Source organism: Fibrobacter sp., assembly GCF_017551775.1.
Classification (GTDB): Bacteria; Fibrobacterota; Fibrobacteria; order Fibrobacterales; family Fibrobacteraceae; genus Fibrobacter.
In genome coordinates, this window is the sequence record NZ_JAFZKX010000018.1 from 1 (window position 1) to 57,671 (window position 57,671).

Annotated in this window: 40 protein-coding genes (1 of these 40 running past the window's edge); 25 read left to right on the top strand and 15 right to left on the bottom strand. The window is 52.4% G+C overall.

What is annotated here, in order from left to right:
• Window positions 1-1,227, top strand: a 1,227-nt coding sequence (locus IK012_RS02075; protein WP_290949792.1) for a glycoside hydrolase family 5 protein, incomplete at its 5' end; no start/stop codon positions are given.
• Window positions 1,228-1,267: 40 nt separating this feature from the next.
• Here the strand turns inward: IK012_RS02075 and IK012_RS02080 are convergent.
• The 4 genes from IK012_RS02080 to IK012_RS02095 all read right to left on the bottom strand — a co-directional run bounded on the left by IK012_RS02080 (window position 1,268) and on the right by IK012_RS02095 (window position 5,055).
• On the bottom strand, window positions 1,268-1,888 hold the full coding sequence (locus IK012_RS02080) for a GNAT family N-acetyltransferase (RefSeq protein ID WP_290949794.1): 621 nt from the start codon (window positions 1,886-1,888) through the stop codon (window positions 1,268-1,270).
• Between the two features lie 191 nt (window positions 1,889-2,079).
• Window positions 2,080-3,369, bottom strand: coding sequence for a polysaccharide deacetylase family protein (locus tag IK012_RS02085; protein WP_290949796.1), 1,290 nt, complete (start codon window positions 3,367-3,369; stop codon window positions 2,080-2,082).
• Window positions 3,370-3,554: 185 nt separating this feature from the next.
• Window positions 3,555-4,229, bottom strand: a complete 675-nt coding sequence (locus IK012_RS02090) for a hypothetical protein (protein WP_290949797.1) — start codon at window positions 4,227-4,229, stop codon at window positions 3,555-3,557.
• On the bottom strand, window positions 4,222-5,055 hold the full coding sequence (locus tag IK012_RS02095) for a TIGR02147 family protein (protein WP_290949798.1): 834 nt from the start codon (window positions 5,053-5,055) through the stop codon (window positions 4,222-4,224). The genes IK012_RS02090 and IK012_RS02095 overlap by 8 nt, the downstream gene beginning before the upstream one ends.
• Window positions 5,056-5,266: 211 nt before the next feature.
• Here IK012_RS02095 and rbr point away from each other — a divergent pair, with 211 nt between their 5' ends.
• Window positions 5,267-5,806, top strand: a complete 540-nt coding sequence (gene rbr, locus IK012_RS02100) for a rubrerythrin (protein ID WP_290949800.1) — start codon at window positions 5,267-5,269, stop codon at window positions 5,804-5,806.
• Between the two features lie 2 nt (window positions 5,807-5,808).
• Here rbr and IK012_RS02105 read toward each other — a convergent pair whose 3' ends face one another.
• Complete coding sequence (locus IK012_RS02105) at window positions 5,809-6,330, bottom strand: hypothetical protein (protein WP_290949801.1); 522 nt, start codon at window positions 6,328-6,330, stop codon at window positions 5,809-5,811.
• A gap of 252 nt (window positions 6,331-6,582) precedes the next feature.
• Between IK012_RS02105 and IK012_RS02110 the strand changes: the two genes are divergently transcribed.
• The 11 genes from IK012_RS02110 (at window position 6,583) to IK012_RS02160 (ending at window position 23,193) form a co-directional block, all read left to right on the top strand.
• Window positions 6,583-10,728, top strand: a complete 4,146-nt coding sequence (locus IK012_RS02110; protein ID WP_290949802.1) for a VWA domain-containing protein — start codon at window positions 6,583-6,585, stop codon at window positions 10,726-10,728.
• A 141-nt stretch (window positions 10,729-10,869) separates the two neighbouring features.
• Window positions 10,870-12,225, top strand: coding sequence for a radical SAM protein (locus tag IK012_RS02115; RefSeq protein ID WP_290949803.1), 1,356 nt, complete (start codon window positions 10,870-10,872; stop codon window positions 12,223-12,225).
• A gap of 10 nt (window positions 12,226-12,235) precedes the next feature.
• Window positions 12,236-13,456: a hypothetical protein gene (locus IK012_RS02120; RefSeq protein WP_290949805.1), complete on the top strand. Its 1,221-nt coding sequence runs from the start codon at window positions 12,236-12,238 to the stop codon at window positions 13,454-13,456.
• Window positions 13,453-14,157: a WbqC family protein gene (locus IK012_RS02125; protein ID WP_290949807.1), complete on the top strand. Its 705-nt coding sequence runs from the start codon at window positions 13,453-13,455 to the stop codon at window positions 14,155-14,157. The genes IK012_RS02120 and IK012_RS02125 overlap by 4 nt, the downstream gene beginning before the upstream one ends.
• 48 nt (window positions 14,158-14,205) lie before the next feature.
• Window positions 14,206-15,675, top strand: a complete 1,470-nt coding sequence (locus tag IK012_RS02130) for an FISUMP domain-containing protein (RefSeq protein ID WP_290949809.1) — start codon at window positions 14,206-14,208, stop codon at window positions 15,673-15,675.
• Between the two features lie 68 nt (window positions 15,676-15,743).
• Window positions 15,744-17,018, top strand: a complete 1,275-nt coding sequence (locus IK012_RS02135; RefSeq protein WP_290949811.1) for a saccharopine dehydrogenase family protein — start codon at window positions 15,744-15,746, stop codon at window positions 17,016-17,018.
• A 139-nt stretch (window positions 17,019-17,157) separates the two neighbouring features.
• Window positions 17,158-19,056: a biosynthetic arginine decarboxylase gene (speA, locus tag IK012_RS02140; protein WP_290949813.1), complete on the top strand. Its 1,899-nt coding sequence runs from the start codon at window positions 17,158-17,160 to the stop codon at window positions 19,054-19,056.
• Between the two features lie 45 nt (window positions 19,057-19,101).
• On the top strand, window positions 19,102-19,989 hold the full coding sequence (nudC, locus tag IK012_RS02145; protein WP_290949815.1) for an NAD(+) diphosphatase: 888 nt from the start codon (window positions 19,102-19,104) through the stop codon (window positions 19,987-19,989).
• A gap of 34 nt (window positions 19,990-20,023) precedes the next feature.
• Window positions 20,024-21,466: a ribosome biogenesis GTPase Der gene (der, locus tag IK012_RS02150; RefSeq protein WP_173378138.1), complete on the top strand. Its 1,443-nt coding sequence runs from the start codon at window positions 20,024-20,026 to the stop codon at window positions 21,464-21,466.
• Entirely contained in the window at window positions 21,399-22,034 is a 636-nt protein-coding gene (gene plsY / locus IK012_RS02155; RefSeq protein WP_290949818.1) for a glycerol-3-phosphate 1-O-acyltransferase PlsY, read from the top strand. The genes der and plsY overlap by 68 nt, the downstream gene beginning before the upstream one ends.
• Window positions 22,035-22,161: 127 nt before the next feature.
• Window positions 22,162-23,193 carry an NAD(P)H-dependent glycerol-3-phosphate dehydrogenase gene (locus IK012_RS02160; protein ID WP_173378136.1) on the top strand — a complete coding sequence of 344 codons (1,032 nt, stop codon included), beginning with the start codon at window positions 22,162-22,164 and terminating at the stop codon, window positions 23,191-23,193.
• Window positions 23,194-23,199: 6 nt separating this feature from the next.
• On the opposite strand, the gene IK012_RS02165 is transcribed toward IK012_RS02160, so the two are convergent.
• The 6 genes from IK012_RS02165 to gmd all read right to left on the bottom strand — a co-directional run bounded on the left by IK012_RS02165 (window position 23,200) and on the right by gmd (window position 30,609).
• Window positions 23,200-24,636, bottom strand: coding sequence for a hypothetical protein (locus tag IK012_RS02165; protein ID WP_290949821.1), 1,437 nt, complete (start codon window positions 24,634-24,636; stop codon window positions 23,200-23,202).
• A 9-nt stretch (window positions 24,637-24,645) separates the two neighbouring features.
• A complete protein-coding gene (locus IK012_RS02170; protein ID WP_290949823.1) occupies window positions 24,646-26,550 on the bottom strand; it encodes a hypothetical protein in 1,905 nt (634 codons plus the stop codon).
• 129 nt (window positions 26,551-26,679) lie between these two features.
• Window positions 26,680-27,624, bottom strand: coding sequence for a lysylphosphatidylglycerol synthase transmembrane domain-containing protein (locus IK012_RS02175; RefSeq protein WP_290949825.1), 945 nt, complete (start codon window positions 27,622-27,624; stop codon window positions 26,680-26,682).
• Between the two features lie 9 nt (window positions 27,625-27,633).
• On the bottom strand, window positions 27,634-28,686 hold the full coding sequence (locus tag IK012_RS02180; protein WP_290949827.1) for a glycosyltransferase family 1 protein: 1,053 nt from the start codon (window positions 28,684-28,686) through the stop codon (window positions 27,634-27,636).
• Window positions 28,687-28,693: 7 nt separating this feature from the next.
• Window positions 28,694-29,590 (bottom strand): GDP-mannose 4,6-dehydratase, encoded by an 897-nt coding sequence (locus tag IK012_RS02185; protein ID WP_290949829.1) that lies wholly within the window; start codon window positions 29,588-29,590, stop codon window positions 28,694-28,696.
• Window positions 29,590-30,609: a GDP-mannose 4,6-dehydratase gene (gene gmd / locus IK012_RS02190; RefSeq protein ID WP_290949831.1), complete on the bottom strand. Its 1,020-nt coding sequence runs from the start codon at window positions 30,607-30,609 to the stop codon at window positions 29,590-29,592. The genes IK012_RS02185 and gmd overlap by 1 nt, the downstream gene beginning before the upstream one ends.
• Window positions 30,610-30,789: 180 nt before the next feature.
• On the opposite strand from gmd, the gene IK012_RS02195 reads away from it, so the two are divergent.
• The 3 genes from IK012_RS02195 to IK012_RS02205 all read left to right on the top strand — a co-directional run bounded on the left by IK012_RS02195 (window position 30,790) and on the right by IK012_RS02205 (window position 37,833).
• Window positions 30,790-32,712 (top strand): LamG-like jellyroll fold domain-containing protein, encoded by a 1,923-nt coding sequence (locus IK012_RS02195; RefSeq protein WP_290949833.1) that lies wholly within the window; start codon window positions 30,790-30,792, stop codon window positions 32,710-32,712.
• Window positions 32,713-32,801: 89 nt separating this feature from the next.
• The gene (dnaE, locus tag IK012_RS02200; protein WP_290949835.1) at window positions 32,802-36,677 is read left to right on the top strand and encodes a DNA polymerase III subunit alpha; all 3,876 of its coding nucleotides are present in this window, start codon (window positions 32,802-32,804) and stop codon (window positions 36,675-36,677) included.
• Between the two features lie 28 nt (window positions 36,678-36,705).
• Window positions 36,706-37,833, top strand: a complete 1,128-nt coding sequence (locus IK012_RS02205; protein WP_290949837.1) for a lipid-A-disaccharide synthase — start codon at window positions 36,706-36,708, stop codon at window positions 37,831-37,833.
• Here IK012_RS02205 and mutL read toward each other — a convergent pair.
• Window positions 37,786-39,630, bottom strand: coding sequence for a DNA mismatch repair endonuclease MutL (gene mutL / locus IK012_RS02210; RefSeq protein ID WP_290949839.1), 1,845 nt, complete (start codon window positions 39,628-39,630; stop codon window positions 37,786-37,788). The genes IK012_RS02205 and mutL overlap by 48 nt on opposite strands.
• A gap of 145 nt (window positions 39,631-39,775) precedes the next feature.
• Between mutL and IK012_RS02215 the strand changes: the two genes are divergently transcribed.
• On the top strand, window positions 39,776-41,029 hold the full coding sequence (locus IK012_RS02215; RefSeq protein WP_290949841.1) for a hypothetical protein: 1,254 nt from the start codon (window positions 39,776-39,778) through the stop codon (window positions 41,027-41,029).
• Between the two features lie 613 nt (window positions 41,030-41,642).
• On the opposite strand, the gene IK012_RS02220 is transcribed toward IK012_RS02215, so the two are convergent.
• Window positions 41,643-42,455, bottom strand: coding sequence for an RNA polymerase sigma factor RpoD/SigA (locus tag IK012_RS02220; RefSeq protein WP_088636967.1), 813 nt, complete (start codon window positions 42,453-42,455; stop codon window positions 41,643-41,645).
• A gap of 305 nt (window positions 42,456-42,760) precedes the next feature.
• Between IK012_RS02220 and IK012_RS02225 the strand changes: the two genes are divergently transcribed.
• The 5 genes from IK012_RS02225 to IK012_RS02245 all read left to right on the top strand — a co-directional run bounded on the left by IK012_RS02225 (window position 42,761) and on the right by IK012_RS02245 (window position 48,304).
• Window positions 42,761-43,540, top strand: coding sequence for a class I SAM-dependent methyltransferase (locus IK012_RS02225; protein WP_173378124.1), 780 nt, complete (start codon window positions 42,761-42,763; stop codon window positions 43,538-43,540).
• 40 nt (window positions 43,541-43,580) lie between these two features.
• Window positions 43,581-44,549, top strand: coding sequence for a lysylphosphatidylglycerol synthase transmembrane domain-containing protein (locus tag IK012_RS02230; RefSeq protein ID WP_290949844.1), 969 nt, complete (start codon window positions 43,581-43,583; stop codon window positions 44,547-44,549).
• A 64-nt stretch (window positions 44,550-44,613) separates the two neighbouring features.
• Complete coding sequence (locus tag IK012_RS02235; protein ID WP_290949845.1) at window positions 44,614-46,770, top strand: UvrD-helicase domain-containing protein; 2,157 nt, start codon at window positions 44,614-44,616, stop codon at window positions 46,768-46,770.
• Window positions 46,767-47,576 carry a glutamate racemase gene (gene murI, locus IK012_RS02240; RefSeq protein ID WP_290949847.1) on the top strand — a complete coding sequence of 270 codons (810 nt, stop codon included), beginning with the start codon at window positions 46,767-46,769 and terminating at the stop codon, window positions 47,574-47,576. Before IK012_RS02235 ends, murI begins: the two co-directional genes overlap by 4 nt.
• A gap of 86 nt (window positions 47,577-47,662) precedes the next feature.
• Window positions 47,663-48,304, top strand: a complete 642-nt coding sequence (locus IK012_RS02245) for a hypothetical protein (RefSeq protein WP_290949849.1) — start codon at window positions 47,663-47,665, stop codon at window positions 48,302-48,304.
• 140 nt (window positions 48,305-48,444) lie between these two features.
• On the opposite strand, the gene IK012_RS02250 is transcribed toward IK012_RS02245, so the two are convergent.
• Together IK012_RS02250 and IK012_RS02255 are read right to left on the bottom strand one after the other, a co-directional pair.
• Window positions 48,445-50,574, bottom strand: coding sequence for a glycoside hydrolase family 30 beta sandwich domain-containing protein (locus tag IK012_RS02250; protein ID WP_290949851.1), 2,130 nt, complete (start codon window positions 50,572-50,574; stop codon window positions 48,445-48,447).
• Window positions 50,575-50,737: 163 nt separating this feature from the next.
• On the bottom strand, window positions 50,738-51,910 hold the full coding sequence (locus tag IK012_RS02255; protein WP_173378120.1) for a sugar transferase: 1,173 nt from the start codon (window positions 51,908-51,910) through the stop codon (window positions 50,738-50,740).
• A gap of 70 nt (window positions 51,911-51,980) precedes the next feature.
• Here IK012_RS02255 and IK012_RS02260 point away from each other — a divergent pair, with 70 nt between their 5' ends.
• The 3 genes in view from IK012_RS02260 to IK012_RS02270 are tightly spaced (at most 50 nt apart) and all read left to right on the top strand, a layout consistent with a single transcriptional unit that may run on beyond the window.
• Window positions 51,981-55,367 carry an InlB B-repeat-containing protein gene (locus IK012_RS02260; protein WP_290949854.1) on the top strand — a complete coding sequence of 1,129 codons (3,387 nt, stop codon included), beginning with the start codon at window positions 51,981-51,983 and terminating at the stop codon, window positions 55,365-55,367.
• 50 nt (window positions 55,368-55,417) lie between these two features.
• Complete coding sequence (locus IK012_RS02265) at window positions 55,418-56,707, top strand: homoserine dehydrogenase (RefSeq protein WP_290949856.1); 1,290 nt, start codon at window positions 55,418-55,420, stop codon at window positions 56,705-56,707.
• Between the two features lie 42 nt (window positions 56,708-56,749).
• Window positions 56,750-57,671: the 5' portion of a sugar transferase gene (locus IK012_RS02270; protein WP_173378117.1), read on the top strand. The gene runs 530 nt beyond the window's last position; the window shows 922 of its 1,452 coding nt (coding positions 1-922); the start codon lies at window positions 56,750-56,752; its stop codon lies off the right edge, out of view.

Below are 57,671 nucleotides of genomic sequence, written 5' to 3' on the forward strand. Positions count from 1 at the left end.
AAAGACGGCGTCATAAACCAGAGCTGGATGGATTCGGTGCAGACGGTGGTGGACATGTGCATGCGCGCGGGCCTTGTCACGATCCTGAATATCCACTGGGACGGCGGCTGGCTTGAAGGAAACCTCAGCGACGACAAGAAAGACGAGGTGAACGCCAAGCAGAAGGCGTACTGGACCCAGATTGCGACGCACTTCAAGAACTACAATGAGCGCTTGCTTTTCGCGAGCGCGAACGAGCCTGCTACTACCGACGATAACTACAAGCACGAAACCGAAATTCTGATGACGTATCACCAGACGTTCGTTGACGCGGTGCGTGCCACGGGCGGCAATAACGAAAGCCGTACGCTGATTATTCAAGGGCCTTCAACCAGCGTGGACCGCAGCTGCGAAGTCATGCCGGTGGATAAGCTTCCGAAAGATAAGATTGAAAACCGCTTGATGGTGGAGGTGCATTACTACGATCCCTACACTTACACGCTCATGAACGAGCCTGCCGATTGGGGCGCCATTGTGCAACCGCAGTATTACTGGGGCACGGGCGACAATCTCGCGACTGGTGACGATGTGGTGTACAACTGCGGATACAACGCTTGGGCGAATGCCATGGGTGACCCCTGCACCGGCGACCGTATGGATGACCAGTTTGGCAAAATGAAGACGACTTTTGTGGACAAGGGCGTGCCGGTGATTATCGGTGAATTCGGTGCCAACGACCGCGTAGGCGTCTTGACGGGCGACAAGTATGCAAAACACCGCAAGGGGCGTCTTGAGTATTATGACTACCTGATGAATTCTGCAAAGAAGAATAAGGTGGTGCCCATTGCTTGGGATACGGGTCACGAAGGTGAAAACAACATGACCATTATCCGCAGGCAATCAGAACCCGATGGATCCATTTTCGATATGGAAGTGCTGAACCTGATGCGCAAGGCTTACGGGCTTGGCGATTACGTGAACAAGGGAATCACCCACGTGGAAGATTTTGTGGAGGGAACGACCGGCATAATCGAAGCGGAAACGTTCCGTCGGGGCATGGCAAAATGGAATGCTCCCAATCTCCGCCGCGATGGTTTGAGACTCCTTGCCGACGGGACCATCAAACTGTTCGATATTAACGGCAACCTGCTCCGCAGTGGTTCCTCGGAAATATCGCTACAGGGCCTGCGCCAGGGAATCTACATCGCCAAAAGCGGGAATAGCCTGCTGAAGGTAAATTTGCGATAAAGTTTAAGCCCCTCGGATTCGAGGGGCTTAAAAGTTTTATCTAGAACAATTGCCCGGGCAACTTGAGCTTTTCTTTAGGTGGGAAATCCGCATCGAATCGCTCGAATGCTTCGGGGTTCTGTTCTGCGACAAAGTACCCCTCAGGATCGTGGTATGAACCGGTAATTCCGCCCAAGAAACCATCGTCCAGTTCCTTGCACAAGAAGTAGGTGGCTTCCGGATCGTCGGCGTAACGGATTCCCTTGGTGAGTGCGGGCACAAAACCGCTCTTGCCGTAGAAATCGATGTTGCCCACGATCAGGAGGCAGCCGGCTCCCATCTTTTTCGCGAGTTCCATGGAATGGTCCAGGAGGATTTTCCCGTAGCCTTTCCGCTTGAAATCGGGGCGAATGCTGATGGGCCCGAAGGTCATCATCCTGATTTTGCGACCGTCATCGGCGTCGATGTGCGACCATGCGTACATCACGTGCCCGACGATTTCACCTTCGACTTCCAGGATGAGCGAAAGTTCCGGGACGAAGTCGGGATTGTTCCTGTAGCAGTGAAGCACGTAATGCTCAGTGCAGCCGGGACGGTAGACGTTCCAGAATGCTTCGCGAGTGAGATTTTCGATTGCCCTAAAATCGCACGGCTGTTCCGTGCGGATAGTGTAATTTTTCATTGTTTATCTCCATTTTGATTTTTACGGTTTGGCAAAAATCACCTTGGAAGACAGCCTAGGAAAAGTCTCCCAAGGCCTTAAACAATGAACCAAGATTTACTAGATAACATCCAGTCTCCGTTGAAAGTACATTGTAAATATACATTAATTTCGCCGAAAAGGGATGGTGCTTTGTTGAACCTTGCGTTTGTTTATCTAGACTGGACTTTCACGATCTTCGGCGAGAGCCCCTTTGCTTCGGCTCGAATGATATAGGAGGCTTTCGGGAATCTTGCGGGTACGGCAAAACCGTCGATGGACCCGAGATTGTTTCCGTTCATGTCGAACAACGTGAATTTCGTGTAATCGCGATAGACTTGTTGTGCCTTCGCTAGTACCACTGTAGAATCTTGCGGATTGTCTTCGCCATCCTTGGGCTTACGCACGGTGAGTGCCTTCGCCATAAATTCGATGATGTAGGTGCCGTCGCTCTCGGGCTTTAGAACCTTGCCGTCCTGCTCTACGACTGCCTTTTCGTCGACGGACTTGGTGTCGATTTTTACTCGGAGCGGAACGCTTTCGGGCATGTGCTCGTTCGGAATATCCCACTTGATGGTGTAGCCATTCTCGGTTTCCGTCTTTTCGGCCTTGTCAACGATAAAGTGTGCGCGGTGATAGGCCCCGATGGTCCCGAAGGGCGCTACCCACAGGTCGTTTTCGAGCGCATGCTGGAAAAGCTTCTTGATGTCGCTGGGGTTGGTGGCGTAGTCGTCGCCGGTATCGTCGGTTACGCCATGGTTCAGTACGACGAGCCATGAGCCGCCCTTTACGGAAACATCCCACGGGTTTGCGTTGCTGAAGTCCCCGATGAATGCAGCCGTGTCGAGTGACGAGAGCATTTCGGTTACGGTTGCGCCGGAGCGTGTCCAAATCTTGGCCTGGATGCTCATCCATTTCGCCTCGACATCCCATTCGTTTCGCCCGTGCCAGCCGCAGTCGCGGTTGATGAAGTGCCGCGTGTTTATGACGGCGCTGACCTGGTCGTTGTTTTCGCAGAAGGGCGTGGCGAGCGATGTGACGCGGACCTTTGCGCCGTTTTCTGCCATGACGCTTTCGATTTTGTCGGCGAAGGTGACGATCTCTTTTTCCAGTTCGCTATTGCTGCTGATGCCGCTTAAGTGGGCGTGCGTATCGGTATGGTTCCCGATTTCATGTCCCGATTTTGCCAGGGCCGCAAAACCTGCCGCATTTTTCTGGAGGCCGTTTCCCATGTTCGTGAGGAAAAACGTCACGTGGACATCGGACATTTCATCCAGTATGGGCTTCAAGTTCTGCACCTGATTTTCGAGTGCATCGTCAAACGTGAAACTGACGGCACCGACGTGTCCGTTCCAGGGAACTGTTTCGATAGGCGCTGCTGCGCAGATTCCTGCAAGGCCCATTGCTAAACTCCATGCCGTAATGGCCGTTTTTGCAGAAAAGACGGTTTTTCTTGTTTTCATGTTCGATACCCTAAACAACCATACGAAAAGATAGTCAAATCATCCTCACTCCACAAAAAAGACCCTCGCTTGCGCGAGGGTGGGAAGCCTCCATTGTCTCCCCTCTGACTTGACGGGGGCTTTCTTGTTCCTTCAGATCAGCGCGGTACCATTCGCCGTAGGCGTCCGCTTGCTTGATCGGGTAGTCAGTCCATGGGTACGGCAATCCCCTTCAAGGAATCCGATGGTTCAACGCTGGAACTGGATCCGTCGCCTGTGCTTGACGATGATGGAGTTTCGGTATCGTCGTTGGAAGCTTCTGCGTTGACAATCTTGTTGCAGATGTCGGTCGCCGAACCCGAGAAATCGCTTACGACCATGCTGAAGGTAATGGTGGTGTCGCCTTCTTTTGTGGTGCACTTCGGCGGATCGGTCCAGGTGCATTTGGTGAGCGTTTCCATCCGGTGATCTCCGCAGAACAATTCCAGATTTCCGTTTTCGTCGCATCCTTCCCACCAGTCGGGAATCGTCCCGCATGTGGCCTTGAATCGTGTGAATATACCGCTGCACAGTTTTCCGGCGTTTTCCAGCTTCAAGTGGGTGACGACCAATTTATTTGAGTTTATCTGGATTTCGGAAGAATAAGTTATCCCGTTTGCGGAACAATTTGCCGAGGCGCCATCTTCCTCTTCAAAGATTTTTAGTTCTCCGCCATCAACTGGGATGCTTGATGTCGCCGCCGTTGTGAATTCGATTTGCTTGGCGGTTGCGTTTGGAATGGTTGTCGATCCGGCTGTGGATGGGCTATCCGAGGAACATGCGGAAAGTGCGCAAAGAGCGAATGCCCCCGTGAGATGGATTTTTTGTTTGAGGTTAAGCATGGGACTCTCCTTCGATTTTGTTTGTAAATGGAAAAAGTTGGAAGTTCAGGCCGTAGACCTGGTTTAAGTTTTCGCCTTCGTTCGCGATGGCCGCGATCCTTTTGGCGCAGGCATCGATTTCAGCCACGATGCGCGCGTAGTTGGCTTCGTTCACGCCGATGGTCATTCCGGTGAAATAGCGTTCGTTCGCGTTGTAGCGGTCTACGGCGCGCACGGCCATGTTGCCCATTTCCTTGTGCATGGCGCGAATGGCGATAGGGAGCGCTTCTGCAGATCCGATAACGGCTTTCTCGGTTTGCGAATAATTTTTTTCGCCGTCCTTCTTTAAAAATCCGGCTTTCACCAAAAAGGCGAGGATGTCGCGGACTTCTTCGGCAGAAACGTACTCTTTGCATTCGTCGGCGAGTTTGCGGGGCTGGGCGCCGGGCATCATCGGGGCGAGTTCGCGAATGACGGGATACTTCCACGATTCGTAGTATTGGAATGCATCGCTGTCAATCACGCGCGCTTTGTGCTCGATGGCGATTTTCTCCAGCTTGAGAAGTATCGCCTTCCTGTCGGCATCCCTGGTTGCCTTGGCGAACATGACGAGGAGCAAAAAGTATTCTTCTTCGTATCCGCTCAGGCCCATCGCCTTGGATACCTGCGGTGTCTTGACTTTGCTCAGGCCGCTCTTCCCTTCGCATACCAGCTTGATGTATGTGGGGGAGGTGAACCCGGCAAGTTTCGAGAATTCCCTCCACGAGAATGCGCCCGTACGTTTGCGTTCATCGTAGAAGTCTTGCATGTATTTGCGGTAATCTTTGTATTCGGTAATCGGCTTCATGTCTATAATATACCTTTAAAAATCTTCGGAGGCAATGCTTTGAATGATACGAAATATCAGTTTTTGAAGAAAAAACAACAAAAAATCAAATAAATTTTCAATATTTTTATCGGAATGATACGTTGCGTATCATTTGACTTTTTTTTCGTCTCCACTGTCCCAAAATATCTATATTGGCATGACAGAGACACCATTCACAAAAGGATACAATATGGCAAACAAGTACGCTGGTACCCAAACCGAAAAGAACCTCCAGGCCGCATTCGCAGGCGAATCCCAGGCCCGCAACAAGTACACCTACTTTGCAAGCGCCGCAAAGAAGGAAGGCTTTGAACAGATTGCGGAACTCTTCCTCAAGACCGCCGACAACGAGAAGGAACACGCCAAGATGTGGTTCAAGGAACTCGAAGGTATCGGTGACACCGCTGCCAACCTGAGTGCCGCCGCCGATGGTGAAAACTACGAATGGACCGACATGTACGAAGACTTCGCGAAGACTGCCGAGGCCGAAGGCTTCACTGTCCTTGCCAAGAAGTTCCGCATGGTTGCCGCTATCGAAAAGCGCCACGAAGAACGCTACCGCGCCCTCCTCAAGAACGTGGAAACTGCCGCCGTGTTCGAGAAGAGCGAAGTCAAGGTGTGGGAATGCCGCAACTGTGGCCACATCGTCGTGGGTACCAAGGCCCCGGCCGCATGCCCGGTATGTGCCCATCCGCAGTCCTTCTTCGAAGTAACTGCTGAAAACTACTAAAATTATTTACGGCTTTTTTTAGCAAATTTCGCCCGTTTGCCCCGATTGGGGCGGACGGGTTTCTTTTTTTGAAAAATTTTTGTAACAAATTCGAAATAAATTATATATTTTGTTTGTGGTCGCTGGAATTGGCGATTTTTTGGGTAATTTAGGGGAATGAGGGCAAAGTGGGTGCTAAAATACGAACACTTGTATGTTCCATAGTTTTTGCTATGGGATTTTTTGCGGCTTTTGCCGTGGATGCTTCCGCAAATATTCTTATTGAGGGGGATTCGGTCTCTATAGCGTCTTCCATTGGCGATACCGTTTCCATCGCAGCTCGTAAGCGGCTCAATTACGGAGAAAACTTCATCAAGTGGGAACTCGTTTCCGGGCAGGGGAAGATTGTCAATGCCACTGCCGATTCGACTGGGTTTATCCCGTTTACAGATTCTGCCACCATAAGGATGGTAACCCAGACTCTCCCCATTTATAAATTGACTGAAGAGCTGACGAAATACGATTTTTATGAGCAGAGTGTTCATGTTCCCTATCCGACAGCTGGTATAGGCAGTTACGGACTGCGATTGTATATTGACGCTAAAGAGGAGGTGCAGTACGCGCACACTTACAGTATCGATCAAAATGTTTTAATCTTAAACTTCGGAGAGGATTCGACTTTCACAAAAACTTCTGCCAAAGGGAGAGTGTGTTATAATCGCAGGTGCTTCTACTCTACTGAACCGAATAAGAAAAACTATATCCTAATCTATGTTACGACTTATCCCAATGTCTATATGAAGGATTCCATATTCCTTCAGCTGTTCAAGACATACGGCATAAGCGCTTCGCATACGGGAAACGGAATGGTTGCCGTTGATTCCTCGGGTAGGGCTTGGGCGATTGATTCTGCTGGCATAACGCGGACTTTTACCAAGGTCATTGAAAGCGATTCCATTAAAATATACGCCGTTCCGGATTCGGATAACGTCTTTGATCATTGGGAAAAGGTTTCGGGTTCCTGCGATATCGAGAATCCCAAGAAAGATACGACCCGGGTAATGCACGTTCTCAGTGACTGTAAAGTGAAGGCGACTTTCCGGCCGGGTGAAATCTATTCCATTACAGCTACTCCGACCCGATACAACTTTGTCGAAAATACCTATGCGAAGAAGGTCTCGCACGGGCATACTGGCGTCAGGTTCGTTTTTGTCGCTCCGAGTACAGGGACTTTTAACATTGTCGTGTCAAACGACGCTCTACAGGATTCCCTCTATTACCTCCAGTATAAAAAGACCAGTTATGATACCTTGACTGCTTCGCGGAGGTTCGTCGGTACCTATAGTAAAACATTGAACCTCACTGCCGGGGATTCTGTGTGTATCGTCGTTTATAAGTATAAAAGGAACGACAACCCCTTCTATATCAGTTACGCAACGCAGTCGTACAACCTCGCGCTCGGTTCCGCCGGGAACGGGCAAGCCCTTCCGGATACGGGGTATGCGACGGCCTACGCTGGTTCCAAGTATTCGATTGGTGCCAAGGCGGATTCGGGATATCGTTTTTCTAACTGGCAGGTAGTGCTTGGAGCGCCTTCGGTGGATGATTTTGAAGCGCCTTACACGTTTGTGAGTCTCAACGGCAATGCTGAATTGAAGGCCGTGTTCAAGCAGAGCCAGATTTACACACTTAGCGGAACGAAAAAGACCTTCAACTTCCAGGACAATTATTACAATGAATCTACCAAGTCGGCAATCCGTTTCACCTGGACTCCGCCCGACACCAACGCCTATGTCGTCCGGTTTGAACCTGTCGATTCGCTATGTGCGTTTTTCCGGGATTACGGGAACGATGACACTTTCGAGAATGGTTCCACAGAAAGCAAGGTAAAAGGGGCTACCGCTATCCTTGTTAAGGGAACGCCGGGCGAGCCGCTTTATTGGACGCTTCGAGACAGTTCCGTCATTATTCCGAACAAGTCTTTTGCGGCGTGGATTTCGACGCCCTATAAGTTGAACGTAGAAAGCTCCAAGGGCGGTCTTATTAGCCCGTCTGGTGATGTATCTGTCAGTCCGGGGAGCAAGACTGTAGTCAATGCTTGGCCGCACGGAGGTTACGTTTTCAAGAACTGGGCTTCAATCATGGGCAATCTCGAAATCGACAAGCCGGACGAGAGCAGGACTACCATCCTCCAAGAAGATTCCGTATGTTCAGTCAGGGCGGTATTTGCCGTAGATACGGCGGCGCGGCCTTCGGTGCAGATATCGAAACTCGACCTGAACAATTACCCTCAAATTTGTGCGCAGGTTTCCGTTACGGATCTCCAGAATGGGCATGCCTTCAACGGATTGACTTCTCGCGATTTTATTTTGACGGAAGATGGCCAAAAGATTAATGCGCAGGTTACGAGCATTCAAAAGGTTACCGGTATATCCGTCGCTCTCGTTGTAGACCAGAGTACTTCAATGCGAACCAACGATCGTATGACCAAGGCTCTCGAGGCCATGCGCGATTTTGTAGGTAGAATGGGCCCCTATGACAGGACGGCTATTGTCGGTTTTGTTGGCAGCGTCAAGGTAAAGGATCCCAATGCTTCCGCTGATTCGAAGGATTCCATCATGGTTGATTCTGTCATAGTCCACCAGACCATGACTACCAATAAACCGCTGCTGCTAAATGCTATAGATAGCATTAAGGCTATCGGCTCGACGAATATCATCACGGGGGCGTATGTCGGAGTAAAGCAAATCGTTGATGAAATTAACCCGACAGCGGTCATCATCTTTTCGGATGGAGCCAATGGCTCTGGTGGGATAAATATAAACACCGCGATTGATTATGCAAATCAGAACAATACCAACATCTATTCTATCGCACTCGAGTCAACAGTAAAATACCCGCTGCAGGAACTTGCCAGGAATACGGGGGGAACGTTCTCCATGGCTAGCGATGCTAGCGAACTGGCGGGCCTCTACTCCGTCATCCGCGACAACATCCTCTCGCAGTATCTCGTTTGCTACCAGACTCCCGATACGGTTCAGAACGGGGAAACGCATGACGTCGTAATAGGCATGACGTTCAACAATATTACTGCTAGGGATACCGTTCAGTGGAACGAGACGACGCTTCCGCCATCTATTTCGCTTACAGAAGATACTTGGAACCTGGTCAAAAATCCTCAAACGGCGAATAGCTCGCTGACGATTGGCGTTTACATAAAGTCGATGCTTGATATTGCGTCGGCGCAAGTGTACTTGCGTGAGGTGAATGCCATGGGCGGACAGTTTACGAGTTACAATATGCAGCATGTTCGCGACAGCCTTTGGGAATTCAGCGTTCCTGCAAGTCTCGTTGTGGCTCCCGGTTTGGATTTTTATGTCACCGCGACAGATACGGCCGGACAGACGGGAAAGACTCCGAGAATTCCAACCCCGTCCATGGAACCGTATACCATCTTTATCGATAATGACATGCCTGTTGTAGATGTCGTCTCTGTAGCATGCGAGGATTCTGCATCGGATTTGAAGACGTTCTCTTTCCGGATTACCGACAGCGACGGAATCGATGACGTGACTCTGTATTACAAGGACTACAATGATATTCTCTTCAGGACTTTGCCTCTCAATTATTCTGCGGAAAAAGACACCTGGAATGGAACTTTGCATGCCAATACGCAGGACTTTACCGTAATACACTACTACCTTCGTGCGAGGGATGCGATGGGCGCGACTGTCCGTTACGTTAGCAACGGGTATTCTGTCACGGGAGCCTGCGAAGTGAAGTCTTTCGTAACGGATTCTATTCCAGATGGTTCTCAGGAATTCAACCATCGCGATTCTATCGTGTATTCCCTCATTGCCGATCTGGCCGAAATGTACGATTCGGATTTGGATGGCAAGGCCGATTTCGTCAGAATCCATTTCAAGAACGAAAGCGACAACAAAGTTCTGAGCATTGACTCCATCTTCTGGAACTCCAATCGCGGTGAATGGCGGTTCGCGGAAGGATGGAATATCCAGAAAAGCAGAAGCGATGCGAAATGGACCGAGGCTTATATAAATGAACCCTTCCAGTACGGCTTGACCAAGGCGGATTCGGTAAGGAAACCCTTCCTGAGTTTTACGACCACCGGTTCCAACACTCTGGAGAATGTTGCGTTGAAGGATAAGGTGGGAGCAGTTCCCATGAGGGCGGTTAAGCGCCAAGGAAAGCTCAATCTTGAAAAGTACATGGATCCCCATTCGGATATTCCTCCCGATACGCTAGTTATCCAGATGTCCGAACCAATCTTGAGTACCGGAGGCGAAAATGCGTGGGAAGGCCTGTTCCGTTATTCGACGTCGTGCGAGGACACGGTCACAAATGCGTTGATTACGAGCGTTCCTCCGACTGTCGAAGAAAATGGTTTGCGGTGGACATTCCTGCTGGATGACTTTTCCATCAAGACGGGCTTCTGCCTGCGTACCAGCCCGGAGGCCGACTTCGCGGATATGGCGGGGAATACGCCAGGTCGAGGCGGTGTCGAGATTCGGGGCATGGACGGGGTTGTTTACATTACGGGAATAAAACCGTTGCAGCCGGTCAGTGGGATAGGGGAAAGCCCGGCATGGATTCCTCCGGGAGGTTTCGGATGGGAACAACTTCCGGATACCCTTTCTGCCATCAGCGTAAAAGCGATGGCCCCCTATACGGCGGATATTTACATCTTCGACGGGATATCGATATTCGTGAACCACATGGAACAGAAATTCGGTTATGATGGCGAGATGGACAATCCGCTGCGTGACAATGAAGATGGATCCAATTTGGGATTCCTTTACTGGGACCAACTCTCCAATAAGGGACGCAAGGCCGGTACGGGAGTCTATATCTGGAAAATCATCTTTACGTTCGAAGATGGCCATAAGGAGACGGTCACCATCAAGACGGGAATCAAGCGGTAGGTTGTTCTCAAGAAATTGAAAATGGTTGTTTTCTGCTAGAAAACAACCATTTTTGTATTGAAAAAAACATATTGAGCTTGAAACTCTTACAAATTTGCTATTATCCGGTTGAATTTGTGCAAAAAAGAAGGAATTGCAAAAATGAAGAATTTTGTCGAATTTAAGCCTTTTTATTCTCATGAGACGGATGTCTACAACCTCAAAGATTTTACTCCTGCTATTGTAGACAAGGCATATTTGGATAATCTCGGTGTCAAAGTCGCTCCCTCCGAAAGTACCCTCGAGGGCCTTATGCGCGGTTCCAAGGTGTTTATGGAACGCGTCAAGAACAGGACGGTCATACCCGTATCGAAGCTCTATCTCGAAGAAATCGACCCCGAAAAGGTCCAGACGGAAATCCACAACTACACGGGCCGCTGCCCGACGCTCACCTTCGAAATCAATCCCATCAAGGGTTGCAATGTCGGCTGCCAGTACTGTCTGGTGACCGACGGCGTGCATGAACAGAAGTTAGTCGCTTACGAGAACTACCACCTGTACGTACGCAAACTGCTCGAAGACATGAACGGCGACCCCTGGGGCCCGGTGACCGAAGAGGATATCCACAAGAAGAACGTCCTTTTGCAGGATCTCGCGACCGCCATCGAGGAGGCTCCGGAGCGCAAGCAGGAAATCGAGGCGAAGATCGTGGAACTGAGCCGCGGCAAGAACTGGAATCATTATTACTACTTCTCGCCCAAGACGGAAGCGTTCCAGGAACCGACGGTGCAGACCGGCATCGCGCACAGGATTCTGAAGGAATTCATCGAACACTTCAAGAAGCATCCCGATTCCAATGCGAGGCTTTTTATCGCATCGAAATCCGGCCCTAAGCACCTGCTGTACGAATACGAAGGCGAAACCATCCTCGACCTTTTCGAACAGCTCAAGGGAAAGATGCAGTTCAACACCAGCGTTTCCATTATGCCCACCGAGTTCAGGAACCTGCTGGAACCTTTTGCGGCTCCCATTGACGAACGCCTGCAATCTGTGAAGCTGTGCCGTGAACGCGGGATTCAGGCAAACTCGGCGCTTATCCAGCCCATCGTGATGCCGTACCTCACCGACGAACATATCAAGGAATTTTTCGACAAGCTGCACGATGCGGGCATCATCAACTACAAGCCGGAATTCCTGACCGCCTGCATGGAGAACCTGGCCATGCTCGGGCAATGGCTCGGGCACTTCGACAAGGATTTGGAACGAGAACTCTACGAAGTCTACCTGAAGCCCAGCAATGCCGACCACCGCAAGCAGCGCGGCCGCACGGCTCCCGAAAGGGAACTCTGCATCGCCGCCATCAAGCGGATGATGGATTACACGCAGACGCTCGGCATGTCGACCAGCATCTGCTATTGGGTCCGCAAACAGTTGCAGATTCCGAATACCCTCATTCCCATCATCAACCAGAATGGATTCCAGTGCCTTGGATACCAGTCCAAGCTGTTCCAGAAATAACTGAAGGCTCATGATGACAAAGACGAACTTTTGGGAAGTCTGTAAAGGATTGTACGGCGACCAGGAAAGCTATTACCACAGGTGGTATCACGAAAAGCCGATGGTCATTACTCCGGAACGCAATGAGGAACTGCGCGAGATGCACCGCGTGCTCTACAAGTGCGTTGAATACATGGCGGCAAACTATGCCGAATTTACGGACAAGTATATGCCGCTTTCCGAAAAGGAAATGGAAATCCTCGAATACCAGAGCAAGTACCCTTTTCTGGCGGGAACGTTCCGCCCAGATTACCTCGTTACCGACGACGGCCAACTCAAGCTCTGTGAGATTACGAGCCGGTTTTTCGGGCACGGGATATTCATGTCGTATTTCGCCGAGGCCGCAGCCAACAAGTTCATGGAAAAACATCCCGGCTGCCACAGGGAATCGCTTTACGAGCAGATGATGCAGAGTGCATTGGAAATTGTCGGCGACAAGGACGAAATTTTTGTGCTCAAGAGTTCTGACAAGACTTCCGAAATCAAGTTGTACAAGCCTTTCTACGAACACTTCGGAAAAAAGGTCACCATCTTGGAAGCCGATGAGGTCGAAGCCCGCATTGACGATTGGAACGGAAAATTCGTCATCAGCGCATTGAACCAGATGGACATCCTGAGTTATTCCATGGACACCATCAAGGCCATGATTGATTCCCAAATGTACAACGATTTCCGCACGGTATTCGTGATACACGACAAACGGTTCATGCAGCTCTGGTACACGCCCGAATTTACGCAGAAGTTCTTGTCGGAAAAGGAGGCGGAATTCCTGAGGGCGCATGCCATCGAGACCTACATTTGCAATGACAAGGCTTCGGCTGGCATTCTAGAAAAAGCGTATGCGAACAAGGACGCCTACATCCTCAAACATTTCCGCTTGGGCAAGAGCGAAAAGGTCTATGCGGGTCCGCTGACAAGCGAAAGCGATTGGAAGGCGCTCTTTGACGGGGGAGCCGTTAAGGACATGATCATCCAGCCGTTCCTGCACCAGAAAACATACCGCACCGTATGGGAAGGGACTCCTTTTGATGATTACGTTTGCGGCATGATGCTTTGCATCGATGACAAGTATTTCGACTCGGGGCTTTTCCGTACGTCCAGTTGCCCGGTGACGAACGTGGTCGACGACAGGAAGGCTTTCCCCATAGTGACGGAAAACGAAAGCATCATTTCTTGCGGGGATGTCCTTTGATTATCGCCGGAAACCAGCCTTATTTTTTTCCGTATATCGGATTCTGGCAGCTCGTCAGTGCTGCCGACCTGTTCCTGATTGGGGACAACTACAACTTCATCAAACGTGGATGGATTCAAAGAAACAGGATTCTTATCAACGGCAAGCCGTTTTTCTTTGGACTGGAAGTGAAGCACATTACGTCTTTCAGGAAAATAAACGAGACTGAATTTGTCGATTTCGATGTCGCCCAAAAACTGAATACCGTTTATCGCGCCTACCGCAAGGCACCGCAGTTCGATGCGGGTTATAACCTCGTGAAGACGATTTTGGACAATCCGGAACGCAATGTCGCGGAGTTCCTTTTCCAGTCGATAAAGGATGTTTGCCGGTTCCTCGGGATAAACACGAAATTCATGAGAAGTTCCGAAATACCGGGCAACGACAACTACAAGCGGGAATACCGCATTTACGATTTCTGTCACCGGCTCGGGGGAGATACTTATCTCAACGCCGTAGGCGGGCAGGATCTGTATCATTTTGATGACTTTGAAAAACACGGAGTTACGCTGAAATTCATTCATCCCAATATCCGGCCCTACAAGCAGTTCTATAACGAATTCGTTCCGGGGCTTTCCATTTTGGACGTCATCATGTTCAATTCGGTGAATACCATAAAGAACATGCTTGAAGACTGCAGTTTTATTGAGAAGCAGAAATAGGAGAAAATAAGTATGAAAGGGGAATCTTTTCAAAACCATTCTTTACGCTTGTTGATTGCAACATCCGCTTTCGTCGCCCTAGTATTAGGAGCGTGTGGCGACGATGATCCCAGTATCCTTTTGCCTGGAGATTCCAATTCCGTAGATGAAATTTCAAGTAGCATTGAACCGTATTCATCGGTGGAAGAAAGCTCCAGCAGCGCTAAGAGTTCTAGTTCCGTAATCACCGCTTGGGATTACATGAATCCAGGATTGTCTTATGGCGAACTTGTGGACTCTCGCGATAATAAGGTCTACAAGACCATAGAGTTTGACGGAAAGGTATGGATGGCGGAAAACCTGAACTACGATGTGGGCGATACGCTCCATACCTGGTGTGCCCGCGAAAATTGCGATTTGTATGGACGTCTGTACACGTATGCTGTGGCGATGGATTCTGCTAAATCCGGCTGTGGCTTTATGACGGTTTGCTCGGTACCTAAAAACTTCCAGGGAATTTGCCCTGAAGGGTGGCATGTTCTTGAATATGAGGAGATAGACGGCCCCGTCTTCTATCAAAAAAATCTTTTCGGCGCAGGCGCCCCGAAATGGGAGGATTCCCTTAATACGAATGTTTATGGGCTTACTTTTTTGCCAGCGGGCTTTATGCGCTATAGTATGGCCGGTACATCGAATCTGGAAACCTGGAATGCATATTTTTGGACAACCATGGAGTTGTCGGATTCTTTGGCACGCGCCTATATGCGGAATTCGAAAGTGTCAGATGCTATATATGCGCCGACCAAGGCTTCGGGACTTTCTGTCCGTTGCATAAAGAACTACGAGCGACATGAGACACTTGTTGATCCGTCGACTGTGAAGAAGGGGGAATTTACGGATGCCCGTGACGAGCAGACATATAAGACGGTGACTATCGGAAGGCAGACGTGGATGGCGGAAAATCTCAATTACGCCGATAGCGTAAAGACGCCTGTTCTTGAAGGACGCGTGAAATCGGCATACTTGGATGATCCGGATTCGAATAAATTTTATGGGCGACTTTACACTTGGGCTGCGGCTATGGATTCCGGGGCTTTCGACTATTCCTTCTTGACGAAACATGTTAGTCAGAAAAATATTCGCGGGATTTGCCCTGAAGGGTGGCACTTGCCGAACCGCGTCGAATTCGCCAAACTGCTGGATGCTGTTGGTGGCGGGTACAAGAACGCGCATGCGCTGAAGTCTAGCGTTGGCTGGGACAAAGATCCCGGTGACGACGAATACGGTTTTGCGCTAGTGGGCGCAGGGCGTGTTGATACAACAGATAATGACATTTACGCCACATACGGGGGCTCGGCATTCTTGTGGACTGCAGAACCTTATTATGATATCATTCCTTCTTTCATAGAAAAGCGTGCTCACGTCTACACTCTGGACGAACGCCATGTGGTATATTCCGAATATATGGCCGATACGGCCGTGTTCAAGTCGGGCTTTAACTCTATCCGCTGTCTAAAAGACGAAATTGCGGATAAGTAAGTGAAATTGCCTTTCAGTTTTTCCTAAATTTATGGGGCTAACAATTCCATAATGAGGATAAACACAAAATGGCAAGAGCTTTGATTATCGGTTGTGGCGCTGTCGCCACGGTTGCTATCAAGAAATGCTGCACGGCAAGCGAAGTGTTCAGTGAAATCTGCATCGCTAGCCGTCACCGCGAAAACTGCGAAAAGCTGGCACAGGAACTGCGCCCGAATACTAAGACGGTCATTACGACTGCCGCGGTGGATGCCGACAAGGCTGAAAATGTCGTGAAACTCATCAAGGAATACAAGCCCGACCTCGTGATGAACATCGCGCTCCCGTACCAGGACCTCGCCATCATGGACGCCTGCCTTGAATGTGGCGTGAACTACATGGACACGGCGAACTACGAGCCCGAAAACATCGACGATCCGGAATGGCGCAAGGTCTACGACAAGCGCTGCAAGGAACAGGGCTTCAGCGCCTACTTCGACTACAGCTGGCAGTGGGCTTATAAAGAAAAGTTTGAAAAGGCCGGCCTCACGGCACTGTTGGGTTCCGGCTTCGACCCGGGTGTTTCTCAGGCCTACTGCGCCTACGCTTTGAAGCACCAGTTCGACACCATCGAGGAAATCGACATTCTCGACTGCAATGGTGGCGATCACGGCTACAAGTTTGCGACGAACTTCAACCCCGAAATCAACCTCCGCGAAGTCTCCGCCCCGGGCAGCTACTGGGACACCGACGAGAACGGCAAGGGCCACTGGGTTGAAATCCCCGCCATGAGCATCAAGCGCGTGTACAACTTCGACCAGGTCGGCCAGAAGGACATGTACTTGCTGCACCACGAAGAAATTGAATCTCTCGCCCAGAACATCCCGGGCGTGAAGCGCATCCGCTTCTTCATGACGTTCGGCCAGAGCTATCTGGACCACATGCGTTGCCTCGAAGACGTGGGCATGCTCTCCACCCAGCCCATCAAGTTCCAGGGCCAGGACATCGTGCCTATCCAGTTCTTGAAGGCTCTCCTTCCGGACCCGGCAAGCCTCGGCCCCCGCACGGTGGGCAAGACCAACATCGGTTGTATCTTCAAGGGCAAGAAGGACGGCAAGGACAAGACGTACTACCTGTACAACGTCTGCGACCACCAGGAATGCTACAAGGAACTCGGCAGCCAGGCTATCGCCTACACGACTGGCGTTCCGGCCATGTGCGGCGCCATGATGGTGCTCACCGGCAAGTGGAACAAGCCGGGCGTGCATACTGTCGAAGAGTTCGACCCCGATCCGTTCATGGAAGCCCTCACCAAGTACGGCCTCCCGTGGCAGGAAAACTTTAACCCGGTGCTTGTGGATTAAAAATCATGGAGTGGTCATTGGTTGTTGGTCATTGGTCGTTAGTTGTAATTATCGCGCCATAGGCGCCTGGTTATAAACAATTGACTAATGACTAGTGACTAGTGACCAAAACTTGAAACCTGATTCTTGAGATCAAATAATGAAAAAATGGCGCATTGACGATTCCCGTGACTTGTACAATGTCAAGGGCTGGGGCGTGAACTACTTCGACATCAACGAGAAGGGCCATGCGACGGTGCATCCGCTCAAGGAAGGCGGACCGGACATCGACCTTTACGAGTTGGTGCAGGAACTTTCGCTCCGCGATGTTTCTACCCCGATGCTGTTGCGTTTCCCGGATATCCTGGACACCCGCATCGAGAAGATCAACGAGTGCTTCAACAAGTCCCGCAAGGAATACGGTTTTCACGGGAGCTACTACAGCATCTTCCCGATCAAGGTGAACCAGCAACGCGCCGTTTTGGAAGAAATCGTCAGTCACGGCAAAAAGTACAACATCGGTCTCGAGGCCGGTTCCAAGCCGGAGCTGCATGCGGTGCTCGCGAACATGGACAACCCGGATTCGCTGATCATCTGCAACGGCTACAAGGACGAAGACTTCATTGAACTTGCCCTCCTCGCGCAGAAGATGGGCAAGAAGATTTTCATCGTCGTCGAGAAGATGAACGAGCTCCACCTGGTGGTGAAACTTTCTCGTCGTATCGGCGTGCGCCCGAACATCGGCATCCGCATCAAGCTTGCGAGCTCCGGTAGCGGCAAGTGGGAAGAATCCGGCGGATACCACAGCAAGTTCGGCCTCAACAGTTCCGAACTGCTCGAAGCGCTTGACTACATCAAGGAAGAGAAGATGGAAGACTGCATGAAGCTCATCCACTTCCACTTGGGTAGCCAGATTACGAACATTCGCCACATCAAGAGCGGCCTTCGCGAAGTTTCGCAGTTCTACGTGCAAATTAAGAAGATGGGCATGGCCCTCGAATTCGTGGACGTGGGCGGCGGCCTCGGCGTCGATTACGACGGCACCCGCAGTTCCAACGCGAGCTCGGTGAACTACTCCATCCAGGAATATGCGAACGACGTGGTGTACGCCATGTATGAAGCCTGCGAAAACGGTGGAGTCGAACATCCGAACATCATTGCGGAATCGGGCCGTGCACTTGCGGCGCACCATTCCATCTTGGTGTTCAACGTGCTGGAAACAGCCGGCCAGGCGTTCTTCGACGAAAACATCCATGAGATCGAAGACGACGCTCCCGATGCGTTGAAGGATCTTTACGGCATTTACAAGGGACTTACCCCGAAGAACCTGCTCGAAAGCTGGCACGATGCCATCCAGCTGAACGACGACGTGCTCAACGGTTTCAAGGTGGGCGATTACGACTTGCCGACCCGCGCCATGTGCGAACGCCTGTTCTGGAGTATCGTGCGCAAGGTGGACCTGCTCGCGAAGGATTTGCGCCATCCGCCTTACGAACTGAGCGAACTCCCGCGTCTTTTGGCCCAGAAGTACTTCTGCAACTTCAGTTTGTTCCAGAGCCTGCCCGACAGTTGGGGCGTGGACCAGGTTTTCCCGCTCATGCCTATCCAGCGTTTGAACGAAGAACCGACTGTAGAAACCACCCTGCAGGATGTCACTTGCGACTCCGACGGTAAAATCGACATGTTCGTCCGTGGTGGCGACGTGAGCCGCACGCTCCCGTTGCATGAACTCAAGAACGGCGAACCGTACTACATCGCGGTCTACCTCGTGGGTGCCTACCAGGAAATCCTCGGTGACTTGCACAACCTCTTCGGTGATACCAACGCCGTTCACATCGTCTGTAACGAGAAGGGCGGTTACGAAATCGACAAGATTATCGATGGCGAATCCGTGGAAGACGTGCTCGACTACGTGAACTTCAGCGACAAGGCTCTCGTGCGCACCATGGAAAACTGGGTGTCTCGCTCCGTGAAGGAAGGAAAGATTTCCTTGCAGGAAGGCAAGGAATTCCTGAACATCTACCGCGGCGGCTTGTACGGGTACACGTATTTGGAATAGTTTCGAACAGTGCCCTGGGCTTGCCGAGGGCATAGTGAAGTTCTTATGATTCATGACATTTTGCCTCACGTGCTGAATAACGAATTCAAGGTTTGTGACCCCAAGCCTACGGATTTTGTTATCCGCTACGACGGTGCGAAGACTCTTTTGAAGAAGGTCGCAACTTCCGGCCAGGAAGGCGCTTCGGCCGTTGGTTACGCTATTCCCCGCGTGGGCGAACTCCTCGCGCTTGAAGGCAAGACGCTTGCCGATTTCGAAGGCCACTACCTTTTCAGCATCGACGATACGGCGTTTTTCCTGGACGATAGCATCGAGGCGAAACCGGCCGATACTGTCGCGACGCCTGAAGGTTACGAATTTATGGGCAACCGCACTTTCCGCACCATGAATCCCGTGGAACGCATGGGCGGCGCTACTGCGGTCCATATCGCTCATTGGGAATCGCTGAACAGGTTCTGTGGCAAATGCGGGAACGTGATTATCCGCGGTGATCATGAACGTTCTATAGTTTGTCCAAAATGCGGGAATGTCGTGTACCCGCGCATCTCGCCGGTGGTCATCGTTGCGGTCCGTAACGGCGACAAACTTTTGATGGCCCATAACATCGACAATCCGAACCCGCGCCTCTTCTTGATTTCGGGCTTTGTGGAAGTGGGTGAAAGCCTTGAACAGGCCGTTCACCGCGAAGTGATGGAAGAGGCGGGCCTCCGCGTGAAAAATATCCGCTATTTCGGTTCGCAGCCGTGGCCGTTCAGCGACTCGCTTATCGCGGGCTTTACCGCCGAACTCGACGGCGACGACACCATCCGCATGCAGCAGGAAGAACTTTCCGAGGCCATGTGGGTCAAACGCGAAGACATTCCCGAGTACGAAACCGACGTGAGCATCAGCTGCTGCCTCATCGAGAACTTCCGCCGCGGCTTTACGCTCTAGGTTTTCTCCCTTTGTTTTTCTATATTTACATACGATGAAATTACCTGTCGTATGTATTATCGGACGCCCGAATGTTGGGAAGTCCTCTCTTTTTAACCGGATCCTGGGGCGGCGAGCCGCGGTCGTTTCTGACCGTGACGGCGTTACCCGCGATAGGCATTACCAGACGGCCAATTACAAGGGCCATGAGTTTACGGTGGTCGATACGGGCGGATTCTTGCCTGACGATACCATCGACGTGTTGGCCGACAGCGTCCGTGCGCAGATTTTCAACGCCGTGAAGGAATCCGACCTGGTGCTCTTCATGGTGGATGTCCGCGTGGGCATTACCAAGCTCGACCAGCAGTTCGCGCGCCTTGTCCATAAAGAAGACAAGAAGGTGATTCTCGTGGCGAACAAGAGCGAGCAGCAGGGTGACCGCCAAGAAAGCTATGAGTTCCTCAAGCTTGGTTTCGGCTTGCCCCGCACCATCAGTGCGCTTACGGGGTATGCCTGCCTGAGCCTGCTGGACGAAGTCATATCGGTGCTCCCGACTCCCGTACGCGGAGAACGCAGGGAAGAACGCCCCATCCGTTTCGCCATCCTCGGTCGCCCGAATGCGGGCAAGAGCACGCTGTTGAACCGCCTGCTGAACGAAGACCGCGCGGTGGTCTCTGACATTCCAGGTACGACCCGCGATTCCATCGACTGCGATTTTGTCGTTGATGGCCAGAAGTTCGTGGTGACCGATACGGCGGGCCTGCGCAAGAAGGCGAAGGTCGAAGACGAAGTCGAAATCTTCAGCAACATGCGTACGCTCGAAAGCGTGCGCCGCTCCGACGTGTCCGTGCTGATGGTGGATTGCACCCGCGGGCTCGAAGTGCAGGACTTCCGCATCATTACCGAAATCCGCAAGGCGGGCAAGGGCCTTGTGGTGGTCTTGAACAAGTGGGACATTCTCCCGAACAAGACCGAGAAGAGCTTTGACCACATGGTCAAGGAAATGCTCGAACGCGAACCGATGCTTGAGTACGTGCCCATCATTTCGATCAGCGCTAAAGAAGGCCAGCGCATCAACCGTGTGGTGCAGGCGATACAGACCGTGTATGCCAACTGCCGCCGTGTGCTGGGCCGCGACCGTGTCGCCGAAAGCTTTGCGAACTTCTTGCAAGAGAAGGCTCCGCCGAGCCACAACGCCCGCGTGGTGTCGCTTACGCGCGCATGCCAGATCATGGTGGAGCCGCCCGTTATCGCTATCGAGACCCGCACGCCCGAACTGGTGGACGAGTCGTACAAGCGTTACTTGCTCAAAAAGTTTTATGAGGAATTCCAGTTGCAGGGTGCACCCCTCCGCTTGAATTTCGACCAGAAGTTAACTCTCAGAAAGGATGAAGAACTTGAACAGTTTACTGAGTCTTCCAATAGCGTACTTGCTGGGGTCGATTCCCAGCGCCATATGGATAGCAAAGCTCGCAAAGGGAAAGTCGTTCGACATTAGGGACTACGGCTCCAAGAATGCGGGCCTCACCAACACGTTCCGCGTGCTCGGTTGGAAGCCTGCGCTCCCCGTGGTGTTCTTGGATTTGCTCAAGGGGTTCTTCGGCCCCTGGATTGCCATGAGGTTGTGCGAAATGCAGGTGGCCGCCGGTGGTGCCGACTATTCTAGTTGGGTTCCGCTTGTTGCGGGTATCCTCGTGATTCTCGGGCACAGCTTCACCTGCTTTGCCGGTTTCCGCGGGGGCAAGGGTGTTCTTGCCGCTCTGGGCGTTTTCCTCGCGCTTTGCCCGATTACGGCGCTTACGTGCCTCGGGGTGTGGGTCGTGCTCACGTTCTCGACCAAGTACGTGTCTGTCGGTAGCATCGGCGCCTGCGTCGCCCTCGGCGCTCTGGGCGTGATGGGCTACTTCAAGTTGCCCTTCCCGCCGGACGATATCAACCTGGGATTGATGATTACCTGCCTTATAGTGGCCGTTTTCGTGATTGTGAAGCACAAGTCCAATATCAAGCGCCTTATGAACGGCACCGAGAACGGTTTTGGCAGCAAACGCAAGACTCCGAAAGCGTAAATATTGTAGATTGTATAGGTATAGGAGTTATTAGTTCTGAGTTCCGAGTTGCTAGGCTGTTTTTTCGAGCATTCTAGTAACTGGTAACTATTGACTAGTAACTGTTGTTTAAATTAGGAACGATATTATGAAGGTTACAGTTTTAGGTACTGGTGGATGGGGCCTGACTCTCGGTCAGGTGGTTTATGAAAATAAATGCGAAGTCTCTTTCTGGACAAACTCGCAGGCCGAAGTGGATTTGCTTTCCACGGAACATCAGTACAAGGACAAACTCCCCGGCGTGATTTTCCCGGCGGATTTCAAGTACACGACCGACATGAATGCCGCTCTCGAAGGCTGCGACATGGTGCTTATCGTGGTGCCGTCCCAGTTCATGGGCGGTGTTGCCAAGAATCTCGGCAAGTGGACTCCGGCGAAGGGCAAGGAACCCGTTGTCGTATGCGCTACGAAGGGTATCCTCGAAGGTACGAACCAGCTGATGAGCGAAGTGCTCCTCGAAAACGTGCCGTGGCTTACCGACGAGAAGATGGTCGCCTTCAGCGGTCCGTCGCATGCCGAAGAAGTTAGCCGCCATATCATGACGGCCATCGTGGCGGCGAGCGTGAGCGAAGAATCTGCGAAGTTCGTGCAGAAGGTGATGAGCTGCTCTTACCTGCGCGTTTACAGCTCTACCGACATCATCGGCGTGGAACTCTGCGGTTCCGTGAAGAACGTGATTGCCATTGCCTCTGGCGTGCTCTACGGGCTCGAGGCTAGCGGCAAGTTCAAGATTGGTGACAACTCTCGCGCTGCCCTCCTTACGCGCGGCCAGGCCGAAATGTGCCGCCTGGGCAAGGCGCTCGGCGCAAAGCCCGAAACGTTTGCCGGTCTCGCCGGCATGGGCGACCTCATCGTGACCTGCCTCTCGCAGCATAGCCGCAACCGCTATGTGGGCGAACACATCGGTCGTGGTGAAACGATCGACCAGATTTTGGCCGGCATGAAGATGGTGGCCGAAGGCGTGCCCACCTGCAAGAGCACCAAGGCCCTTGCCGACAAGCTCGGTGTCGAGATGCCTATCGTGAATTCCGTCCATGCGCTCCTCTTCGAAGGCAAGACCGTCGAAGATGTCCTCAGGGACATGTGGGGTCGCGAGCTCAAGACCGAAGTCTGGGGCTAATCCTCTTTAGAACAGAATTGAAAATCCGAGATGGGCGCCAAACCCGTTTCGGAAAATCTTGCCGGATTCCAGTCCGGCGTTTTTGTTTTCGTCGGGGGAGGTTTGTTCCGGAGTTTCCGGGGCGGAACTTTCCTGCTTTTCGCTTTTGCCCCGCTCGATAAAGTCGGTCTTTAGCGGGATTAGCTGCGTGGCCGTGGCGAAAAGCGAGAGGTTGCGCAATATGCCCTGCGTCGCGCGTTCTACGGAAACGCCGAGCCCGGCGATGATTCCGTAGCTCTCGAGCATCCATGACCAAGATTCGTTCTCGGACTTGAATCCGATAAAGGAAGTCGTTTCCGATGCCTTGTCTACGCTTACGTCGTCGTAGGTGTAGTATCCGTGGATATCGATGCGGGGGGTAATCTTTGTGTGCCGGGTTATGTCGAATTGCGGGCTGAAATGCCCTCCGAGCGTAATGGCGGAAAGGTCCAGGTCGGCGTCGACCCGGTAGTTCCTTTGCAAGAATGAAAACGAGAGCGTCTGCGAGAGGGAGGCTGGTAGCAGGCGGTTCGGGGCGAACGTCTCGAAGAATCGCTTGTTGTTTTTCTCCATCCGGATATCGGCTTTGAGGCCGCGTGCCTGCAGGCCGAACGATTGATGCTCCCAGCGGATATCGCCGTAGTGGAGGTTCGCCTCTAGCGGGATGTACATGAACCGTTTGATGCTGTTGTCGCGGTAGGTGTTGCCGAATATGTTCGCGTCTGCGTAAAGGCCTGCGTAATAGAGTTCCAGCCGGCTTCTCTCGAAACGGTGCGCGAATCGGGAATCCCAGAACCATACGCGAGAGGAATCCTTGATGTAGTATTCGCGGTGGACGTTCTGCGGAACCGTGCGGATTTGTTCCAGATGGGCGTCAACGTCGTTGCCCGCGATTCTTGCTCCTATGGCGAAACCTTTCCTCAGGTATTCGGTTTCCCAGCGGGCTTCGATAAAGTGAACTTCGTCGCTGTCGTTTTCGGATTCCCAGCTGATGGTGGCAAGTTCTGGGTTCCCGCGTTCGAAAGTCGCCGATGCATAGAACGAGGAGTCCGCAGTATGCGCCGTTATGCTTGAGGCAAGGGAAGGCTGGCTGCTAGCCTTCGCGGATAGTGTAATATGCCGGAAATCGGCCTGGATGCCTGCGGAACCGATGGTGCGGTTGCTGTTCAAAGAAAGCGTCCAACCGTCATTCCATAAACCGCTGATTCGGTAATTGGAGAGGCCCGCGAAAACGGTGTATTTGCCTGCGCTGACGGAATCGTTCACGTGGCAGAAAGTACCACTCAGGTCCTTTGAATCGGAATCCAACAAAAAAAGCCCGCCGCATTGGGCGAGGCCTTTTGTCGAGACTTCGCCATACGCCAAGGACGTTGCAAGGAAACTTGTCAATCCGAGGGCGTACAGCGATTTAAAAAAAGTATTCACCGTTGACTATTAGAGTTCTTCCAGAACGTCCCAATCTTCCCAGTCACTCTCGTCTTCCCAGTCGTCTTCGTCATCATAGTCGTCATCGTCGTCGATGATGCTCTTGACGAATTCATCCCAGAAGATGTCTTCGGTCATGTCGGGGAAGATTCCGCCGAACGTCACGTCGGGGAAGAAGATAATATTGCGGAGGTCTTCGTATTTGTACGATTCGACTTTGGAATCAACCATCTTTCCGTTGACGAGTTCCTGGAGGGTCACGGTCTTTTTGCCGTTCTTGTCGGTAAAGTACCCGTAGTTGGGGACCTCGTTTTCGCGGTATGCCACGGCGTACTTGATGGTGCCATTGTCATCCTTGCACATTCCTGCAGGGAGTGTGATAGGCGGAATTTCCCACGGGGCGGTTTCAAGGGGATCAACATCTTCAATACCCGGGATGCTGTTGCCGAAGAATACGAAGGTGAAGCTTATCTTGCAGCCATCTACGTCGTAACGGATTTTAGCCTTTTCGTACGGGTTGTAAACTTCCAGGTAGACGTAACCGGTAGTGCCATCTTCTTCATGGCTATCCACCATGATATCGCGGCCTTCGGGGTTGTAGGCATGGTAGCTTTCACCGATATAGCCCTGCATGTATCTTTGGGCGTATGCATGGTATTCCAGTTCTTCAGACCAGTAGAAACCGCCATCGGGGTTCACCCATTTGGACCTGTCGTTGACAACGTGGTACGGCAGGAATTTCTGGATGCCGTCGGTGTTTTCGAACAGCTTGGAAATGTTGACCTTTATGGTCTTGCCTTCGGCATACTGGATTTCGAATCCTTCGTGGAGTTGTTTCCTGATGGTGGTCAGGGAATCGATTATTTTCTGTGCATCTGCGGTGCTCAAATGGGCTTCTTCGCCGTCACCGACGATGTACAGGTCGTTCTTCTGGGTTTCCATTCCGTTCTCGGCTTCTTCCAGGCCGTACTGCAGGCCGAATTGCACGTAGGTGATGGCGCTGTCCAGCAGGTTCGGGATGTTCTTGTATTCCGTTTTCCAGGAATTGTGGATGGTGGTGAACTTGCTGTCTTTTCCGAGGAACTTGAACAGGTGTTCGAAACCGTGGTTGGAATAGTAGTTGAACTTGTATTCCAGTTCCATCAGGGAATCGATCCAGTCGTAACTTCCGTTCTCGTCAATGTTCAGGTTTATGCTGACAAGAGCGGTAAGGCTTGCCTTCGCCACATACATGGCGGCAAGAACCGGGGCGAAATCACCGCGGTCCAGCTCGATGTCTCGGTCGTTGATGAAGTACGTGCACGTGAATTCATCATCGTTTGCGATGTTCGTCATGTAGCTGATGGCGGAATCCAAGGACGGAAGGATGCTTCCGATGGCGGATTGCACGTCGCTCACCAAGATTCCGCGGATTTCTTCAGTGGAATTGATGGTGTAGTTGAACGAAAACTCGGCTGCGTCGTCGACGTCTTTTGTGAAGAGGTCATACTTGGTCTTGCCCTGGCGTGCAGCGAGCGTGTCGAGGAAGTTGTTGATCTTCTTGTTGTTTACGACATCCGAGATGATGGCTGCAGCATAGGCGAGTTGTGCTTCGCAGTTTCCGGGATACTTTTTGAGGATGGCTTCGATAGAAGATTTTGTTGTGGAACTCAGTTCCTGTGTCTTGTTCAGGTCCCCTTCGCCAAAAGAGGAAAAGACATCTGTAAGGTTCGTCTTGATTTGTTCGATTGTGGCCTTGTCTGCATCGTCGGTGATTTCTTCACATCCGGAAACGACATTCACCTTGGTTTCCTGAGGCCCGTCAACGCTGGTGTTGGAGCCCGAAATGAAATCGTCTCCTTCGTCGGTGGAACATCCTGTCAGGTAGGCCAGGGTGCAGAATGTGAATATGGAAACTTTGGAAAGTATTTTCATATGACCCTTCTTGTTTCTTGTTTGTAAAATAAAAATAAGAAAAAAAAGGCGAAAAGGGTGCTTTTTATCGGAAAAATGTGCTTTCCGTCAAATTTGCTGTCTTGAAATTCGAAAAAAGGGCGAAAAAGCCTATTTCTGCTTGCCGAGGGCCGCAAAGACGAAAGCGCCCTGAACTGCCTGGAAGAGCATTGGAATATAACCCAGGAGTGCCGCGGCAAGGACAATATCGGCAGGAATGCCGAGAAGTCCAGTGAAAAGACTCACGTTTACGCCTTCGCGGATGCCGATGCCGTTTATCGAAATGGGCAACATCGATACCGTGATGGTGATGGTCATGAATACGGTGATTGTCGCTAGGTCCACGGGGACGCCCACGGCTTGGAAATAGGCGTAATGGATGGCGATGGATGAAATCTGTAGCCAAATGGAATCGAGACCCGAAAGGAAAAATGCTTTTTTGTACCCGCGGTAAATGGAAAATGCGTCTTGCAACTTTGTAAGGAATGGTATGCGCACAGCGATTTTTGCGGGAATCCTTATTTTATCTGAAAAAAGCCCGCCGACAATAATTAGGGCGGAGACAAGTGCTACGGCGCAGACTGCTCCCGTATAGACGGCGGGAATATCGTAGCGGGCGATGACGAAGGGGAGGGTCGCAAAAAAGCAGATGAACATCGCGAGGAGGCCCATGACACGCGAGATGGCAACTGCGGCAACTGAATTGGCCATGTTTCCGAAGCGTCGGCCGAAGGCGATTGTCTTGACGGCATCGCCGCCGAACCCGCTGGGCAACAGGTTGTTGAAGAAGTACCCGAGGGCGATGTAGGCGTAGAAAGTGCGGAACTTGATCTTTTTGCCTTCTTCGAGCAAGAGGCCGCGCCAGCGGTTCGCCTGGATGAACATGCTGAAAAGCGTGCAGAAAAGGATAAGCGCAATCCAGGGGAAGGCCTGTGCTGTCCAGTGCCCGCATACGTCGGCGAAGGGAACCTTGTAGAATATATATATAAGCCCGCCAATGCTGATGACGGCCTTCAATAAGCCCGAAAGAATCTTCTTTGCCGAACCTTGCTGCATGGCGCCCTCTTATTTTGCTGCAAGTTCCGTTGCGATTTCTCGAATTTGCCGTGCGCTCGATTCCCAGGTAAATTTGCTCACCCAGTCGAGAATTTCTTGATCGTACTTGCCCTTGTCGTCAATGGAATCGTCCAATGTGCGGGCGATACTTTCGGCATCCTTCGGATCGAAATACTTTGCCACGTTGCCGCCGACTTCGGGTAGCGACGATGTATTGGAGCAGGCTACGGGCGTGCCGCAGGCAAAGGCCTCGAGTACGGGGAGCCCGAATCCTTCGTAAAGGGAGGGCAGCACGAACAGGTCGGCCAGGTTGTAGAAGTTTACGAGGTCTTCTTGGCTTACCATGCCGGCGTGAATGGTGAGGCCTTCGATTCCCAAATCTTTTTCGCGGGTGTCTTGCGTGCGCCCATCGAACGCCTTCCCGACAAGCACGAGGCGGCAGCCTTCGCGCCCTTGCATGCGGGCGAAACCTTCCAAGAGCCCGTTCAGGTTCTTGTGAGGCAACAAGTTCCCGACGTACAGGATAATCTTCTTGTCGCGGGGTATGTTGTACTTGCCGTACAGGTATTCAATTTCTTCTTTAGGCTTGCGGACGAATTCTTTTCCGTAGCCCAGCGGGACGACGGTCATCTTTTTGGCGTCGGCCTTGTAGAACCGGAGCAAGTCCTGCTTGGTGTTTTCGGAATCTACGAGAATGCGGTTTGCGCGCTTGCAGATAAACCAGAAGATGAACTTGAAGTACAGGTGCGCAAGTTTCATCGGCAGGAATTCAGGGTATACCAGGTGGGTGAGGTCGTGGACCGTCACCATCATCTTCCCGCGGTAGAAAAGGGGCACGTTGCAGTGCGGGATGTGCAAAACATCTGGCTTTGCTTTCCGCAGTTTGCAGTACGGGAACTTCAGTTGTTCCTTGTAGCCGTAAATGCCGCTGACAAAAGGAATCTGCGTCGGAACGGAATCTTTGTAGGCATCAAGATCTTTCGGGTCGCCAAGTGCGATGCTGTAGCCCACATCGCGCAGCCAGTGTTGAATGCAGGTGCCGATTCCGGACCTGCTTACCATGCGGGCGTCAATTGCAATTTTTGGCGCCGATTTCATGGTCGAACATCCATTTCAGAGTTTCTTCGATTTTTGTGCCGTTCCAGTAGCCGCATTCCACGATGCGAGAGTTGTCGCAGCACTGGTAGGGAATATCGACGGGGCGCATCTTTTCGGGATCCTGGACGGCTTCGATTTTGACAGAAGCAAATCCGATGATGGTATCCAGTAGCTCGCCAACCTTGTGGGCAATTCCCGAACCGACGTTGTAGACTTCGTACTTGTTCTCGTTTTCAAGAAGCATGCGGTAGACGTGTACTACGTCGCGCACGTCCGAAAAATCGCGCCATGCACTGAGGTTTCCGACTTTGATTACGCCCGGCTGTCCGCTCTTTTCGATTGCGGCCACCTGCTGTACAAAGCTCGGGAGCGCAAAACTGGAGCGCTGGCCTACACCCGTGTGGTTGAATGAACGAGTGCAGATGATTTTCATCCCGTATTTTTTACGGTAGAGTTCTGCGAAATTTTCCTGCGCTATTTTCGAGATGCCATAGGGGTTGCTCGCCTCGCGGTCGCAGCATTCCTTGAGCGGGGAATCTTGCTGGGCGTATTCCTCGGCAGATCCGATAAGGAGCGTCTTTGCCTTCGGGCAATGCGTGGCGATGGCGTCAAGCAGGTTAATCGTGCCGACGACGTTCACCTGGATTGTCGATGCGGGATCTTTCCAGGAGGCGCCGACGGAACTGATGGCGGCGAGATTCACCACGTAGTCGGGCTTGGCGTTTTGCAAACGTCCATCGATGCATTCGCGGTCCAGGAGGTTTACTTCTGGAATATCTACGGCGGTGACTTCGTGCCCTGCGGAAGCGAGTTCCTTTACCAGGTAGCCACCGACAAAACCTTTTGCCCCGATGACTACGGTATTCATTAAATCTTGCCTTCGGCGAGAAGTTTCATATCGCTTTCGACCATGCGCTGCACCAGCTGTTCGTAGCTGATTTCCGGTTCCCAGCCGAGAACTTTCTTGGCCTTGCTGGCATCGCCGATAAGCAGGTCGACTTCGGCGGGGCGGAAGAACTGCGGGTTCACCTTCACGACCACCTTGTCGGTGCCCTTGAGGGTGGCGTATTCCTTTTCGCCTTCGCCGTGGAATTCGATGTCCATGCCGGCGGCCTTGAATGCGAGCAATACAAATTCGCGGACCTTGTGCGTCTTGCCGGTGGCGATGACGAAATCGTCTGCCGTGGGCTGCTGAAGCATGAGCCACATGGCGCGCACGTAGTCGGCGCTGTGGCCCCAGTCGCGGCTTGCATCCATGTTGCCCAGTTCGAGCACGTCCTGCAGGCCAGCTTTGATCTTGGCTACGGCGATGGTAATCTTCCTTGTAACGAATTCTGCGCCGCGACGTTCCGATTCGTGGTTGAACAGGATGCCCGAGCAGGCGAACATGCCGTAACTTTCACGGTAGTTCTTGGTAATCCAGTGGCCGTAAAGCTTGGAAACGCCGTAAGGGCTGCGCGGGTAGAACGGGGTCGACTCGTTTTGCGGGATGGCCTGCACCTTGCCGAACATTTCGCTGGTAGATGCTTGGTAAACGCGGGTGTCCGGCTTGCAAAGTCGGACTGCTTCCAGAAGTTTGGTCACGCCGATGGCGTTGATGTCTGCTGTAGAAAGCGGAGTTTCCCAGGAGGTCGTCACGAAGGACTGGGCCGCAAGGTTGTAAATTTCATCGGGTTTCGCAATTTCCATGGCTCGCAGGAGCGATGCGGAATCGGTCATGTCGCCGAAAATGAATTCCACCTTTCCCTTGAGGTGTTCTGCGTTGTTAAAGTCGAGTTTGCTTTTGCGGCGTACGAGCCCGAAGACTTCATACCCTTTTTCGAGAAGCAATTCTGCCAAATAGGAACCGTCCTGGCCGGTAATCCCTGTAATAAGTGCACGTTTCATGAAAAAAAAGATACAATTTTTTTGCTTTTGAAACTGAATTAATTTATATTATACACTAACTTTTTGATAAGAAGGAGGACTATTATGCTAAAAAACATTCTTGGCTTGTCGGCACTTGGGGCAATTTTCCTTTGTGCTTGTTCAGGTGATGTCGGATCAGCCGGGTCTACAGAAGACTCGATGGTCAATAACATGGCACAAAACGACAGCAGCATCTTCAAGCTATCGGTGTGGGAAGGCGTGGATGCCTTGGGAATTTCGGGCTACTTCCGAGCTGCGGCAGAAAAGGGCTTTTACACGTACGATCCGTATGTGCGCAATGGCCTGCGCTGTGAGGCACCGGCATTGTCGATGGACGACCATACGCTGTTCTTTGATGAATTGGAAACCATTTACCAAGAAGGGAAACTGGTAGATGGTGTTTGCGGAAAGGCAGTTTCTTTGGCCGATGGTCAGGTGGCGCCTCTCGGTGTGAATTTAATCGATTCCATGAAGGTGGGTACGGTTGAATTCTGGTTCAAGCCGGGCCCGCAGTTCTATGATAAGAGCGCTCGTACCCTCTTGGGTAACGACGGTTCTCGAATTCACTTCTTCTACAAGAATGGAGAGTTGATTTTCCAGAAGAACCATCACAACCAGCATTATTTTGTTCAAGCCGCCGCCGAATTGGATAGTGGCTGGAACTTGATTGCCGGTCAGTGGGGCGATGGCTACATGAGCTTGTGGCTGAACGGTAAACTGGTGGTCAAGAAGGAACATACTTTGGGCTATGCTCCTGCCATGCGCGGCATTCCCTACGAAAACCTCTTCGTGATTGGCTACAAGTCCAACTGCTGCATGGAGGGCGTTGGTCAGTACCAAGGCATGACGACTGCGGGCGCATTTGACCAGTTCCGCATTTCGAACATCGCGCGCTATGAAATTGACGATACGGCGGATGTAATTGACGATACGGCGGATGTCGATACCGTTGTAATTCAGGAAACCGACGAAGACACCGTGTCTCTTTGGCAGTACTTCTCCAATTTCGGTGTTAGTTCGTATTTTGACAACGCTCAGCTTCCTACAACTTCGACTTACACTTTGAACGTCTGTGTAGCGCCTGCACTTGCCATGGATGACAGCACGGTGTTTATGGACGAACTTGAAACGGTTTACCGTGAAGGAACTTTGGTGGATGGTGTCTGCGGAAAGGCGCTTTCCCTCAAGGATGGTGAAGTTGCCCCGCTCGGCATCAATATGATTGATTCCATGAAGGCGGGTACGGTAGAATTCTGGTTCCGTCCGGGCGAAGACTTCAAAAATAAGTCTGTCCGTACGATTCTGGGCAATGACGAATCCCGCATGCACATCATGTACAAAGATGGTGAACTGGTATTCCAGAAAAACCACGCTGACAAGCATTACTTCGTTAAGGGTGCTGCATCGTTCAATGACGACTGGAACCTTATCGCTGCCCAGTGGGGTGATGGTTATATGAGCATCTGGTTGAACGGAAAGAAGGTTGCTAGTGCTGAACATAATTTTGACTATGTTCCGTCTACGCGCTCCAAACTCCTTGGAAACCTGCTGATTATCGGCTTTAAGTCCAGTTGCTGCATGGAAGGAGTCGGAGTGCGTAGTGCTTTGACTGCATCCGGTGCGTACGACCAGCTCAGAATTTCTAATGTCCCGCGCTACAAAGTGTCCTTTGATCAAGAATTCATTGGCGAAACGGATACGCTAACTGTTGACGAAGATGACGATAGTTGCAGTGTAGGCCTTTCGTTGAGTACGTTCCAGGATTCCTTGGATGCTAATGCTGTCGGAATAGAAATGTTCATGGAAAAGCTGTGCGTTACGGATACTGTGCCGCAACTCATCACGGATTTGGGAGAACTCGCTACCTTCGGCTTGACTTTGCGTAATGGCGATGTCGTTGCAGAGAATCTCGCCGCAGGGCAGGTCCATTATGGCTGTATTGATTTGACCAATCCGTCAGTACCCAAGATGAAACTGACGTCTTGCGTAAATCTCGCCCCTGGTGAATACAGGTTTACCGTTGCCGTCGAAGGCAAAATGGCGTATTATAAATTTAGGATTGCCGGCGAAATTGAAGAATAATCGCTGCTTTATAAAGTGAAATTTCATCATGGCGCACTCTGTGCGCCATTTTTCGTTGCGTGCCAAATGCTATTTACTAAATTGCGGATATGGCTTTTGTTCACCTGCAAGTTCATTCCGAATTTTCTGTTTTACAGTCGTCCGCACGTCTTGACGGTATTCTTGGTGCCGCCGCTAACGATAATGCTCCCGCAGTCGCCCTTACGGACCACGGAGCCATGTTCGGCATCTTGGAAATCCAGACCCGCGGCAAGGAATTGAATAAGGCCCGCAAGGAGCAGGGACTCCCGCCGGTAAAGACCATTTACGGCTGCCATGTTTATATTGATTCCCCGAGTGCAAGCCAGAAAGATCCGACGTCATTTGAAAGGTTGACGCTTCTCGTAGAAAACGAGAAGGGCTATTACAACCTCTTGCGCATTGTCAGTTACCGCTACGAGGAAAGCGACCGTTGGGCCGAGATTCCCTCGGTTCCGCTAGATGTCGTGAACCAGCACAAGGAAGGTTTGATTGCCATCGCGGGCGACTTCTTTAGCCGTTATGGCCAGAACGTGTCTTCGGGTCGTGAATCATTGGCCCGCGAGTACATGGATTCCTTGGACAAGATTTTTGATCGGGACCATCTGTACCTGTCTGTATGTGATAACGGCGTGCCGTTGCAGGGGCGCGTGAACGAGTTCAACGTAAAACTCGCAAACGAAATGGGCCGCGAAGTTGTCGCCGTGGCCGATGTTCACTACATCAAGCCCGAAGACGCTATGGCCCATAAGGTGCTCCGTTGCATTTCGCTCAAGTGTACGCTGAACGATTTTACGGATGCCCGCTTCCCGACGGACAAATTCTATTTCCGTACCGAAGAAGAAATGCGTGAGCTGTTCGGGAATATTCCCGGAGCCATCGAGAATACGGTAAAAATTGCGGAACGCTGCAACTTTACCGTAAAGACGGGTATCGGCGATGATTTCTGGCCGCGTTTTAAAATTCCGAAGGAATTCCTGGAGTCCGACGAATACACGACCATCAAGAATATCATGAAGGCGGAATACGATGCCGAATATCCGGGAATCCGCGAACGTGAACTCAAAGGCGTTATCAAGGACAAAAAGAAAAAGGTAACGGAAACATATTGCGCCGAAAAGGGGATTGCACCCGATGCGCTTACCGAAGAAGACAAGGCTGAAATAGAACGCTTGTCACAGCCGGAATTCTTTACCGAAGATGATAACAAGGCTTGGGACAAGAACGTCCACAGGTGGTGCAAGCCGGGTGGCGATGCCGACATTTACATTACACACCTTTGTAATGAACGCCTTAAATGGCGCTTCCCCGACGAAGATTTTAAGTTCCCTGCGCACGAGACGGACGTGGCCAAGCGCATGTACAAGGAACTCAACTGTATCCGTAACATGAACGTAGCGGGCTACCTGCTTATTGTGTGGGACTTTATCAACTGGTCGCGTGAACACGGAATTCCCGTGGGCCCGGGGCGTGGTTCTGCGGCAGGTTCGCTTGTCACTTACATCATCGGTATTACTGACATTGACCCGCTCAAGTTCGACTTGCTTTTCGAACGCTTCTTGAACCCGGAGCGCGTGAGCATGCCTGATATCGATACGGACTTTGCCGACCGTGACCGCGGGCGCGTTATTCAGTACGTGACGGACAAGTACGGTTACGATTGCGTGGGTCAGATTATTACTTACGGTATGCTCAAGTCGAAGGCCGTGGTGACCGACGTGGCGCGCGTGCTCGGGTTCCCGCCGGCAGAGGCGAAACAGATTACCAAACTGTTCCCGCAGCGCACCTTGAACTTCAGCTTGAAGCAGGCCTGGACGGGTAAAGACAAGAAGGGCAACAACCTCGAAGATGGTTATAGCCCGGAACCCCTGCAGGCGCTCATCAACAGCCGCGCCAGTTACCAGAACCTTTGGGACATTGCGAAAAAACTTGAAGATTTGCCGCGACAGACGGGCGTGCATGCGTGCGGCGTGGTGATTACGCCGACCCCGATTTACAACTTGGCTCCGCTATACCGTGCGGCTCCGGCTGATACCCCGGTGGTGATGTACGACAAGCATTACGCTGAAGATATCGGCCTTTTGAAGATGGACTTCCTTGGGCTCATCAACTTGTCCATCATTCAAGACACGGTCAACATGATCAAGAAAAACCGCGGGATTGACCTGGACATGGGCCATATTCCGCTGGACGACAAGTTGACTTTCGACCTTTTGGGCAAGGGAATGACGACTACGGTGTTCCAGTTCGAATCTCCGGGTATGCAGAAGTACCTGCGCGAACTGAAACCGACGCGAATTTTCGACTTAATCGCTATGAACGCCCTGTACCGTCCGGGGCCTATCGACCAGATTCCGCACTTTATTGCCCGCAAGAACGGCAAGGAAGAAATCGACTGTTACCACCCGGATTTGGAACAGGTGCTGGGCGAAACTTACGGCGTTATCGTTTATCAGGAACAGGTGATGAAGCTCGCCCAGATTCTGGGCGGTTACACGCTGGGTGGCGCTGACAATATCCGCCGCATCATGGCGAAGAAGATGCCTGAAAAGATGGCGAAACTCGAGCCGGAGTTCTTCCAGAAGTGCTTGGACAAGGGCTACGACCGCGCCATGATCCAGAAGGTGTGGGATGCCGTGCTCCCGTTCTGCGGATACGCGTTCAACAAGAGCCATGCTGCCGCATACGCTTACGTGGCTTACCAGACGGCTTATTTGAAGGCAAATTACGGCCCGGAATACATGGCCGCCTCCATGACTTCGAAGATGGGCAAGACGGAAGATATCGTCACCATCATCCAGGAATGCAAGCGCATCAATATCCAGGTGCTTTCCCCGAACATCAATACATCTTATGGCGTGTTCACTGCGGACAAGGAAGGCCACGTCCTTTACGGTTTGGCCGGTATTCGCAACGTGGGCCTTGCGGTTGTCGAAGATGTTGTTGCCGAACGTGAACGTCGTGGGCCATTCAAGGATATTTTTGATTTCTGCAAGCGCGTTGCGGAATATCAGAGCACATTCAAGGAAAAGCACCCGCCCCTGAACAAGAAGGTTCTGGAATGCCTTATCATGGCCGGCGCACTCGATTCGTTCCCCGGCAGCCGCGCTGTGCTTATGGCGACAGTCGACAGGGCAATCGAAGTGGCTGCCAAGCACCAAGAAGAAAAGTCGATGGGACAGATGTCCTTGTTCGATATGGGCGGTGCAAGCGCTTCGATGGAGAATACCGCCGAAGTTCTGGAAGATGCCGAAGATTGGAGCTGCATGGAAATGCTCAACAAGGAACGCGAAGTCCTTGGCATGTTCCTTTCTGGCCACCCGCTCGATGAATTCCGCCCCGAACTGAAAGGTTTTACGACGGTATCTCTCGCTTATGACGACTTGAGAAAGAAGGTGGATAGCGTTGTGGCCGTCGGTGGTGTGGTGATGCAGATGCGCTCTATAGAAACTAAGCGCGGCGATACGATTGGCGTGGGCATGATCCGCGATTTTCATAGCGATGTAGAACTCTTCTTCAAGAAGGATACTTGGGAAAATTTGCGCGACCGCATTTCCGAAGATGACCGCATTCTGGTGAAGGGTCTTCTCGGTTACAAGCGCGACAAGGAGCGCAAGATGACCGAGGAACTCCAGATTACGGTCGAAGAAGTGGTGCAGCTCGATACCGTACGCGAATCTATGGTGAACTTCGTTCATGTGTGCATGGATTCCGTGATGTTCTCGGATGCGTTCCTTTCGAAGATGGAAGAGGGCATTCAGCAGTATGTCGCCGACATGGGCGAACATTCTTGCGAACTTGTCTGTCATGTGGAAACGGAATCCGGATACGAGCATGCCATTGTGCTCCACAAGTACAAGCTGCATTATACGCAGGAACTGCTCAACTGGCTGCGTCAGGATTTGGGCATCATGAAGTTGTGGGTGTCTCCGAAATCGAGACGCTAAACCGGGATTTGAAACCGGAGAACTTGGTATGCATAAACCCTTTGTCCTTTTCTGTGCGGGCGAGGATTCCGGCGATGTGCTGGGAGAATCCCTTGTGCGGGAGGCGATTCGCTTGGGGTTCAGGGCCCGCGGTGTCGGCGGGTGCCGGATGCAGGCGGTGGGTCTCGATGCCGTTGACGATTATGAGGCGCTGCCTGTATCGGGCTTTCTCGATATCGTGCCGCAGGTGTTTCGCCTAAAGCGCATCTTAGCGCATCTCGAAGGCTTGCTGAAGAGCGAAGACTGCGTTGCTATAGTCTGCATCGATTACCCCGGATTCAACATGAAGCTCGTGCGGCTTGCGGAACGCCTGGGCAAGCCCGCCTTGTATGTGGCGCCCCCGCAGGTCTGGGCCTGGAAGCGCGGTCGGGCCAAGCGTTTGCGTACGGCCCGCCTCGCAGTGCTGTTCGATTTTGAACGCAGGGTCTACGAGAAACTGGGCTGCAATGCGCAGTGCCTTCGCCATCCGTTCCCGCGGGTCACCGGAACCAATTCGAACGCAGACCTGTTGCTCCTTCCCGGCAGCCGCAAGTCTCAGTCCCTCCGCAACCTCCCGTTCTTTGCCGCCGTTGCATCGCAGTGGCATTCCGCGACGTCGGGCCGTGCAGTCGTGCTTGCCTCGCGCGAATCTCTTGTCGAACCCTTCACTCGGGCTATTCGCAAGGCCTTCGGGCAGCGTGTTCCCGAATGGATCTCGGTCGAGGTCCCGCCTCTGGATGCGCTTGCCCGCGCGACCAAGCTCACGGAGTATTCCTACGCGCTTTCGGCTCCGGGGTCCGCTTCCCTCGAACTGGCGCGCTCCGGTGTGCCGCTTGTGGTCGCGGGCGTGATTGAGCCTCTTACGTATTTCATCGGGAGCCGCTTCGTGAAGACGGAATTCTTTGCGCTCCCGAACATCCTGCTTCAGCGCGGGGTCGTTCCCGAATTCTTCTTTACGCGCGGGAAAGCCTGCAAAAAGGTGAACGTCACCGCGGTTGCTGCGGAACTCTGCAAGTGCAATACAGAAACATCCAGGGCGATTGCGGATACCCTGGATGAGACGTTCGTGAATGCGAAAAGCTCCGAAGCTCTAATGCTTGAATTTCTTGGCGAGTTCGTCGAGCGTGATGCGCATTAGGGTGGGAGCCCCGTAGGGAGACTTGAGCGGGTCTTCTGTCGACATCAGCTGCCCCATCAACTGGGCCATTTCTTCGGGCTTGAGTTTGTCACCGGCCTGGTAAGCGTTGGTCCTGGACCATGCCTTCGCGATGGTGTCCGTGATGTGCGACGGGTCCGAATCTCCGGTGTCGGCGCAACTGTCGAGAAACTGGTGAACCGCCTTGATGGCACGGGAGAGGGGGAGCGCGCTCGGAATGGCGCGAATCTGGAAGGTGTCGCCACCGAAGTGCTCCACGAAAAATCCGAGTTTCCTCAACTGCCCGTCGACGCTTGCGAAGATTTGCTTTTCAAGCTTGCTGAGCTCGATGAGTTCCGGGAAGAGCAACTCCTGGCTGTCGAGGTCCGATCCGTTCTTTAATGTCGCGAGCGCTTGTTCGTAGAGAATGCGCGAATGCGCCGCATGCTGGTCGATGATGAGCAGGCCCTCGGCATCTTCTCCGGCGATGTAGGTGTTTGCAATCTGGAAAAGCGTCGGGGGTGTCCACGGGGCGCTCTCCGGCTTCGGCTCGGGGACGTTCCCTTGTCCGGGTTCAAGCGAGATTATCTTGCCGGCCTCGGGCTGCGAGAACAGGTCCTGCACGTCGTCTGCGACGCTGTAGCTCTTCGCCTTTTTCCACTCGTTCACTTCGTTATTGCGACGGGGTTCGGGCGTCTTGTAGATGGGGGCGGCGCTGTGTGCGGGGGCGGCCTGGTATTGCGGTACGGGCGCATCGCCGGTGTCCGCCTGCACCATGCTTGCACTCAGGTCGATAAACGGCGAGTTTGCCTCCAGGTCTTTCTGGAAGGTATCGCGGATGGCATGGTTCACCACAAGGAACACGAGGTTCTGGTTCGCGAAGCGCACCTCGCGCTTTGCCGGGTGTACGTTCACGTCGAATTCCTGGTCCGGCATGTCCAGAAACAGGACGGTTACCGGCTTGCACTGCGCGCCGTAGGGCTCGTATGCCTGCGAAACGGCCTTCGCGATCACCTTGCTTTCGATGGGCCTCTTGCGCATGAAGAGGAACTGGTGGTGGCGCTTGCCGTTAGTTTCTGTTGTGGGGGAGATGTACCCCGTTACGTGAACGCCGGCTTCGGTGTAGTCGACCGGCAGGAGGTTCTTGGCGATTCCTGAGCCGATGGCTTCGGCGAGTCGGGTGCGCAGTTCTCCGGGAACCCCGATAAATACGGCTTTTTCACCGACTTTGTAGTCGAAGCGGATCTCGGGGTGCGCAATCGCGGTCTTCAGCACGACGTCGAGAATCTTCGTGCACTCGGAGGTCTCGCTCCCGAGGAACGTGCGGCGTACGGGCGTGTTGAAGAACAGGTCTTCGACAAGGAAGGTCGTACCATGACCGGCGGCGTAAGTTTGTTCTTCTTCGACGTTCCCGCCTTTGAGGATTAACCGTCCGCCGTCACCATCTTCGGTGGCGGTCGAAATCGTCATTTTCGATATGGCGGCGATGGAGGCGACTGCTTCTCCGCGAAATCCGTTTGTTTGTAAATGGAATAGGTCGTCTGCCGAATGTAGTTTAGATGTAGTGTGTCTGAGGTAACAAAGGTCAAGGTCTTGCTTGCCCATCCCCTTGCCGTTGTCCGAAACGAGAATTTTTTTCTTTCCGCCTTGTTCGATTTGAATTTGGATGCGAGTCGCTCCCGCATCGATGGCATTCTCGATAAGTTCCTTGACGGCGGATGAAGGACGCTCGATTACCTCACCGGCAGCGATTTTGTTGATAATTTCATCGGTTAAAACGTGTATTTCAGCGTTTTTCATGGCCAAAATATAGCCAAATCATACCCTTTACCCTATTTTTTTGTTAAATTGGTGCTGGATTCCGGTGGTTAGGGGTCTCCAAAAAAGAGAGGATAGAATAGTGATATCGAATTTCTTTATGCAACTGGCTCACATTGAGTTGTTGATGACCTATTCGGTCAAGGATATTCTTTCGCTTGTTCGTCGAGATGCACGATTCGATACAAAGCTCGTTAATGACTTGTTCTTCGAAGGAACATTCATTGACGAAAACTCCCACCATTTTGTCTTCGACAATCTGGTGCAATGGTTGTATGACCGTGGTGAAAATCCAGACGATTTCGTTGAACGAATAGTAAAACGATGCGCTGATTTCGAGGCAGTTCCTGCTCGTAGCGTTCTTCGTTCTTACTTGCCGTTCGTGTCGCAGTTCTACCAGACAAAGGACGTTCGCGCACTTTGCCTGGAAATAATTCCTAAGCGCTACCCGTTCCTTATCAATGCCGGAATTCTTCGCGATACTATTCAAGACGACGAACGGACGATGTTCTTCACCTTCCAGTTCGAGACACCGGGCGCCCTGGTTTCTAACCCGATGCGCTGGGCGCTTGGCCTCTTCCGCATTGGCCCGCTCCTCTTGAACACGCCCGCTTACGAGCATATGGGCTATGTTGCTACGCAGACCTCCTTTATTGAAGCCCTTGAAAACCGCGTCCCTGCCGAGATGGTGGATGGCAACGTTTACATTGGCGATAAGCTGGTTGGCCGGACCACCACGTTCGGTGAATGCATCGATGAATACGGCTTTGAATGGCCGAGAGCGTCTGAAAGGGAAATGGGCTGTGTGCTCGCTCTCGACGATGTCTATGATACCAAGACGAACTCTCTCTTGCTCCGCAAGGGCTGCTACTACGGTACGCCGAGCAACATCCTCGATGCGAGGTTCAAGGCGAATGTCGTCACTCAGGAACCGTTCCTCAAGCTGATGAGCTCCGTGGTTAAGCAGGAGTTCGACGTCTGGCAGCCTATCCAGAAGGCGCAGGAACAGCTTCTCGGAGCGATGAATGACTCTGTAGAAGTGGTGTATTACAAGAGCGATGACTCCATTTCGGTGAACAGCAAGCACCTCATGCGTAACGTGCCTGCTAGAATTCTCCGCAACCTGCTGCGTGAATACACGGCAACGGGCCGCGAGGAATACGAGAACCGTGAATTCAAGCGCGATCCGTCCATCTGCATGGACCCGATGCGTCCGAACTTCGAGAGCAGGTTGAACCGTGTTATAGCTCACATCAACGGCACCGAAGAGAAGGATGGCTCCATGAGCGAAGGCGTGAAGAAGTTCTTTGAAATCGAGCGTCATCGCCGTGGTGGCTTCAGATTCCTGCCGAAATGCAAGATTATTTTCCGTGAGGAATAATTTTTTTACAAAATATTTTCGCAAAAAAGCCGAAAGACACTTGCCGAATTGGCTTTTTTATGGTATATTTTAATTGTTGGGAATAGTGGAAAGGTAAATCCTCGAACAACTCCATCATTGCTCCCCTCCTGATGGGTTTAAGGTTCCGGAAACGTCTCAATATTTTCTCCTTCTTAGGAAAGGGCCCCTCACGGGGCTCTTTCTTTTTTTATACCGTTCGTTCGTCGTCTCGGGTATCGAGACCTCCGGTTCCTCACTCACTCTCGCGTACGACGGCTCGTTGATACGAGCCGCCTCTGGCTCACGGTTATACCGTTCGCTCGTCGTCTCGGGTATCGAGACCTCCGGCTTTTCACTCACTCTCGCCTACGACGGCTCGTTGATACGAGCCGCCTCTGGCTCACGGTTATACCGTTCGTTCGTCGTCTTGGGTATCGAGATCTTCGGTTCTTCGCTCACTCTCGCAATTGCCTCGGTTTATGCGATATGGTCGCAATGCTGCGCCTAGTGCTCGCAGTGAGCTTCTCGTTTGCTGTTTATCGTTTATTGCGGGTATGAAAAAGCCTCCGCTCGAGGCGGAGGCTGAAATTTAGAACAAATTATCGTCGCGTTCTTACTTGTTAATGGCGGCCAAGAAAGCGTCCTTCTTCTCTTGGAGGAATTCCTTGCTGTTGTACTTGCGGATGCGGCGGAGGGCCTGGTCACGCAGCTGGCGGACGCGTTCGTGCGAGATGTTCATGGACTCGCCGACTTCGCGCAACGTCTGCGGTGCTTCCTGGTTGATACCGAAGATGCCGGTGATGACCTTCGCTTCGCGTTCGGGGAGCTGTTCCATCAAGTCGCGTGCGAGAACTTCGACGCTCTGGATTTCGGAATCGGCTTCCGGGTTCGTGGCGCCGGTATCGGGCAACACTTCGGCGTAGGTCGCCTTGGAGTCGGCCTTCAAGGGGCTGTCGAAGGAAACGCCGCGCTGGCCAATCTGGATGAGCTCGCGGATTTCTTCGTTGATTTCTTTACCGCGGGACTGTTCGTGCAAAGCCTTGCGCACGCGGAGGTGCTGGTTTGCCGGCAGGCGGATGAGGTTGCCCTGCTCGTTGATGGCACGGGTAATGTAAGCCTTGATCCACCACACGCCATAACTGATGAACTTGAGGCCGCGGGTGTGTTCGAAGGATTCGATGGCACGAACGAGACCCATGGCGCCTTCGCTCACCAGGTCCGGGAGCGGAATCGGGCAGCCGCGGTACTGGATGGCGACTTTCAAAACGAAGCGCATGTTCGCGGAAATCAGCTTCTTGCGTGCAATCTTGTCACCTTCTTTCGCTTTCTGGAATAGGATCTGCTCTTCTTCACGGGAAAGGGGGGCGGTCCTTCTAATGTCTTCGAGGTAACGTTTGAGTGTAGTATCGGTGGAATCTATATGCATTTTATTTCCTTGCACCTTAAATATCGCTTTTTTTATTAGCAAGTAACGTGCCAAAAGTGTAAATTTTTAGACGAATTCTGTAAATTGCGCTTTTTTACGGGGTTCTGGAGGTCTTTTCCTGTTGAAAATTGTCATAAAACGGCTGAAAAGCTCTACATTTGTTACAAAATGTAACAAATGTCACGAATTTTGTAAACAAAAAGTTGTGGGCCCGAAGAAAAAAAATGTCGTGAGCGGGTTTTGCGCTCCCTCTTTTTCGTTTTTTGTGGTATTGTATTACGCTTTTTTCGTATATTTTGCCCGTTATGTCAATTAAAGAACCAGATCAATCTGTATGGAACCGTTTTTGGCAGCGGAAAAATGACATGGGGAAGGTTTATCCGTCTTCGCCGTCCGTGCTGAACGCCATCAAGAAAAATTTTAAACTCGAGGGGCTCAAGGTGCTCGAAGTGGGTGCCGGTACGGGTCGCGACAGTGCTGAACTTGCGCGCTTGGGTGCCGAAGTCTACGTGCTCGATTTTGCTGAAAATAGCCTCAAGATTGTAGACGGCCTTCGTGCCCGCGAAAACCTTTACGAAAACCTGAAGCTGGTGCGCGGTGACGCCTTCAAGGCGCCTTTCCCCGATTGCACTTTCGATCTCGTTTTCCACCAGGGACTTGCTGAGCATTTCAAGAACTCGCTCCCGCTCATTCAGGAAAACTACCGCATCTTGAAGCATGGCGGCTGCTGCCTTTGCGATGTGCCGCAGACGGTGCACCCCTACACGATCATCAAGCATATCTTGATCGCGATGGACAAGTGGTTTGCCGGATGGGAAAAGCAGTTCACCATGGGACAGCTGAAGAAGCTGATGGTCGATGCCGGATTCAAGTGCGAATACGCCTACGGCGACTGGATGCGCCCGAACCTGTTCTACCGTATGTTGCGAGAACTCGGCTTCAAACTGGGTGTCGAACTCCCGAAGTATCCCTTGAACGGGACCATGTACCAGAAGGCGAAGGACGCTTTGCTCGATGCGCTGGTCTCTGTCCCTGTAATGCACTATACGCAGCTCTCCATCGGCGTCATCGGACGCAAGCCCTAGTATTCATATGTCGCTCCATCCCAAACTGAAGTCTTCACTTGTGTTCCTGGCTAAACTCCTGGTGACCATTGTCCCGGCGTTTTTCGTGTACAGGAATATCGTGAACGCTCCGGATTGGGATATCGGCGATTTGTACAGGCTGTTCTCTGTGGAGGGCATCCTCCCGTTTACGTTTGCGCTGGTGTGCCTTGCCGCGTCGAATTTCACGGCGTGCCTGCAGTGGAAACTTTTGCTCGAACGGCAGGGCGTTCACCTGAACTACGGGCATCTGCTCAAGCTTTACTACGTGGGTCTGTTCTTCAACAACTTCATGCCGGGTAACGTGGGCGGCGACGTGAAGAAGGTCTACGACATCCGCATGCAGGGCGGGCAAGATACCGTGGGCGCGGGCCTCACCGCGACGTTCTTCGATCGCCTGTACGGTTTGTTCTTTGTTACTTTGTTTGCCCTCGCGATGGGTGCCTTGTTCTTTGTGCACGACGAGACGCAGCGTTCCTTCATCTGGCCGTCTATCTGGATTTTCCTCGGCTTCTGCGCATTGTTCGCGGGCCTCTGCAGCCGCCGCATCGGGCGCCTCTGCACGAACGTCATGTCGCGGTTCTTGCCGCAGTCCATTGGCGAGCGCCTCGTGCACATGTTCGAACGCTTTACTCATTTCCGCTCGTTCAAACTCTGGTGCCAGATTTCGCTCCTTTCTTTTGCGACGCAGGCGCTCCGCATCTTCGTGCATTTCTACTGCGGTATCGCGGTGGGCGTTACGCTTTCTATTTCTTGGTATTTCTACTACATCCCGCTGGTCGCCATCGTGAGTGCGCTCCCGATATCCATCGGCGGTTTCGGCCCGCGTGAACTCTTGGCGCAGACGCTCTTCGCCCGTGCCGGCGTGGCGAGCCTCGAATCGGTAGTAATCCAGCTGCTCGCTTATTTTGTGAGTTTGATTCTGAGTTTGTTTGGCGCGTTCGTCTTCCTCTTGGGAGGGAAGTCGTCGACTGCTAAGGCTGTCAGGTAATTGCCTGATTTTTTTAGATAGCGGGGCGCGGAGCTAGAATCGCCCCATTCCATCGAGGTTGATTATGGATGCCGAGGGCATCTTGCGCGGTCTGAACGCAGACCAGCGCGCAGCCGTTTTACACGATCATCAAAAAGGGGCGCAACTGCTTATCCTTGCGGGGGCGGGCTCGGGCAAGACTTCCGTCCTTACGAAGCGGATCCAGTACCGCATCGCCATGGGCGTGAATCCCGAAAACATCTTGGCGCTCACGTTCACGGCAGCGGCCGCTTCCGAAATGCGGGAGCGCGTGCAGGCGCTGTTCCCCGGAGCGGGCGTGCGGCTTTGCACGTTTCATTCGCTTGCGCTCTACATGCTCAAGCAGAAAATAGGGAATGCGTTCGCTTACGAGATGGTTGGCTTCAAAAAGCCACCCGTGCCGCAGGAATCGGCGGACCGCGACTTTATGGAAGAACTTTCGCGGCACCATGTTCGCGGGGCGAAGTTCAACCGTGAAAATCTATTCGACGATACATTGCAATCGAAGCTCACATCACGCCTCGGGATACTCCGGCAGTCCGTGCTCGAAAGCGGGCAGGTCGTGTTCGAGGATTTGATATTTCAGGCGATACACCTGCTCGAAGATCACGAAGAGGCCCGTGCGTTTTTCCAGCGGCAGTGGACGGAAATCCTGGTGGATGAATATCAGGATATAAACCCGTCGCAGTACCGCATGGTGAAGGCGCTCCTGGGGGATAGGAATAGTTTGTTTGTAGTCGGTGACGATGACCAGGCTATTTACGGGTTCCGCGGGGCAGATATCGGGAACATCAACCGTTTTTGCGATGACTTCAGGGAGAGTACGCTTATCCGGCTGGAGTGGAATTACCGTTCCACGCCGAGCATTCTGCACCTCGCCAATGACATCTTCGAAAACAAGCCGCTCAGGCTCCGCAAGGTGTTGCGGGCTGGAAATCCGAAGGGTTCGGGGGGCAACCCGATTTTCAGGGAGAATCGGCCTCCCGAGGTGTGGGTGTCCGAAACGCCCATCGAGGAAATGCTCAAGATTATCTGTAAGATAAAGGAACTGCGCGAAAGCTACGACCTCGCCTGGAAAAATTTCGCCATCTTGGTACGGTACAACCGCCAGCGCGTCTACTACGAGCAAGTCTTGCGCGATGCGGAACTGCCGATAGCGGGCGAGGAGGTGGAAGATGGTACGGTCGAAGACGGAATCCACGTAGAGACGGTGCATGCGTCGAAGGGCTTGCAGTACGCTGTGGTTTTTTATGCCGGGCTTGCCGAAGGGCTCACCCCCGGAGAGTGCGGCGGCAGCAGGCGGGAGCGGAAAAAGCAACTGGATGAAGAACGGCGGCTCTATTATGTCGGGGTCACGCGGGCTGAGGCATACCTGATTTTGTTATATTGTAAACAGCGTTACTGGAAGGGCCGTCTCCGCAATTACAGGCGGTCGAGGTTCCTGCCCCGCAGCGCGAATAATCAGCAGGATTTCTATATGCCTATTATTTTGTTCAAAATCCGCGTTGTCGTCTTGGTACTTTCGTACATGTTCGTACATATGCTGATTCTGCCGTTTATGTTGATTTTCAGGCGCAAGGAAGTCGACCTCTGGCTGGACAAGAAAATTCAGAGTTTTGCCCGGTTCTGCATGAAGGTTTTGCGGATTGATCTTTCGGTCGAAGATCAGGCTATCCTTGGTCGTGTCGATTGGACGCGCCCTGTGTTCGTGATGGGCAACCACAATTCGTATGCGGACATCCCGATAATTTTCCTTGCTATTGAACGTACCATAGGTTTTATCGCGAAGGCTGAATTGCGGTTTATCCCGTTCCTTGGATTCTGGATGAAGAAGATTGGCTGCGTGCTCATCAACCGCGAAAAGGGCGGCGGCGCAAAACTTATCCGCGAGGCGATGGCGAAAGGCCGGGCTCCGAGGCTGTTTATTTTCCCGGAAGGAACCCGTGGCAAGGACGAAAACATGGTCCCGTTCAAGAGCGGCGGGTTCAGGCTTGCGGCGGAGACCGAGGCTACTATTCTCCCGGTCTATATCAAGGGCTCCGGTTTTACTTGGGAACACCGCAAGGATTCCTCTCGATGCAAGGTGACGGTGAAGATTCTTGAACCTGTAGACGTGAAGGCGATGATTGCCGAACGCGGTCCGCTTGACCCGCGCAAGGACTTGATGCACCTTGTCCGCGACAGGATGGATGCGGCCGTATGATAGGCGTTTTCGATTCCGGGTTCGGCGGGCTCACCATATTGCAGAATCTGAAAAAGGTTTTGCCGGGTTACGATTTCTTGTACCTGGGTGACAACGCGCGTGCGCCCTATGGTTCCAGGAGTTTCGAGACCATATACCGTTATACCCTCCAGGCCGTGCGCGAACTTTTCGGCAGGGGATGCCCGCTCGTGATTCTCGCCTGCAATACGGCTTCGGCGCGCGCGCTCCGGAGCATCCAGCAAGACGTGCTGCCTTATGAATTTCCGGACAAGAGGGTGCTCGGCATTATCAGGCCCACGACCGAAGAGATTGGACGCTTCAGCAAGACGGGGCACATCGGGATTTTTGCGACCTCGGGCACGGTGTCTTCGAACAGCTACGGGATTGAAATTCACAACTTTTTCCCGGAACTGAAGGTTACCCAGCACGCCTGCCCCATGTGGGTCCCGCTGGTGGAGTACGGGGAACGCGGTACCGAGGGGGCGGCCTTCTTTGTCAAGAAGGATGTCGACGCGCTCCTGGCCGAGGACCCGCAGATCGATACGGTGCTCTTGGCCTGCACGCACTACCCGCTTTTGGAGGCGGAGATACGCGCCGCACTGCCACCGCAGGTTCGGCTCGTTTTCCAGGGCGATATCGTGGCCAACAAGACGCTCGATTACCTCAAACGCCACCCGGAGATGGACGCTCGCCTCTCCAAGGGCGGAAAAACGACCTATTTGACGTCCGATACTGCAAAATTCTTTGAAAAAGGCGCCTTTTTGTTCGGAATTGATGGGATATCTGCCGAATCAGTTGTCCTGTAACTTATAAAAAATGTATTTTGCGATTGTAACTGACGAACCTATTTAGGTCCGCTTGTGTTTTTTTTATCATAGTGAGTAGATGTAATATGCCGAAAACACAAATCAATCTCGAAGGTTGGCAGGATTACCGAGGCAATGCCGCCGGTAGCCTGCTTTACGTGGAAACCAGTCACCAGTCCGAAATGCCGGTGCGCGACCAGCTGAACGAAAACGGCAAGGGTTTCTTCTACGAACCGAACTACGAAACCAGCACTTACGGCCTGATGAGCTGCTGCAACGTGAAGAACATCAACGCTATCGTGCGTGCGAAGAGCCGCTACATTCTGTTCGGGACCCGCTATGAGGGCCTGAGCGATTCCGAAAAGCGCAACAAGTACCTGATCATGGGTTACATGCGCATCGACAAGATTAAGGACGTGCGTACCCGCCACATCCAGCGCTTCATGTCCAACCCCGAACTGCAGGAACCGGAATGCATGCAGATGGAACACAACTGGGCGGTCTACGGCCCGATGCGTTTTGTCTCGATGGACGATTCCTTCCTCGTGACCGACGAAATCCTGAAGGAATGGGGCTACAAGGGCCATGCGAGCCGCCAGCTCAAGGCCGTGTTCCAGAAGGAACACCTGGACCAGATCCTTTCTTACCTGGATTCCAAGGAAGACAAGATTGAAGAATACATCGCGATTGTCGATGAATTCAAGGAAGCCCTCGAAGAAGGCGAATAACTTTCAAATTTGGCTATAAACAGCAACGCCCCCGCATTGCGGGGGCGTTCTGCTTTTATTATTTGTCGCTGGTTGCTGGTCGTTGGCTCTTATTATTGCGCCGCAGGCGCCTAATTTAAAGCCAGTAACCAGTAAGTAACTTACTTCGTCGCCTTCACGGTCGAGGACTTCGTCTTCACGATGTACAGGCCCTTGTTCAGGTCGAGGCGGATGGTGCCGTCGGCGTTGAACGCCTGGCCCTTGATGCCGCTCCAGAGCAGGTTGCCGTTCAGGTCGAACACCTTGGCTTCGGCATTCATGTCGTTTGCGGCGAAGTTCGTGTTCATTCCCTTGATGGCGTGGGTGCCGCAGCCGGTTGCCACGATCTTTGCGATGTAGATGCCCGCGTTGTCGCTGTTGAACGAGAGCTGCGTAGAACCGAAGGGTGCGCCGGTCGAGTCGATTTCGTTATCGAGTGGTACGGAGACCTGGTCCCAGGCGCCTGCGGGGGCGTTGTTGCCATACTGGTAGTTGCTCCAGGTGCTGCCGCCTGCGCCGCCGATGTTCACGGAGGCGTCGTCGGTATTGATGCTGCGCATGGTGAACACGAGTTCCTTGCACTTGGTGAGCGGGTCCTTCACGGCGGCCGCGTCGGGAATGGTGAAGAGGGCGTGCTGGTAGCCGCATTCATCCTGAGCGCAATCGGCGAGCGGGACTTTTACATATTTTGAAATGCCGTCGAGCGGGGTGATTTCGAACGTGACCTTGCCGAGGCTCGCATCGCTGCTCCATGTGCCGGCGCTCGATTCGTTTGCGTAGTCCACGATGACGAGCGAATCACCAATCTGGCTGCTCGGATCGATATAGGGATCTTCGATGGGGGAGTCTTCGCACTGGAGCGCAGCCGTATTGCTCGTGGTGAACACGACTGTCGTGATGGATTTTGCCGGAGCGTCGATGATGGCGCTAGCCGTGATGCTCTTGCTCTTGGCGCCGTTTTCGGTGGACTGCACCGCGGAAATCGGGGCGTAGCCGTTCACGGAGAGGTTCAGGTTCTGTGCCGAACCCTTGTTGATGGCGACGACGGTAATGGAGTCGCAGTCGGCGCTGCGGAAGGCGACCGCATACACGTTGGAGCCGTCAGCCGTGGAGCTCACCACGCGCCAACCCGGGTTCACGAACTTGGAGTAGTGGCGCATGGCGTGGTATTCGGGGTTGATGTAGAGCTTTGCTTCGGTACAGCTGCTCCAGCCATTACCCGGGCACACGCCGATGAGCTGCCCGTTCGGTTCGCCCCAGAAGAGTTCCCAGGCGATGTAGGCGTTCAGCTTTCCGCTCGTGAAGCCAACCTGCATGATGTGGGCGAGGCCCAGCATGTCCTGTTCGCGAACCTCGTTTTCCATGGTGCAGAACTCGGTCATGATGATGGGCTTGGTGTCGCTCCCGTAGTTCTTCGCGATATTGGTCATGGCCTTGCGGAAGTTCTCGGGATTCAGGTAGTTCGTACCGGAATTGTCGTTTCCGTCGCCGGCGTGGTAAAGGTGGTAGGCGTAACCGTCGAGGTTATTGTTGTCGAGTGCCTTCACATACTTTTCGAAGTTGCTGTAGCCGATGCCGAGCGGTTCGGGGCCGATAATCTTCGGCGGGTTGGCAAGCGTCTTGATAGAATCGCGCACAGCCTGGAGCGCCTGCTTGTAGCCGGCAATTTCGCCTTCGTTGGGGTCGAACAGTGTCTCTTCGTAATCGGCTTCCATGTCGGGTTCGTTCTGGAGGCTGATGTAGTCGGGAGTAATGCCCATCTTTTCGTAAGCCTGCAGGGATGTCTTCCACCAGTGGGCGAATTCGCTGTAGACGAACTTTCCGTACGGGTCGCTGTTGGAGGTCTTGAGCGTATTCTGGCTCTTGACTTTCTGACCGTTCACGCTGCCGTTTACGCTGCCGCTCGGCTTGAGGCGGCCCGGGGCAGACCAGCTGGACATTTCAATTTTGAAGCGGTTGCCGAGACGCTCCCTGCCTGCCTTGATGATGGCGGCATCGGCGACGATGCTCGTAGTGTCTTCCTGTTTCCAGTTGCCGATACGGAGAAGCGAAAGGTTGAGGCCGGAGAACGCTGTGTCGTAGAAGTCCTTCTGCATCGAAGAACTCATGGCGGTAATCCAGCTTTGGTAGTAGGCGGCGCCGGCACCGAACCCGATGACTCTCTGTGCGGTGGAACTTGGGTCTACGGTAATGTTTGCGGCTGAGGCAATTGATGCTGCCACGAGGGCGGTTGCAATAGTTTTCTTTCTCATAATATATGATCCTTATTTCAACCAACCCCAAAAAAAGTAATTAGAACTTAGATAAGTTACTAGTTACTAGATTATTTTCAATAAGATTATCTAGTAACTACTGACTAGTATCTATTGACTGCGCTGTAGATGCTCACATCCCACATCTCTCATTTCACATCAGTTAATACGCGCCTTCGCCCTTGAACACGACCTTGAAGGTCTTGAGGATGAGCTTGATGTCTTCACCGAGCTTGCCGTCGCGGCGGATGTAGTCGTTGTCGAGGCGCATCTGCCCTTCGAACGAAATGTTGCTGCGGCCGCTGACCTGCCAGATGCAGGTGAGGCCCGGTGTAACGGACAGGCGCATGCGGTGCCACGGTTCGTATTCTTCCACTTCGGAAGGAATCGGCGGGCGCGGACCCACGATGGACATGTCTCCCTTGATGATGTTCACCAGCTGGGGCAGTTCATCGAGGCTGAACTTGCGAAGTATGCGGCCGAACGGATAGATGCGCGGGTCGTTCTTCATCTTGAAGGTCTTGCCGCCCGTCTCGTTATGGGCCATAAGTTCTTTTTTGCGTTCTTCGGCATCCACGTACATGCTGCGGAACTTGTACATGGTGAATAGTCTTCCGTTCTTGCCTACGCGTGTCTGCTTGAAGATGACGGGACCCTTGTGGTCGCTGATTTTCACTGCGAGTGCGCAGAACAGGAGCAGCGGGGAAAGAACTACCAGGGCGAAGCTGGAGCAAGACACGTCGACGAGTCGCTTGATGATATGACGGAAACGAATCTTGTGCGGGTGCTCCCAGATGTGGTCGAGGTTCAGTCGCTCGAGCGAGAAGAACCTGCCGTTCGTGCTGTTGAAATCCTTGATTTTATCCGCGAGTTCCAGGTTGTCCTTTTCCTGATAGCCGGTATAGAAATACGCTTCGAAAATCGGCCTCTTGGGATTGATGCGGAGCGTCTGGATGAGGCCCGCGTCGTTGAGCTTGTGCAGGATTTCCTTGCGGATGGATTCGAGAGTCGAAAGGTCGGAATTCAAAAGGATGATGCCGAGCCCGCTACCATCGGACAAATAGCCCAAGACATCGATGAATCTGAGGTGCGAGAACATCGTGAGGATGCTGATGCGCCATGTGTTTTCGACAGTCCTGCTCGGGCTGCCCCAGCCGAAGAAGTCGTACTGGTGGGCATACATCTTGATATACAGGAACGGCTTGCGAGTGCGGTTCGCACGTAAAAATTCTTCGTTAAGGCGCGTCCTGAAGAGCCTTGCCGGGTAGACAATGTTCTTTAGTTTTTGCTCGTCGAGAATTGAGCCGATTGCCGGATTGACGGATTCCTGTTCCATATGGGTAAATATAGCTATTTCGTTATATTATATTTATAAAAGATGTTAGAATTATAACGGAGGAGGTTCTATGAAACATTCCATTCTAGCTCTCGGAGGGATTCTTTTTGCCACAATATCGGCAAATGCTATTATTATCACTCCTACAGCTCCGGTCTTGTCGGACGGATGTTATGAAATTTCGAACGAGGCCGAACTTTACGGTTTTGCCGCCATTGTGAATGGAACCGATGGCTTTCTCCGGAACAAGGCCGCTTGTGGCAAGCTCACGAAGAATATCGTTGTCAACAGCGATGTCCTCAATTCTTATGACGATGATGAATTATCTGCCGAGTTTGCGTCATGGAACCCGTTAGACACCTTCGCGGGCACGTTCGATGGAAACGGTCACACGATTTCGGGCCTTTTCCAGAATGTGACACAAGATGCCGATGCCCAGGATGTGGGCTTTATTCGCGTCCTGGTCGCCAACCCCGAGACCCCGACGGTCATAAAGAACTTGGGAATAGTCGATTCGTATTTTGAAATGAAGAGCCGTACTGGGGTAGGTGCAGCAGTATTTGCCGTAGACGTGATTGATTCTGATTTGGAAGACGGAAAAGATTCGTATGCAAAAATATTAAACTGCTATAATCAGTCCCAGGTTTATGCTAAGGGTTATGGAAAAGACGCGAACATTGTACAGCGGATTGGCGAACATGTTGTGCTGACAATGGAAAACAGCTACAGCGTGGAAGACGGTTTCTTGTATGAAACTAATCGTGGAACGCTTGACGTCAAGAATTCCTATATATTGGACAGCAAGGAAAAACTTGACAGTTACGGTATTATGCATGTAACGTCGGACCAGTTCAAAAAGGGCGTGGTGGCGTTTGCGCTGCACGAGGCCGATCCCATTTGGGGGCAAGATGTGCAGAAAGACAAATACCCGAATTTTTCGGGTCAACTCAAGAACTCTTCTGTAGACCGTTACAAGGTTTCGTTCCATACTTTTACGGGAGATACGGCTGATTATTTCAACAGTTACATTTCCGGATTTACATACAATTTGCCTGATACGGTTGTCAAGGAAAATACGGCGTTCCTTGGCTGGTACAAGGACAAGGAATTCAGTGGGAACAAGGATACGGCTATTTCTACCAATGAAACAGGCAATCTTGAATATTGGGCGAAACTGAAAAATGTCTATAAAATAACGTTCCATCTCAATGGCGGCGATTTTGATACAGGTTGGAACGCGAATTATGGATATTGTTCTTATCGTCATGAGGAGGATGCTGTTTGCGAGTATCTTGAAGGATTTCAAAAAGCGTTGCCGACTGACGGTATCTATGATATTAATAGGTATGGCTACTTCTTTGTAGGGTGGTACGACAATGAAGAGTTAACGGGGGAACGTATAAGTGCGATGGTTGCTACAGATGTGGGTGATAAGGATTTCTATGCAAAATGGTATGAATTGAAAACACCTGCATTAGATGCTACGGACAGCTGCTATGAGATTTCTGATGTGGCGGAACTTTATGGCTTTGCACGAATAGTCAATGCCGACCGTTATTATCACGAAACTATATTGCAATCGCACCTTTGCGGTAAGCTCACGAAAGACATCGTGGTGAACGAGAATGTCCTAAAACGTGATGGGACGCTTGATGAATCTGGGGTGAATAAGTTTATGCCCTGGTCGCGAATTGAAGGCTCCTTGGCGCTGTTTGATGGCCAGGGGCATAAGATTTCAGGCTTGTTTATTCCGAATGGTGCAGGACTGTTTAGTGAACTTTTGTCCTCGGATAGAGAGAAGCAGACCGTCATTCGTAACTTGACCATAGATGATACTTACTCGGAAGGCAGTGGTATAGTTGGCTATGCCGATCTTCCGCTGACATTGGAAAACTGTCATTTTAAGGGTTATATTGCTGGAGCGACGGGCGGACTTATTTCATCCTCCGATACAACGCTCGTTATAAAAAATAGCAGCCATCGTGGAAAAATGTCGGCTAGGGGCAGTGGCTATATGGGCGGCCTTGTGGGGAGCAGCTATACCGATTTGGTGCTTGTACAGAACTTCCATGAAGGTTCCATGAAGCTGTCTGCGGACACGGTAACCCGTGATATCAATGGAACACTTTATGTTGATGTGCGTACAACTAGTGCGGGGGGCTTGGTCGGTCGCCTTCTCGGTAATGCTTTTATAGCGAATAACTACAGCGTCTCTGATATTGAAGGCCCTTCTTCGGGTATGGTTGGAGGGTTGATTGGTTCTGATGCGGCTATGTCAATGCTAGTGTCTAAGAAGGGTGCCGTGTACTACCATGCGAAGGAAGCCTTTATTCTTAACAATTACAACAAGGGTTCGTTCTCGGAAGAGTATAAATACTCTAAGGGGTCAGATAAATGGATTGTTGATAATACCTTCTATTTATCAGCGACTGGAATAGAAGATGATAGGACCCAGGCAGTTGCGGCAGATGCTTTCGTGGATAGTTCGCTTGCTGCGGCCTTGCACGATTATGTGCAGAAGGATTCTGAGGGTAATGTCGTTGCTGGTGGCATCAATGGCGATGCTTGGAAGCAGGGAGATTACTATCCCGTGCTTGTTCAAAAAGAGGAACGGAATTTTGCCATTCTTCACAAGGATACTTCGGGCTCGTATTCCGTCTTTGTGTACATGCCCGGAGAAACTGTTGCTTTGCCTGTACTCGAACGTGAGGGCTATACATTCGCAGGCTGGTATAAGAATGCCGAGCTCACGGGGAGCGTCGTTACTGAGATTGGCGCCGAGGAATCGGGAAATTTGAATTTCTATGCAAAATGGGAAAAAATACGGGTGTATGTTTCTGTAGAATCGAATCTTGGCAATGCGGGTAGACTCAGGCTTGGAAGTACATGGTCTACGGGAGCGTTGGGCTTTGTTTACGATACATTTGACTATGGAAAGAGAGTCTATGTAGAAGCTGTACCTAATGATGGCTACCGATTTGTTGAATGGAATACGGTGTGCGGAACTTACGCCTCGTGTTACTTTACTGCAACGGAAACTGTTAACCTTGTAGCCCAATTCGAAAAGTTGCCTTCCAGCAGTTCTGTGGCGTCCAGTTCTAGCGAATCGTCGTCGAGCGTTGCTTCGAGTTCTTCTGCGAAGTCCTCCAGTTCCGCGAAGTCGTCTTCTAGCGCGAAGTCCAGTTCGAGCCAGAAGTCGGACAAGTCCTCCAGCAGTTCCAAGCCCAACCGCATCGATGTCGCCCCCGTGCCGCAGTTCAGCGTGGCTGTCCTGGGCAACACCTTGCAGGTGGCGGGTGCAAGGAGCGGTTCTACCTACGTGCTGTTCGATATGCAGGGCAATGAGGTGCTCCGTGGAGTGGCCAACAGTGCGAATTTCAACGTGACTGTGCCTGCTCCGGGTAGTTTTGTGCTCCGGATAGGGTATGGAACCCGCAAGGTGACTGTGGGCTTCTAGCGTAAAATTCTATATTGTGTCTCCGAAAAATTTAAAAATGGAGACGCATTATGCTGCGTATTGGACTTATTGGTACTGGAACCGTCGGTGGCGGTGTCATTCAGATTTTGGAACAGAAGATTGCCGAGTACAAGGAAAAGCTCGGTGTCGAACTCGAACTCGCCTGCATCTGCGCGAAGTCCGAAGAAGAAGTCGCCCCGTACAAGGCGAAGGGCTACAAGGTTTCGACCAACGCCGATGAAATGATTGCCGGTGACGGCATCGACGTGCTCGTGGAACTTGCCGGTGGCTACAACATGCCGCGCAAGTGGATCCTCGCTGCCCTCAATTCGGGCAAGCATGTGGTGACCGCGAACAAGGCTCTCCTCGCGAAGTACGGCCACGAGATTTTCCCGCTCGCTGCCGAAAAGGGCCTGCACGTTCTGTTCGAAGCTGCCGTTGGCGGTGGCATTCCCATTATCCGCAGCCTCCAGGAAGGCCTGCTCGGCTCTACGGTGGAACACCTGAGCTGCATCATCAACGGCACCTGCAACTACATCCTGAGCCGCATGGCCGATGAAGGCCTCGACTTTGACGTGGTTTTGAAGGACGCCCAGAAGCTCGGCTTTGCCGAAGCCGACCCGACCTTCGACATCGAAGGCATCGACTCCGCCCACAAGACCGCCCTCCTCGCTAGCCTCTGCAGCGGCAAGCGCGTGGACTTCGAGAAGATTCACGTTACGGGCATTTCCAAGATTACCGCCCAGGATATCGCGTTCGCCAAGGAACTCGGCTGCTGCGTGAAGCTCCTCGGCATCTACCACCGCGACGGAAACCGCGTGGACGCCCGTGTCCATCCGTGCTTCGTCTCGAACGAAAACCTGCTTTCCAACGTGAACGGCGTCATCAATGCCGTTTACCTCAAGTGCGACAACCTGGGCGAAACGGTTCAGACCGGCGCCGGTGCTGGCCGCCTCCCGACGGCTTCTGCTGTCGTGGCCGACCTCGTTTCCTTGGCCCGCTCCGTGGACCAGGGTTCCCGCAAGGCGCTCCCGATGGGCTGGTTCAACGTCGACAATTCCGCGACCCTCGTCCCGATTTCGGAAACTTCGGCCCGCTACTACCTGCGCTTTACGTCCCGCGACGCTTGCGGTGTGCTCGCAAAGATCACGAGCGTTCTTGCCGAGAATAGCATCTCCATCGAGACGATTATCCAGAAGAACGTGAATGACCCGGGCAAGGTCTCTATCGTGGTCATTACCGAAAAAACGCAGGACTGCAAGGCCTCGAAGGCGGTGGATGCCATCGACGCCCTGCCCGAAATCGTCGAAAAGAGCCAGGTTATCCGCTTCCTCGCCTAGCGAGGTGGCCTTTTCGGCCGGATTTTTGTAGTTTAGTTCATTATGATACGCGCTGCTACATTGGAACGTATCCTCGTTATCCTTTCGGATTTCGTGGCTCTTTCCATTTGCTTCATGCTCGCTTTTTGGGTGCAGTTCCATAGCGGCTGGATTGCCGACAAGTACGACCCGAGCAAGCTGTTTGCGGATTATGCCCACATGGGGCTTTTCCTCAATATCGCATGGCTCGTGCTGTTCACTTGCGCGGGGCTTTACCGCTCGTGGCTCCTGATGTCGCGAACGCACCAGATTCTGCGTGTGCTGCGCGGTGTCATCATCGGAATTGTCCTTATTATCGTGTGCCTTTTCGGCTCGGAGTTCATCTCCAAGTTCTCGTCCAACATGCCGTTGAGCGAAGGTTACCTGTACGGTTCCCGCTTCCCGTGGATATTCATTTACGGCGGACTTGCGATGGTGCTTGTAGCTTCGTTCAGGATGTTCATCTACCTGTGCCTGCGCGGTCTATTGCGGCTTGGCTACGGGGCGAACAATATCCTGGTGCTCGGCGCTACCGAGGCGGGCCGCAAGGTTGCCGAAGACTTGAAGAATACGCCGGAACGAGGCCAGCGCGTTATCGGGTTTGTGGACGAGCGCTTCCAGGTGATGGATCGTGAGTTCGCCGGTTTCCCCGTGCTTGGTAAATATTCGGACCTGGCCGCTCTCGTGAAAAAATATCGCGTGACCGGGATTGTCATTGCGCACGAAAGTTCTTCGCCGCAAGAGATTATGCGCGTGCTCGTGTGGATTTGCGAGATGGCGCTGCACATCTATATCGTTCCGGAACTTTACCCCGTGGTGAACGGACGGTTCAAGGCAAACCTCGTTTACGGTTTTGAATTGCAGGAACTTTTCGCGTTCACCATGCCTCCTTGGCAGGTGCGTGTGAAGCGCATCATGGATTTGGTCGTGGGTGGGTTTATCGGCC

Bases quoted from the DNA above. Each gene is read 5' to 3' on its own strand.
- mutL (WP_290949839.1), bottom strand. From the start codon at position 39,630: ATGAAAAACGCTGAAATACACGTTTTAACCGATGAAATTATCAACAAA.
- speA (WP_290949813.1), top strand. From the start codon at position 17,158: ATGAAAAAATGGCGCATTGACGATTCCCGTGACTTGTACAATGTCAAG.
- rbr (WP_290949800.1), top strand. From the start codon at position 5,267: ATGGCAAACAAGTACGCTGGTACCCAAACCGAAAAGAACCTCCAGGCC.
- IK012_RS02245 (WP_290949849.1), top strand. From the start codon at position 47,663: ATGCCGAAAACACAAATCAATCTCGAAGGTTGGCAGGATTACCGAGGC.
- IK012_RS02105 (WP_290949801.1), bottom strand. From the start codon at position 6,330: ATGAACACTCTGCTCATAAAAATCGTATTTCGTCAGCTCTTCAGTCAA.
- IK012_RS02090 (WP_290949797.1), bottom strand. From the start codon at position 4,229: ATGCTTAACCTCAAACAAAAAATCCATCTCACGGGGGCATTCGCTCTT.
- IK012_RS02135 (WP_290949811.1), top strand. From the start codon at position 15,744: ATGGCAAGAGCTTTGATTATCGGTTGTGGCGCTGTCGCCACGGTTGCT.
- gmd (WP_290949831.1), bottom strand. From the start codon at position 30,609: ATGAAACGTGCACTTATTACAGGGATTACCGGCCAGGACGGTTCCTAT.
- IK012_RS02235 (WP_290949845.1), top strand. From the start codon at position 44,614: ATGGATGCCGAGGGCATCTTGCGCGGTCTGAACGCAGACCAGCGCGCA.
- IK012_RS02205 (WP_290949837.1), top strand. From the start codon at position 36,706: ATGCATAAACCCTTTGTCCTTTTCTGTGCGGGCGAGGATTCCGGCGAT.
- dnaE (WP_290949835.1), top strand. From the start codon at position 32,802: ATGGCTTTTGTTCACCTGCAAGTTCATTCCGAATTTTCTGTTTTACAG.
- IK012_RS02175 (WP_290949825.1), bottom strand. From the start codon at position 27,624: ATGCAGCAAGGTTCGGCAAAGAAGATTCTTTCGGGCTTATTGAAGGCC.
- nudC (WP_290949815.1), top strand. From the start codon at position 19,102: ATGATTCATGACATTTTGCCTCACGTGCTGAATAACGAATTCAAGGTT.
- IK012_RS02220 (WP_088636967.1), bottom strand. From the start codon at position 42,455: ATGCATATAGATTCCACCGATACTACACTCAAACGTTACCTCGAAGAC.
- IK012_RS02265 (WP_290949856.1), top strand. From the start codon at position 55,418: ATGCTGCGTATTGGACTTATTGGTACTGGAACCGTCGGTGGCGGTGTC.
- IK012_RS02255 (WP_173378120.1), bottom strand. From the start codon at position 51,910: ATGGAACAGGAATCCGTCAATCCGGCAATCGGCTCAATTCTCGACGAG.
- IK012_RS02115 (WP_290949803.1), top strand. From the start codon at position 10,870: ATGAAGAATTTTGTCGAATTTAAGCCTTTTTATTCTCATGAGACGGAT.
- IK012_RS02160 (WP_173378136.1), top strand. From the start codon at position 22,162: ATGAAGGTTACAGTTTTAGGTACTGGTGGATGGGGCCTGACTCTCGGT.
- IK012_RS02250 (WP_290949851.1), bottom strand. From the start codon at position 50,574: ATGAGAAAGAAAACTATTGCAACCGCCCTCGTGGCAGCATCAATTGCC.
- IK012_RS02120 (WP_290949805.1), top strand. From the start codon at position 12,236: ATGATGACAAAGACGAACTTTTGGGAAGTCTGTAAAGGATTGTACGGC.
- der (WP_173378138.1), top strand. From the start codon at position 20,024: ATGAAATTACCTGTCGTATGTATTATCGGACGCCCGAATGTTGGGAAG.
- IK012_RS02215 (WP_290949841.1), top strand. From the start codon at position 39,776: ATGACCTATTCGGTCAAGGATATTCTTTCGCTTGTTCGTCGAGATGCA.
- IK012_RS02180 (WP_290949827.1), bottom strand. From the start codon at position 28,686: ATGGTAAGCAGGTCCGGAATCGGCACCTGCATTCAACACTGGCTGCGC.
- IK012_RS02170 (WP_290949823.1), bottom strand. From the start codon at position 26,550: ATGAAAATACTTTCCAAAGTTTCCATATTCACATTCTGCACCCTGGCC.
- IK012_RS02085 (WP_290949796.1), bottom strand. From the start codon at position 3,369: ATGAAAACAAGAAAAACCGTCTTTTCTGCAAAAACGGCCATTACGGCA.
- murI (WP_290949847.1), top strand. From the start codon at position 46,767: ATGATAGGCGTTTTCGATTCCGGGTTCGGCGGGCTCACCATATTGCAG.
- IK012_RS02225 (WP_173378124.1), top strand. From the start codon at position 42,761: ATGTCAATTAAAGAACCAGATCAATCTGTATGGAACCGTTTTTGGCAG.
- IK012_RS02260 (WP_290949854.1), top strand. From the start codon at position 51,981: ATGAAACATTCCATTCTAGCTCTCGGAGGGATTCTTTTTGCCACAATA.
- IK012_RS02110 (WP_290949802.1), top strand. From the start codon at position 6,583: ATGAAGGATTCCATATTCCTTCAGCTGTTCAAGACATACGGCATAAGC.
- IK012_RS02095 (WP_290949798.1), bottom strand. From the start codon at position 5,055: ATGAAGCCGATTACCGAATACAAAGATTACCGCAAATACATGCAAGAC.
- IK012_RS02080 (WP_290949794.1), bottom strand. From the start codon at position 1,888: ATGAAAAATTACACTATCCGCACGGAACAGCCGTGCGATTTTAGGGCA.
- IK012_RS02185 (WP_290949829.1), bottom strand. From the start codon at position 29,590: ATGAATACCGTAGTCATCGGGGCAAAAGGTTTTGTCGGTGGCTACCTG.
- IK012_RS02195 (WP_290949833.1), top strand. From the start codon at position 30,790: ATGGTCAATAACATGGCACAAAACGACAGCAGCATCTTCAAGCTATCG.